This window comes from Elioraea sp. (genome assembly GCF_051860475.1).
GTDB lineage: Bacteria > Pseudomonadota > Alphaproteobacteria > Acetobacterales > Acetobacteraceae > Elioraea.
Genome location: NZ_JBHYDW010000004.1, coordinates 32099 through 83208, shown reverse-complemented (window position 1 = coordinate 83208; position 51110 = coordinate 32099). Strand labels below are relative to the sequence as shown.

The following is a 51110-nucleotide window of genomic DNA, read 5'->3' as shown; positions in this document are numbered from 1 at the left end:
GCACGCCTGCGGTGTCGAAGCCGAGCGCGCGGGCGCGCAGGATGAAGCGCAGCCGCGCGACGTGGCGCATGTCGTAGAGCCGGTAGTTGTTCGCCCCCCGCGGCGGCGGCGGCATGAGGCCAACGCTCTCGTAGTGCCGCACGGTCTCGATGTTGCAGCCCGCGGCGCGCGCGAGGCCGGCTCGCGTCAACGGTGTCGCGAAAGCGTGATGGGTCATCGCGGTGCGCTCCGTCATCGGCGCCTTGAGCCTGTAGCGACTACAGAGCCTAGGGTCGGAGCATGGCACGCCCAAGCGATCCCGCGATGGCCCCGGTGGGCGATACCGCTTCCTCTCGAACCCCCGTCGCCACCCCGGCTGCGCCGCCAGCGACACGCCGCTTCGTCGCATTGGGCGCGCTCGGCGCGGTCCTCGCCTCGTCGTGCTGCATCGTCCCGCTCGCGCTCGTCAGCGTCGGCGTGACGGGCGTTTGGATCGGGCAACTGTCGGCGGTCGCGCCGTTGCAGCCGGTGTTCGCGGCCGTCGCGCTCGTCTTCCTCGGGTTCGGCTTCCGCAAGGTCTATTTCCAGCCAAAGCCCGCGTGTGTCGACGGCTCCTGCGCGCGTCCCGCCTCGGGGCGCGTCACCAAGGCCGTGCTGTGGGGCGCAACGGTCCTGACCCTGACAGCCCTCAGCATCGAGCTCTGGGCACCCGTCGTTCTCTGACAGGGCACAGCCATGACCACCTTCCGCATGCGCACCGCCGTCGTTCCCCTGCTGCTGCTGACCACCTCGGTCGGCGCTCAGCAGACGGCGACATCACCATCCACGACGGTCGCCGCGCCGGCACAGCAGACCGCGCGCCTTGGTGTCGAGGGCATGCACTGCGCGATGTGCCCTGCGACCGTGAAGGCGGCGATGACCCGGGTTGCAGGCGTGATCGACGTTCGCGTGGACTATCGCAGCGCCACCGCCGAGGTGGTGTTCGACCCGGCGCGCACGGATCCACTGGCCATCGCCGCCGCGTCGTCCGCGATCGGATATCCGGCCCGGCCGATCGAGTGACGGCGGTGGACGATCGGCCTCTGCTTGCGACCGGCCTGAGCGGCAGCGCCATCGCTGCGCTCTGCTGCTTCACGCCGATCCTTGTCATTGCGCTGGGCGCCGTGGGGCTCGCCGCGATCGTCGGCTGGCTCGACCTCGTCCTGCTGCCGGCGCTGGTCTTCTTTCTGGGGCTGACGGCTTACGCGCTGTGGCGCCGCGCGGCCGCCGCCCGCATCGCCGGGACGGGATGCAATCGATGACCATGGATCCCTGCTGCCCGCGCCCAGGCGGCTACGATCTCGCCGTGCTTGGCGCCGGCTCGGCCGGCTTCGCAGCAGCGATCGCCGCCGCCGATCACGGCGCGCGGGTGGCGCTGATCGGCGATGGCACGCTCGGCGGCACCTGCGTGAATGTCGGCTGCGTGCCGTCCAAGACCATGATCCGGGCGGCGGAAGCGGTCCATGCCGCGCGCGCGGCGACCCGGCTTCCAGGGCTCGCGGGCACGGCGCAGGTGACCGACTGGGCGGCACTGATCGGTGCCAAGCAGGACCTGGTCGAAACGCTGCGGGCGCAGAAATACGCCGATCTGCTGCCGCGCTATCCCGGGATCACCTTCATCCCCGGCCGAGCGCGCCTGGCCCCCGGCGGCGTCGCGGTGGAAAGCCGGATCGTCCGCGCGGGGAAGGTCGTCATCGCCACCGGCGCGCGTCCAGCCACGCCGGCCATTCCGGGTCTGACCACGGTCCCGTTCCTCGACAGCACGCGCGCGCTGGACCTTCGGCGCCTGCCACGCTCGATGATCGTCCTCGGCGCGGGCTATATCGGCTGCGAACTGGCGCAGATGTTCGCGCGGCTCGGGGTGGCCGTCACGCTGGTCGCGCGCCGCGGAGTGCTCCCGGAGGCTGAGCCCGAGATCGGCGCGGCACTGGCCGAGTATCTGGAATCGGAGGATGTCACGGTCCGCACCGGCCTCGCCTATCGTCGCGCCGCCCCCGACGGCGACGGCATGGCGCTCGACATCGTGGCCCACGGCCGCGTCGAGACGCTGCGTGCGGAGCGCCTGTTGGTCGCCACGGGCCGGACGCCGAACGCGGACGACTTCGCCGACGATGTCGCACTCGATCGCGGCCGCGTGCAGGTGGACGCCTGGATGCGGACCTCGCGCGCCGGCACATACGCCGCCGGCGATGTCACGGGACGGGATATGTTCGTCTACATGGCCGCACATGGCGGCAGGATTGCCGCGCTCAACGCGCTGGACGGCGACGCGCGGCGCTATGATCGCAGCGCCATCCCGTGGGTTGTGTTCACCGATCCGCAGGTCGCCGGCGTCGGGCTGACCGAGGCGGCGGCACGCGCGGCGGGCCACGACGTAAAGACCTCGCTTGTTCCGCTGCGAGAGGTGCCGCGCGCGCTCGCGGCACGCGACACGCGCGGCCTGATCAAGCTCGTCGCCGATGCCCGCACCCACCGCCTGCTCGGCGCGCAGATCCTCGCACCCGAAGGCGGCGACAGCATCATGACGGCGGCAGTCGCGTTGCGCGCCGGCCTGACGGCGCGGGCACTCGCCGAAACGATCTTTCCCTACCTGACCACCGTCGAGGGACTGAAGCTCACCGCCCTCGGCTTCCAGACCGACCTCGCCCGCCTGTCCTGCTGCGCCGGGTGAGGACGGCGCGGCGCGGGCTCCAGGGCGCGGCCTGAGGCTCAGGCTGCCCGTGCAGCCAAGGGCGGCGGCGCCGCAGCGCCAGAAGCCGATGGAGCCTCAACCTCGTCGCGCGCCTTGAGGCGCAGGCCGACCTCGACGATCGCGCGCAGCGCCGGCAGGAGCTCGGTCCCCAGCTCGGTCAGCGCGTATTCCACCGTCGGCGGAGAACCCTGGATCTCCCGTCGCGTCACCACGCCGCGCGCCTCGAGCTCGCGCAGCCGCCGTGCCAGCACCCGCGCGGTCACCGGCGCGAGATCGCCGCGCAGCTCGGAGAACCGTCGCGGCCCGGCGCCGAGATACCACACGATGTTGGGCGTCCAGGCGCCGGCGATCAGGGCCATGCACTCGGAGACAGCGCAGCTCGGTGGCGGCGCCGGCGAGCGGTTCTTCCTCACCTTCAGGGGCATCGCGCGCTCCTTCGGTATCCATGCGGATACTCAAAACGTCCCGGGCGCAGCACACGCGGTCTTTCCGGCGCGCCGTCCGGCGCCGATCTTCCCGCCGTGCAGATGGGCCCTGAGGCCCGCCCCCGGATGGAGAGACACCATGGCAAAGATCGCGATCGTCCACCACAGCGGATACGGCCACACCCGTGTGCAGGCCGAAGCCGTGCTGCGCGGCGCAAGCGGGGTGCCGGGGGCACAGGCACAGCTGCTCTCGGTCGAGGAGCTGAACGACGACGCCGCGCCGGGTTGGCGCACGCTGGACGAGGCAGACGCAATCGTCCTCGGCGCACCGACCTACATGGCCGGCCCCTCCGCTCCCTTCAAAGCCTTTCTCGACGCGACCTCGGGCCGCTGGGCCGAGCAGCGCTGGAAGGACAAGCTGGCCGCTGGCTTCACCAACTCCGCCGGGATGAACGGCGACAAGCTTGCGACCCTGCAACAGCTCGCGCTGTTCGCCATGCAGCACGGCATGGTGTGGATCGGCCTCGGCCTGCTGCCGGGCAATCACACCAGCAAGGGCTCGCCCGAGGATCTCAACCGGCTCGCCGGCTTCCTCGGCGCGATGGCGCAGTCGAACGCCGATGCGCCGCCCGAACTCGCGCCACCGCGCGCCGATCGCGCGACCGCCGAGCATCTCGGCCGCCGGGTCGCGCAAGCGGCCGGCCGCTGGCGGCAGGCGGCGTGACGATGGGCGCCGAGGCGGCAGAGGCGGAGATCGCGGAGGCGCTCCGACTGTACTTCGACGGTCTGCACTTCAGCGACGTCCGCCGGCTGGCGCGCATCTTCCATCCCGATGCGCGCTATGTCTGCGCCACCGAGACCCCGCTCATCCATCTCGGCATGGCGGAGTATTTTCCGATCGTCGCCGCCCGCACGTCACCGGCCAGCCGAGGCGAGCGGCGCCGCGATCGGATCGTGTCGATCGAACGCGCCGGGCCCGTGACCGCCGCGGTGCGCGTCGAGTGCGCGATCGGCGCGAAGTTCTTCACTGACCTCCTGACGATGATTCGTGTCGACGGGCGCTGGCAGATCATCACCAAGGTGTTCCACTACGAGCTCGAACCGGAGGCTGTCTGATGCCGTATGTCCACATCCGGGTGACGCGCGAAGGTGTCACGCCCACACGGAAGGCCGAGCTGATCGCCGGCGCGACCGACCTGCTTGTCCGCGTGCTCGGCAAGACACCCGCGACCACCGTCGTCGTGATCGACGAGGTCGAGCTGGAGAACTGGGGCATCGGCGGACTGCCGGTGACCGAGTACCGCCGCCGCAACCCGCCACCGCGCTGAGGACAGCACCATGCGAACGGCGCTCTGCGAGCTTCTCGGCATCCGTCATCCGGTGCTGCTCGCACCGATGGCGGGGATCAGCGGCGGGGCGCTGGCGGCCGCGGTCAGTCGCGCGGGCGGGCTCGGCCTGCTCGGTGGCGGTTACGGCAATCGCGCCTGGCTGACGCGCGAACTCGCCGCTGCCGGCAACGAGGCGATCGGCATCGGCTTCATCACCTGGTCGCTCGCGCGCGATCCGTCCCTGCTCGCCCTCGCGCTGGACCATGCGCCGCGCGCGATCATGCTGTCGTTCGGCGCCATCGCCCCGTTCATGCCGACCCTCAAACGCCGTGGCGTCGCGGTGATCGTGCAGGTGCAGACGCTGGAGGGGGCGCGGCGTGCGCTGGCCGAAGGCGCGGATGTGATCGTCGCGCAGGGCACGGAGGCGGGCGGCCATGGTGGCGCGCGTGCCACATTGCCACTGGTGCCCGCGATCGCCGACATCGCCGGCACGGTTCCCGTCGTGGCGGCCGGCGGCATCGCCGATGGACGAGGCCTCGCGGCAGCCTTGATGCTTGGCGCCGCGGGCGTGTTGTGCGGCACGGTGTTCTACGCGAGCACGGAGTCGCTTGCGCATGTGAACGCCAAGAGCGCCGCCGTGGCGGGCAGCGGCGACGCCACGCTCCGCAGCTCCATCTTCGACATCGCTCGGGGGTTCGACTGGCCCGCGGACTGGAACCTGCGCACGCTGCACAACGCCTTCACGCGCCGCTGGCAGGGGAATGAACCGGGACTTGCACGCAGTATGGCGGCCGAGCGGGCGCACTACGACAGGGCGAGCGAGGCCGGCGACGTCTCCACTGCGCCCGTGATCGTCGGCGAGGCCGTCGATCTGGTCGGCGCGGTCGTGCCGGCGGGCGAGATCCTTCGGGCGATGGTGACTGAGGCCGAGGCGCGGCTCCGGTCGGGCGTCGTGGGTCGAGAGGGGTGACGGGTCTCGCGTCGCTCCGGGGATACCGCCGTCGTCGCCGCATCCGCGCCTGCGCCGCCCCTTCCCCTCGTGCGTGTGACATGTGCTCGCCTCAGTCCTTGGGCCGATCATGGCCGGCCGCGGCACGTCGGAATCGGTCGGGAGACTGGCCGTATTCCTGGCTGAAGGCGCGGTAGAAATAGGTGCGGCTGTCATAGCCGACCATGCGGGCGATCCGTTTTATCGGCAGATCGGACAGCGTCAGCAGCTCGGCCGCACGCCGCAACCGGATGGAGCGCAGCAGCTCGATCGGACCGGTCCCGTACGCGATGCGGAACCGGGCGGCGAAACTGGCGCGACTCATCCCGGACTCGCCCGCCAGGGACTCCACGGTATGGGGGCGATCGGGGTGGTCGAGCATCGCGCGCACCGCCTGCCAGAGCGACTCGTCGGCAAGGCCCCGGATCCACGCGACCGACGCATCGTTCTCCTGCAATCGGCGCCGGAACAGCAGGATCACGCATTGCAGCAGCAGGCTGCGCGCCAGCGCGCGCGTGCCGACCGTCGGCCGCGCCAGTTCGGCGATCAGGTCGTCGAGCGCGCTGCGCACCCGGTCGGTCGGATCGAGATGCTCGACCACCGGCGTGCGCAGCAGGTCCATCGTGCCGTTGAGCCCGCGATAGACCACCGAGACGCGGCCGCAGATCGCCGCCAGCACGCCCGGTCCGGTGCCGGCTTGCAGATGCTCGATCGGGATGTCGAGCGGGCGGCAGTCGGGCAGCCGGCCCACGCCGGTTCCCGAGCCATGCAGGCTGTGCGCGACGAAGGCGGGCACCAGAACCACCGATCCGGCGCGCACAGCGGTCGCGGGCTGTCCCTCCACCGTCATCGTGCCCTCGCCGGCAAGCACGTAGTGCAGCACGGCATGGCCGCTGCGCCCGAGCCCGAGCGACGCGTCGCCCCGGATCTCGCAGAGCGCGAAGGGTTCGAGCACGACGTCAAGCGCATCCAGAACGGCTTCGATCATGACAGCACCACCCGAGCGAGGCCGCGGCCCAGCGGTGATCCGCAGGCCCGGCGCGAGGACATCTGCCAGACGATAAGGGACCTCCGCTGCGGCACGGTGATCCCGTTCCGCGCGACGCGCGGGACCCGATCGTGCCAACCGTGACCGTACAGGAGAACGACCATGACCACCCAGGACCCACCGTCCGGGCCGACCAGCCTTGGTCGGCGGATCGCGATGCAGAGCGTCGCCGGCGCCGTCGCCGCGAGCGCCGTTGTCGCAGCCGCCGCCAGGCCGGCCTCGGCCAACGCCGCCTATGCCGAGCCTGCCAATCCCGCCCTGCCACCCAGCACGATGGTGCTGGAGCGCGGCCGCACCGCCCTGGTGGTGGTCGATCCGCAGAACGACTTCCTGACCGAACAGGGTGTGGCCTGGAGCGTGGTCGGCGAGAGCGTGCGCGAGCACAATGTCGTCGAGAACATCGAGCGCCTGTTCAAGGCGGCGAAGGCCTCCACGCTGCCGGTGGCGATCTCGCCGCACTTCTACTTCCCGACCGACTACGGCTGGAAGTTCGAGGGCACGCTCGAGAAGGTCATGCACGCGATCAAGATGTTCGATCGTGCCGGCCCCCTCGACCTGAAGGGCTTCGAGGGTTCGGGCGCCGACTTCGTCGCGCGCTACAAGCCCTACATCTACGATGGCAAGACCGTGATCGCCTCGCCGCACAAGGTCTATGGGCCGGAGCAGAACGATCTCGGGCTGCAACTGCGCAAGCAGAAGGTGGACCAGGTGATCCTCGCCGGCATGTCGGCGAATCTCTGTGTCGAGAGCCATCTGCGCGAGCTCCTCGAACAGGGCTTCGAGGTCGCGGTGGTGCGCGATGCAACGGCGGCCGCCAAGGTGCCGGAGGGCGACGGCTACCTCGCTGCCCTGATCAACTTCCGGATGATCGCCAACGCGGTCTGGACGACGGACGAGGCGGTGCGGCGCGTCGCCGCGATCGCCTGAGCCTGGCGCGGGTCGGGCGTCGAACGCGTGCCGGCCCGCGACTCCACAGTCCGATGCCGGCGGATGACGCCGGCATCCTCGTTCCCCATGGAGACCATGCGATGACCTATCCGATCCATACCGTCGAGAGCGCACCCGCCGCAGCACAGGATGTGCTCCGGCGCGCACAGCAGGGCTTCGGCTTCGTGCCCAACCTGCTCGGCGTGATGGCCTCCGCGCCCGCGCTCGCGAAGGCCTATCCGACGCTCGCGGCGCTGTTCGACGAGACCTCACTGACGCCGGCCGAGCGGCAGACGGTCCTGCTCACGGTCAGCGTCGAGAACGGCTGCGACTACTGCGTCGCCGCCCACACCGTGATCGCCGCGATGCAGAAGGTGCCCGAGACGGTGGTGCGCGCCATCCGCGGCGGCGCCACCATCCCGGATCCGAAACTGGAAGCTCTGCGACGGTTCACGGCCGAGGTGGTCCGGACACGCGGGCGTCCATCCGACGGTGAACTGGAAGCCTTGGCGACGGCCGGATACTCGGCGGCTCAGGTGCTGGAGGTTCTGCTTGGCGTCGGTCTCAAGACGCTGTCGAACTCCACGAACCACATCGCCGTGACGCCGCTCGATCCGCCGTTCCAGAAGGCCCTCTGGTCCGAGGTCGCCTGAAGCGAGGGTGCCCCGGCGTCGCCCGTGACGCCGGGGCACCCGTTGCCGCAGGCTGGAGAGGTCAGCCGCCGACCCTGATACCGCCGGAGAGGGCCGTCACCCGGCTGCCATCGGACTGCCGCCCGATGGAAATCGCCAGTCGCTGCACGAACCCTCCGCCCGCTTCCGCGCTGTGCTGCCCCGGGATGTGACCACCGCCGAGCAGCGGAGTCGCAGTGCGATGGCTGAACGTGCCGGCGCTCTCGCCGGAAACGATGCCGACATGGCCGCTGCCGTAGGTCGGGCTGATGAAGCCGGGATGGGGCTGCTCGCTCTGCGCCAGGGCAGCTGACGTGCCGAGGACGAGAGTGGCGATCGCGGCGAGGATGGTCCTGGTCATGACACTGATCCTTGTCCTGTGTGTCCCGCTTCGCCTTTCCGCGTGTCCGGGATGCGGCGGGTCATACTGCTACTTCGCGCGGACATGGCGCCGGATACGGCGCCTCGGCCGATCTGCGGTATCGCATGGACGGATGAAACGGACCGGCAGGCCCACGAGACTATCTTCTTCCTGCACCGAACCGCGGATCCTGCCGCACGGTTCGAGACCCGCCAGCGGGACGCCGTCGACGCCGCGGTCCCGGACTATCTCGCCAACCCCCGCAGCAGTCCGGGAGTGAGGCCGTAGGCCCGGCGGAACGCCCGATAGAACGCGGAAAGCTCGCTGTAGCCGGAGTCGAACGCCAGCTGCTGGACCGGGCGCCTGTCCTCCAGCAGGGCGCGCCGCGCGCGTTCGAGGCGCAGCCGCCGCCGCGCGTCCGAGAACGTCTCCCCGTGGGCGGCGAGCGCGCGCTGGATCCGCCGCGGCGAGGTGTCGAGCATCCGCGCGAGCGAGCCGAGATCGAAATCCCACTCGGATGCGCTCGCCTCCATCGTCATCAGCGCGCGCAGATAGAGCGCGGTCTGGTCGTCGCACGCGCCGGGCTGGTCCGGCCGCTCGACAAGGGCTGACACCATGCTGGCCGACGCGCCCAGCAACGCCTTCAGGTCGTGGTCTTCGAGCGTGCGCAGGCTCCGGGCGATCGCGAGGCACGTGACGCGCAGCACCGGCGCGAGCGCGCTGCGGTCCAGACGCCCGGGCTCGGCGATCAGCTGCTCGGCACGCCACCGGGCGATCGGCGTCGTGGGGAAAGCCACGCGTACCCCCGTGTAGCGCGAGCCAACCCCCAGCAGCCGGTGCGGGCGCCAGCTCGGCGCCATGAACAGCGTTCCCGCGCGCGCCGTCGTGCTCCGGCCGGCGATGTCGATTCCGCGCACGCCGCGCAGCATCAGCGTGAGATGCAGATCGTCGCGGCCGTCGCTCGCAATGTCGGGCGGTCGCCGTTCGGCGTCATGGCTCGGCGCCGAGATGACATGGGCGGTACATGCGTTCAAGGTGCGAGAGACGATACGACTGCGGAAGCCGTCGAGACCGGCCGGACGGGTCGGCGTCATGCGCCCGATCCGCCCCGTCACAGCGCTGTAGAAGAGGTCGAACTGCCGGGCGCGTGGCACGCGAGCCGAGTCGAAGATCTCGAGCCCACCCCCTGCAAGGCCGTCCATGGTCTGACCCCTTCCCCGATCGTACTGCGACCAGGATGGTGTCTGTCGAGGCTGCCCGCACGTTACCCCGCCGTGGCATCGGCGGACAAATCCCGCGGTTCCTGCGGACAATGACTGCCGGACGCTGCCGCGCTCTCCTGTCCCGACACGGCCGTCCCGCGAACCACAGACGGGGCGGCCACAGCGGGACGAACGGAGCGCCAGACAATGAGCCCCAGGGCAGGTCTCAGGGCAGTTCTGATCATGACAGCGATCGGCATCGGTGCGCCAGGGATGCCGGTGCCGACGGCCTTGGCGCAGCCGCGAGGCGAGATCGCGGTGGTGCGGGAGGAGATGGAGCGTCTCCGCGCCGCTGTCGCCGAGCTTGAGGACAGGCTCCGGCGCATGGGCGAGGAGGTCCAGGCGACACGCCAGAATGTCGTTACCGGAGGCGATCGGCCTGGCACGTTCCGTCTGCCGGGTACCGATACCAGTGTGCAGATCGGCGGCTACGTGAAGGTCGATCTGATCTACGATGCGTCCGAGGCGCTCGGGGATACGTTCGTGCCGGAATCGATCACCACCACGGATACCGGCGACCGGCAGCGCTTCCGGGCGCATGCGCGCCAGTCGCGCCTGTTCGTGCGGACCTTCACGCCGACCGGCTGGGGTGAACTGAGCACATGGTTCGAGGGCGACTTCTTCGGCGCCGGCGGCAACGAGGTGTTCTCGAACTCGTCGTCGTTCCGACTGCGCCACGCGGTCGCCACCATCGGCGGCCTGACGCTCGGCCAGACCTGGTCGAACTTCATGCCGATCGAGAGCTATCCGAGCACGGTGGATTTCCAGGGCCCCGCCGGCGTCACCTTCATCCGGCAGGCGCAGGTGAGGTACACGCATGCGCTGACGCAGAGCCTCAGCCTGTCGGCCTCGCTCGAGAACTCGGAGTTCAGCGGCCGCGACGCGGCGGGCAACCCGATCGCGGAAAGCACGACCCTCGGCATCCGGGCAGGTGTCGATAAGGTGCCGGATGTCACGGTCGCGGCGACGTGGCGAGGGTCCTGGGGGCTGCTGAAGCTGGCGGGCGTCGGGCGCATTCTCGGCTCGCCCAGCGGTACGGGCGATGACGCGATCGGCTGGGGCGTCAATATCTCCGGCAACACCTCGCTTTGGCCCGGCAACCGCATCATGGGCGCCTTCACCTATGGTGACGGGCTCGGGCGCTACCTCACCAACGGCTTCGGTCAGGATGCGTTCGTCGATGCGGCGGGCAACGTCAATCCAATCCGAGCGTTCGGTGTGGTGGCCTCGATCCGCCAGGAGATCACCAAGGAGGTCGCGGCTCAGCTCACCTATGGCCGCGCACAGTTCGAGGAGAGCCGGCGCCCGACTGACCTTAACAACGTCAACACGGTCCATGCCTCGCTGTTCTGGACGCCGATTCCCCGGCTGACCTTCGGCGGCGAGGTGATCTGGGGCAACCGGGAGAACGCGAACGGCCGAAGCGACGATGCCTGGCGCTTCCAGCTTGCCGCACAGGCCAACTTCTGACGGGAGCCTCGTCCGGACGCGCATCCGGGCTCCCGTGGCTCCGGGTCTTGCAAGACCCGGGGCTCTTTCTGTCTCCGCCGGCGCGTTGCCCCGACGATAGGATCACACGCCGAACGGCCGGTGTGGTCATGCACGGCCCGGCACGGCCGCACGCTCGCCTGCTCTTGGAGGTTCGACCCATGACCTGGACAGCGGACGATCAGGCGGCGGCCGATCTCGCGCGCGAGGTCCTGGGAACGCTCGGCGCGATCGAGATCCGCCCTATGTTCGGCGGCGCCGGCGTCTACCTCCACGGTGTCATCTTCGCGATCATCCTCGGTGGCGAGATCCATCTGAAGGCCGATCGCGAGACGGCGCGGGAGCTCGAGGCGGCGGGCGCGCGTCAGCTTGAGTGGACATCCCCAAGGACGGGCCAGCGGATCAGGATGGAGTACTGGACGCTGCCGGACTCGGCACTGGATAACGCTGATGCGGTCCGGGTATGGGTCGGCAAGGCGATCGCCGGTGCGCACCGCCCTCCGGCGAGGAAGCGATCGTTCCCTACTCGAGAGGGAACCGGCGACCCGGAGGTGGAGCCGGGCTGAAGCGCGGCGATGCGCTTCACCCCGTCCGCATGCCGAGCAACGGACGCAGGCGGATGCCGAGCCAGCACCCGGGCATCGCCGCGATCAGCCACGCCAGACCGTGCAGGCTGCCGGACGACAGCCCGCCGACCACGGCGCCGATGTTGCAGCCGAAGGAGAGCCGCGCGCCGATCCCCATCAGCACGCCGCCGACCGCCGCGCCGATCGTGCCGTTCCATCCGATCGCGAGGTCATGCCGCAGCCGACCAGTGACAGCGGCTGCCAGCAGCGCCCCGAGCAGAAGGCCGATATTGCTGAGGGCGCTGTGATGCGCGAGCAGCGGACCATCCAGCGCGGAACGCGCGCCCTCCCACGCCCAGAATGCCGACCCGCCGAGATCGACGCCGGTCAGTTGCACGGCCTTCGCTCCAGCGACCGTCAGGCCCATGGTGACGCCCCAGGGAAGGCCGGACACAAGGAAGATCATGGCAGCGAGCGCGCCGATCAGTACTGCGGCACGCGCCACTGTCGGTGCAGGACGCTGTCCACGCGCGATCAGGAGTGCGCTGCCGAGGATGATCGCCTCCGTCACGACGAGGCCGCCGGTCGCGCCGAACGTCGCCGCAAGGTCGACCGCGCCGAGACCTGGCCAGGTCGCGACATGCGGCACGGCCAGGCTGCCGAGCACGCCCCCGCCGCTGAAGAACGGCAAAGCCACCAGCATCCGCCGTGAGCCTGCGCCGGCGGCGACCAGCGTGCCGGAACCGCAGCCGCTGGTCATCTGCATGCCGATGCCAAAGATCGCCGCGCCGACAACCAGGGGAAGGCCGATCGGCGCGACATAGCGCCCGTGGCTTTCGCCGAGCATCGCCATTGGTACGATCACGATCGCCGCAACGGCCGGCACGATCAGCGTCGCCGCGAGCGAGCGCCCGTCCCCGTGCACCAGGAGGTCGCGGAAGCCGGCGGTAAAGCCGAATTCGGTCACGACGAATGCCGCGCCGAGCACCAGGGCAACAGCGAACAGGGGCAGCAGCGCCGCATCGCCGGCAGGCAGCAGCACCAGCACCGCGGTCACCCCGGCAGTGCCGAGCAGCAGACCCAGCAGGCTCGCGGCCGACCGGTGAACGGCGGTGGCGAGGATCATGTCATTCGGTCGCCGCCCGTACCAGTCCTGTCACAAAACGGTCGAAGCCCTGCTGCACCTCGGCGGGATAGGGAAGGCCATGGCGGGCGAACACGCGCTCGCCGATGTCCTTGCCGGTGCTCCGCGTCAGGAAGGCACGGCCGGCATCGTCCTCCCAGACCAGCACGCGCATCGGCAGATCGAGCGCGAGGGTCGCGGCACGCTGCATGGCCGGCGTGCCGGCTGCCGGGTTGCCGAACAGGATCACCCGCCTCGGCCTGAGCGTCATCCCGACCGACCGTGCGGCATCGTCGTGCGAGATCTCGGCAAAGACCTTCCATCCGGCGGACTGCACCGCCGCGACGAAGCGCCGCGCGGTCTCCTCGGCGGAATGGGTGCTCGGCCGGGTGACGAGGCCGCTCTCGGGCGCTGAAGCGGCCGGAGCCGACAGGGCGACGACGAGCATGACGACTGTTGCGATGCGATGGACCATGCCGGATCTCCCCACGTGTCAGGAAGCACTCTTGGACAACTTCAGGCGGGCGGCGGGGGCAGGCCGTTCTGCCGCCGGCAAGCGACGCTGCACTGCCCCGGCGCGGCGCGTGTCGAGGATCACCGCCAGCGTCCAGAGGAGGAAGGAGCCGCCAAGGATCAACGGCAGCTCGATCCACCAGGCCCAGGAGACCAGCGAGAAGGTCGTCGCGATGCCCCATGCCAGGAACAGGCCGAGGCAGAAGACCTGGAGACTGTGGCGCCCGATCGCCGCCACGGCCGCGGCGGACGCGTGGCGCATCCAGGCCGCCTCGCGTGGCACGAGCACGGCCACGGCATAGGCCAGGGCGAGGGCGTGCACGACGCGCGCCGGCGCGAGCGACAGCTTCCCCGTCACCGCAGTCACATCGATCTGTGGCCCCACCATCCATCCATGGTCGAGCACCCGCAGCCAAAGTCCGATCGCCAGCACGCCGAGCGCGAAGGCCAGGGCGACCGGATGCGATCGTACGGCACTGCCGGTCAGCAGCGCGCGACGGCCAAGGACGGCGCCGAGGAAGAACAGGACCTGCCAGGCCAGCGGATTGAAGGCGGCGTGCGGATTGCCGGGCGCGGGCACGGTCCAGTCCCAGATCTGAACGCCCGCATAGAGGCCAAACGGCAGCATCAGCACGATGCGGCCGATGCCATCGAGTGCCAGCATCAGAAAGGGGAGCGCAAGCATGCACCAGACGAACACCGGCAGGATATCCATGAAGACCGGCCGGTAAAGCATCAGTGCGAGCGCGGGGAGACTTTCAGCCGGGTCTTCGAACAGCCATGCCCACCCCAGCCCGCCGATCTGGTCCGGGAGTCCGAACACACGCTCGGCGACGAAGACCATGAGCGCAAACAATGCAACGACCAGGAGATGCGTCCGGTAGAGCCTGAAGGTCCGCACGAGGAAGTCGCGGATGGCCGCAACCGGGCCATCCCGGCCGGCGTTGCGCACGAACAGGGAACCGAGCACGAAACCCGAGAGGAACAGGAATTGCTCCGAGCTGTCCGACAATCCCCAGCTCGCGTGAATCAGCCAGCTGCCCGTGAACGTGCCGGCCGAATGCGAGAAGAAGATGAAGAGCTGCAGGATGCCTCGAATGATGTCGAGGCGCGGGTCGCGGGGCGGACGTGGTGGCGCTGGTCGCATGGCAATGCACATCCATCGGCGGCCGCACCGCGCGAAGCCGCCGCGTCATGTCTGATTACGGCCGACGCTGCCCACTTCGTTCAGCAGCAGCCCCGCGTTACATGGTCATCTCGCGTATCCGCCGCCCTCGGCCCAGCACCGCTTGCTGCGGGGCAGACGCCGCGCGCGAGCCATAGGCCGCATCGATCCGCGGGCCCGCAGCGCCGCTGCACGCACTCACGCATGGTCGCGCAGCAGCAGCCGATCGAGCGACAGCGGCCCGGGCCCCTTGGCGATCAGGATCAGGAAACAGGCTGCCCAGACGCCGTGGGTCGGCCATGCCGCCGGATAGACGAAGATCTGGATGACCAGGGTCATGCCGAGCAGGGCCAGTGCCGAGAACCGGGTCGCGAGCCCCAGCACAAGCAGGATCGGAAACAGATGCTCGGCGATGGTCGCGAGCCAAGCCGCCAGCGCCGGCGAGATCAGCGGCAGCGCATACTCATACTCGAACAGGAAGAGCGCGTTCTCCGACACACTCCATCCTTCGACCTTGGTCCGGCCGGAGTACCAGAACACGGCAGCGGGAAAGATCCGCGCCGCGAGCAGGATCACCGCGTCTGGAATCCGCCCGAACAGCGCATGCGCTCGGCGGACGAGAGCGATCATGGATGCAAGCCGGATGGTGCCGCTCATCGCGATGGCGCGCATCGATATCCTCTCCTCTGCCGCGGCTCAGGATCGAGCGTGACCACGAGCCCGAGACCCATCAGAACGAGAATGCCCTCCGCGATATCGAACGCCGGATCGGTGCCGAGCCCGGCCACGGCGGCCTCCTCGATGGTGTGCCGGTCCTGCACGGCAAGCAGGAAGGCCGCCATCGCCGCGGAGAGGCGTCGCAGCTCGACCGTACGCTCGGGTCGGCTGACCAGGGCACACTCACCGGCCCACGACCCGATCGGCTGAACCTCGACATCGTCGCGATGCGCGAGCCAGATCGAGATGATGGGGTACGACGAGGGAATGAGCTGCACGGCCGGGTGCAACCCGACGCGAAGTCGGTCGACATCCGTCGGCGCGACGGCGGCGAAGGCCTCTGGGCCCACCGGCAGGATGTCTGCGGCGTGATAGGCACGGACGCGCGCCGCCTCGAGGCGCGCGAGATCGGCGAGATAGGGCAGCATGGCGGCGGGCGGGAACGTCTCGACGAAATCAGGGAACCCGTCGCCATAGGCAAGCATGATCGGCGAACGCGGCGGATGGGCCAGCGCGAACTCCCGCGCCATGGCCGCGAAAAACTCCTGTCCGACGAGACGCCGCGTCACGGGGAAGCGTTCACCAAGCGCGCGCGCGAGCCCCGCGACGACGTTGTTGCGATAGACCGAGAAGCGGCGCGGACCCGCTTCGCCACCGAGCGCCGTAAGCCCGCGCGGACACGGGACCGCAGGCGCCAGCAGGGCGGTTGCGAAACCCGCCTGTCGCGATCGCGCGCGCACCGGCGTCATGCCGCCCGCCTCGGCGCCGTCGCCGCCAGGCAGAGCGCTGCTGCCCGCGCCTCTGCGAGCAGCACATTCCAGGCCGGCACGTCGTTGTCCCACTCGATCAGCGTCGGCACCGGTCCGGTGATGGCGAGCGCCTCCCGGTAGAGCGACCAGACGGCATCGGGGACGGGGGAGTCGTGCGTGTCGATCAGCAGCGGGGCGCCGGTGTCGTCCTGGTCATGCCGATGGCCGGCGAGGTGGATCTCCTCCACACGGTTGAGCGGCAGGGCAGCGAGCAGCGCGCGCGGATCGGCGCCGTGGTTGGTGGCCGAGACGACCACGTTCGCCACATCCAGCAGCAGGCCGCAGCCGGTCCTGCGGCAGATCTCGGCGATGAACGCACCCTCGGGCGTCGTGCTCTCGTCGAAGGCGACATAGGTCGCCGGGTTCTCGAGCAGCATCTTCCGGCCGAGCGCGGCCTGGACCTGATCGATGTGGCGGGCGACCTGCGCCAGCGTCTCGTCGGTATACGGCAGCGGCAGCAGATCGTTCAGATAGACGCCGTCATGGCTCGACCAGGCGAGGTGCTCCGAAAACATGCGCGGCTGGTAGCGGTCGCAGAGCGTGCGCAGGCGCGCCAGATGGACGCGGTCCAGCGGCCCTTCTCCACCGATCGAGAGCCCGACGCCGTGCAGCGACAGCTCGTAGCGTTCGCGCACTGCCGAGAGCTGGGCATGCGGAGGTCCACCTTCGCCCATGTAGTTCTCGGCGTGGACCTCGAAGAAGCGCAGCGGCTGCGGCTCCGCGATGATCTCGGCGAAATGCTGTGGCTTGAAGCCGACGCCGACATCAGATCCAGCCATGCTTGGGCCTCCAGCGCGCCCTGGTCTGGGAAGCAGCGGGACGCCGGCGACCCTCCAGGCCGACGTCCCGCCCCCCTCCCCCGCCTAGCCGGACCGCGGCCGTCCCGGACCGCGCGGCGGACGTTGGATCTCGACCAGCGAGCCCGGCCCGTGGGGTGTCTGGATCGAGGTGCAGGTGCCCTTCGGCACCAACGACCAGGCGTTGCCCTGGTAGTCGACCGTCGAGGTGCCGGCGCAGGTCGTGCCCGGGCCCGCGGCGCAGTCGTTCTTGCCGGCGAGGGCGACGCCGAAGCACTTCTCCTTGTCGGCCGGCTGCGCCATGGCCCCGCCTGCGGCCGCAGCACCGAGCGCGGTTGCAAAGGCGCCGATCAGGCCCCGATTGAGCGTCCGTCGATCCATCGTGAACCTCCGTGTTGACTGGTTGACCGTGCATCAGGTGTTGAGTTCGCGCGGCGTCTTGCCGCGCAGTTTCGGCCAGGTCGCCTCGGCCTGCCTGATATGGCCGGTGACGTCCTGGAGCCACCGCTCCTGCGCCGCGGCATGGACATTCAGGTACAGCCTGTTGTCGACGACGCGGTACAGCAGCGGCTCTCCGTCGAGCTTCCGCCCCATCACGACACCCATGGCGCAGAAGCCGCCGAAGGCCGGGGCGTAGCGCCCTGGATCGGCGCGGAACACGTCGCGAGTCTCCGCGGAGACGAAATGATATGTCGCGCCCTGGTGGCTCGCGCTGAACTGCGGCGAACCGCGCAACGGCATCGAGCTGGTCTGGTACGACACCGGGTCGTAGCCCCGCAACGCGAGCCCCTGCGCGTTGATGTTGACGTCCGAGGGCGAGGTCTCGTCGAAGGCACGGGCGAGGCGAGGCGTCGTGGTGAAGAAGGCGACAGCGCCGGCGACGGCGACCGCAAGGGTACGCCGACGAACGGGGATGGGCTCGATCGAGGTCATCGCATGCTCCCTGGTCTTGCGCTGCGACGTACCGCAGGCGCATGGACATGTGAGGATCAGTCTCCGTCCTCCGCGTGGCGTTACAGCCCGGCCGTGATCGCACGTGGATCCGGCGTCATCGTCGGACCCACCCATTGGCTTCGTCTTCAGAGCGACCATGATATGAAGTGGTCGCTGCAAGACACCGCCGTGACGGTGCGGCGGCGCCACCGCCACGCGCGCCTGTCATTTCACCGAGGAGGGTGTCTGCATGTCCAAGACCTCCAGACCCGTCGCCGGCTCGACCTTTCCAGAGCTCGCTTGGCCGCGCGTCGGCGGCGGCGAGGTCGCGCCTGCCGCCGGCGATGGTTGGCGTCTGCTCGTGGTCTACCGCGGCCGGCACTGCCCGCTCTGCAAGCGCTATCTCGGCGCGCTGAACGGCATGCTGGACGACTTCGCCGCTGCCAGGGTTTCGGTCATGGCGGTGTCCGGCGATCCGGCTGAGAAGGCCGAGACCGACGTCACCGAGGGCGGCTGGCGCTTCCCCGTGGGTTACGGCATGAGCATCGTGCAGATGCAGCAGCTCGGACTCTACGTCTCGGAGCCTCGCTCGCCCCAGGAGACCGACCGCCCCTTCCCCGAGCCCGCGCTGTTTGCGATCAATCCGGAAGGACGCCTGCAGATCATCGACATCTCGAACGCGCCCTTCGCGCGGCCGGACCTGTCCGGTGTCGTGGCCGGGCTCAGGCTGATCCAGGAGCGCGCCTACCCGATCCGCGGCACCTACGGCGGTTGAGCTTCCCTGCCGGACCGCGAGCCCATGATGGTGGGCATGCGCCCCGCACGGCGATGCGGCTTCGACATGCGGCAGACGCGATGCACGGCGCAGGACGGCGCGGCCTTCGTGCTCCGGCCATCCGCTGCACTCACGGGCGCCTGACCGGGCCGTCCTCCGTGTGCAGCACGCCGTCAGGCTCGAACGCAAAGAACGCGAACGCGAACGTCACGACATGGTGCACATCCTCGTTGCCGCGCTGCACCACCACGTTGCCGAGTTCGCGGCCGCGCGCGATCGCGCGCGTATCGAGCGCCGACCGCTTCCCTGGAATCCAGCGGATCAGCAGGTCGCCGTCGCGGACCTCGCCGGCCCGTCGCAGCAGCGGCAACGTCCAGCCGGTCTTGCCCACGGCGACCACGTACATCATCGGCGGCACCCCCTCGGGCGGTTCCTCGCCGCCGAACAGGAACGGGCGCGGCGCGCTGTCGTACCCCGCATAGGGGTTGGTGCCGTAGGGGCGGAGTGCCGGACTCGGAGGCACCAGCACGCGACCTTGCGGCGCCCGGTCGCGGAACCGCTCGAGCGATTCCAGGCGTGCCGGCAGGATCGCAAGGCGGCGTCCGGCCAGCCGCCCGACGATCGCCGCGCCCCCGTATTGCTGCCACCAGCTCTCGGTCTGCCGGTCGTACATGACGAGATCGGAATGACGCAGCTTGCCGGTGGTGCCGAAGTCGAGCAGCATCCCGTCCAGCCGACGGTCGAACACGATCGCGGTGTTGCAGAGCGGGCAGTAGGTCACGGCCACCGGCACCTCGCCTACGACGTCGTTGACGATCTCGTGCCAGATCAGCACCCGCAGCGGATAGGCGCGCGCGTCGCCGTTGACCACGAGCGACAGCACGGGCTCTTGCGCGTCCAGGTCGGTGATCGCGCGCACCGGCAGGAAGCTCGGGCTGTCGATCGAGGGAATGCCGTCGCGCGGCGGTCCGCCCGAGCGGATCTCGGCGAGATCGACGGTGGCGCGCGAGAAATCGGTGCGGGGCCACTCGGTCTGCCAGCCCTGCGGTACGCGTGCCGCGACCGGGGCTGCGGTCAGGAACGCGGCGGCGGCGAGAAGGCTGCGTCGTCGTGCAGGCATGACGGATCCTCCAGGTCAGGGCGCCGCGCCGCGCAGGTGGACGACACCCGCGATGGCAAGGCCAAGCCCGAGATGGCCGATCAGCATCAGGACCGTCCAGGCGATCGTGCCAAAGCCCCAGAACTGCGGCAGTCCACCGGACAGCGCGGCGACCATGACCATGGCAAACAGCCACAGCATGAGGCCGAAGGCCACGCCGCATGCGATCCAGCCGGCGCGCGGAACCAGCCGTGCTGCGAGTGGCAGCACTGCGGCGAGGTAGACCGCGGGGAACACCGCCAGCCCGATCAGCACATGCAGCACCTGCGCCGGCGTGCCGCCAACGCCGAGATACATCTCAATCAGCTCGGCCGGCTCGAGCGGCTGTCCCAGCCAGAGGGGCGCGACCAGTCGCGCAAGGACCTCCCAGACCCCGAGACCGGCGACACCGGCCAAGAGAATGTCGGTGACCGTTCTGGACGACGGCGGGCGAACCGAGAGCGATTGGCTCGATGCGATGTACCTGGCCATCGAATGCCTCCCTGGGGCGGAACGCGCAGGCATCGCCCCGCAGGCATCGCCCCATGGTCATGTCAGGGAAGCGCGGCAGACGTTACGTGCATCCCCACCGGGGCGCCGAGCGCCGGACGGCTCATTCGCTGGGGCGGGCTCCCGCGCGGGACTGCTTGAGTGCCGCCACGATCCTGTCGGCGGCCTCGGGATCGGCTGCCTCCTGCCCGGCCGCGCGCACAAGCGCGATGGTTCCGGCCAACTGGTCGACATAGCGCCGGCAGTGGCGGCACATGAGCAGGTGCAGCCTGAACGCCAAACGGCGCCCGAACGGCAGATTGCCGTCGAGGTACTCGCTCGCGCGTTCGGTCACTTCGCGGCATGTCAGCACATCCGGACTCCTGGTCGGCAGAACGCCGAACGCTCGGACGCGCCCTCGTCGCCGCCCTGCTGCCGAGTGTTCGTTCGGCGGGAGGGGATGTTACAGCGTTGCCAACCGGCGGGGAACGGCAGACCCGACCGCCTCGCCAGGCCGCTCGCGGCGCGGCGGCGCAGGAGCCGCCAGCGCCTCGAGTTGCGCGCGCAGGCGCGTGCGCGCCCGGTGCAGGAGCACGCGCAGGTTGCCTTCCGTCACCTCCAGCGTCCGGCAGACCTCGGCCGGATCGTGCTCCTCGACATCGCGCAGCAGCAACGCGGCCCGCTGCATCGGCGGCAGGGCATCGATCATGTCCTGGAGGTGCACGATCAACTGGCGCCCGGCAACGTCACGTTCCGGGGTCATGGCGTCCCAGGGCGCCGGCGGATCGGCCCAGCTGCCGTCGCCCCTGAAGCGCTTCGGATCGAGGCCGTCAGTGCCGTTTTCCAGGTCTGAACGAGCGAGCTCCGAGAAGCTTGCAACCCGGCGATCGCGCACCGCGCGTGTCTTCGCCTTGTTGACGACAATCCCCGCCAGCCACGCCTTGAGCGAGCCGTTGCCCGAGTAGCCCTCGAAGCGCGTGAAGGCGACAATCCACACCTCCTGGACCACCTCCTCGGCGGTCGCGCGACTGGCGCAGAACACGCGGGCAAGGCGGACGAGGCCGGCATGATGCCGTTCGACGAGGGTCCGGAAAGCTGCCAGATCGCGCTCGCGCAGCCGCCGGACGAAAGCGGTGTCATCCACGGTCACGATCCCATCTGGCTGACAGGGGCAGAGGATGGAGCACTGGCCGGAGATCGACCGTGCGACGTGTTGGGCTGCCGGGACACAAGAGGTCCTCCCAGACGGTTCCATTTCCTGTTCGGCGAGGCCGCCTGGGAAGTTACGCGTCGGCCGGCGCGGCGCCGCGCCGGCACGATCCCTTGCCGTGTGGCGCTACCGCGATCGAAGGATCGACGCCGCGGACGGCCACAGCCGGCCCAAACTGCCGCTCGATGTGAAGGCGGCCCACAGCCCGCCCAGACCGAACACCCGCCCGACGCCACGGCTTGCCCGCTCGGCGAAGGTGCCGCGCAGCGCCGCAGGCCCGGACTTGCGGAGAAGTTCGAGATTGGTCGCGCTGCCGATCAGGGCGAGATGGGTGAACGCCTGCGGGAAGTTGCCGAGCAGCGTGGTGCCGTCGGGGTGGATCGCCTCCGAGAACAGGCCGACATCGTTGCCGCACGCGGCCAGGCGCGCGAACATCGATTCGGCCTCCCGGGTCCGGCCGAGCCAGAGCAGCGCGTCCACCAGCCAGAAGCTGCAGATCAGGAACGCACCCTCCTCGCCGGCAACGCCGTCGTCGCTGCGATAGCGGTGCACCAGATCGCCCTGCGCGAGGTCCTGCTGCACGGCGTCGATGGTCGCCGCGAGGATCGGTTCCGGCGCCGGAAAGCCGAGGAACGGCAGCAGCAACAGGGCGGCATCCATGCCGGTCTCGCCGTAGGCCTGGGTCAGACAGCCGCGCCGCGGATCGATCCCCCGCCGCAAGACGTCATCGACGATGGCCGCGCGCTCGCGCGCCCAGCGCCCGTTGTCGCCGAGCAGGGCGACCGCGCGGTCGAGCGCGACCCAGCTCATCGCCTTGCCGTGCACGAAGTGGCGCGGCGGGCCGCGCATCTCCCAGATGCCCTGGTCCGGCTCGCGCCAGTGTGCGGCGGCGAAGTCGGCGGTCGCCGCCAGCATGCCGCGCATCTCGGCCGTCATCCTGCCGCCGAGCGCATGATGGACGGACGCCCAGTCGAGCACCTCGCCGTACACGTCGATCTGCCGCTGGCGGTGGGCGCCGTTGCCGGTCCGGACAGGACGGCTGCCGCAGTAGCCGTCGAGATGGTCAAGCACGCGCTCCTCGAGTTCCGGATCGCCGTCGATCCGGTACATGATCCGGAGATCGGGGAACGTGCGCGCGCAGGCTTGCGGCAGGAATTCGCTGAAGCGTCGCGCCTCGCCGCCATAGCCGAGCGCGGCCAGCGCATAGAGCGAGAACGCGGCGTCGCGCAGCCAGCAGTAGCGGTAGTCCCAGTTGCGCTCCCCGCCGATCCACTCGGGCAGCGAGGTGGTCGGCGCGGCGACGATGGCGCCGCTCGGCGCCCAGGTCAGCAGCTTCAGCGTGATCGCGCTGCGCATCACGCAGTCGCGATCCGGGCCCCTGTAGCGGCAGTAAGCGGACCACTCGGTCCAGAACGCCTGCGTCGCAGCAAGCCACGCGTCGACCGCGGCAAGCGGCACCGCCGCCGCGGTTCGGTCGTCGGCGAGGACCATGTCGCGGCGTTCGCCTGCGGCGAGGACGATCCGCCCCTTTGCCAGGTCACCCGCGATGTCCAGCTCGTCCCAGTCGAGATGCAGGGTCAGCCCTGCATCCGTCGTGACGGCGCGCGCCGTCCTGCGGAGCTGAGGCGCGGTCGTACCAAAGGAGAGGCTCGGTCGATACGAGAGCGCCATCTCGACGCTGCCCGTCAGCCCCTCGATCCGCCGCACCAGGGCCAAGGGTGCGTTCAGCGTCACGTAATCGTGCGCCGAGGCGCCCGGTTGGCGTCCGACCGGCATGAAGTCCGTCACGGCCACGCTGCCCCCTGCCGTGGTGAAGACGGTCCGCAGGATGGCGGTATCGCCGGCATAACTGCGCGTCACCTGGTAGGGGCTGGTCGGGCGGACAGCCAGATGCCCACCGCGGCGTTCGTCCAGCAGGCGGCAGAGCACGGGGTCGGCGTCGAACCGGCCGAGACAGCACCAGTCGATCGTCCCGTCGCGCATCACCAGCGCCGCGCCATGGCAGTCCCCGATCAGCGCGTAGTCCCGGATCGGGTGAAAGCCGCCCCCGCACGAGGGATCCTCTGAGCTCGCCGTCACACTGTCCTCCCTGCCCGATCCCGTCACGCACTCCGGCCCACGCCAGACCGGCTCTGCCTGTGCCTTCGCCGATCCGGGCCGGGGGCGTTACCGTCTCACCGCGCCACGACCTCTGCGCCCGCGTAACGCCACGCGTGACACGCCAGACACTAGGACGACCGCCGCGAGACCAGGACCACGCGCGGCAGGGCAGGTTCGAGCGGAGGCGTTCATGCAGCGGGATCCCCGTGGAATCGCGATCACCACCGAGAGCAGGGCGGCAGCCCGCCACCTCGACGCGGCCGTGATCGCGTTCCTGGCCCAGCGGGCCGATGTCGGATCGCTGCTGTCGCGCACGTTGCTGGCCGATCCGTCGCTGGTGGCCGGGCACTGTTTCCTCGGCTTCACGAAGCTGCTCGCGGCGCGGCGGCCGCTCGCCGAAGCGGCGGCGGGCGATCTGGCCGCGGCGCGCCGGGGGATCGCCGAGCGCGGCGGCACCCGCCGCGAGCGGATGCTGATCGACGCGCTGGCCGCCTGGCAGGAACACGGCGACATGTGGGAGGCGGCCGCGATCCTGGATGCCTTGCTGCCGAGCCAGCCGCTCGATCTGCTGGTGCTGCGCCTCTCGCACGCGATCCGCTTCATGCTGGGCGATGCGCCCGGCATGCGCGTGACCCTGGACGCCGCGCTGCCCGCCTGGGGACCGGGCGTGCCGGGGCGCGGCTTCGTCCTCGGCTGCTATGCCTTCGCACTCGAAGAGACCGGCGACCTCGCCGCCGCCGAGCATGTCGGCCGCGGTGCGGTCGAGATCGAACCGGCGGATGCCTGGGGTGCGCACGCCGTTGCCCATGTCATGGAGGAGCGGGGCGATGCCGAGGAGGGCCTCGCCTGGCTTGGCGCCGTCGAGCCCCGACTGGCGAGTGTGGGCTGCTTCCGCCGCCATCTGTTCTGGCACCGGGCGCTGTTCCATCTGCGCCTGCATGAGACCGACGAGGCGCTTGCGCTGTACGACTCGCGGGTGTGGGACCTCCCGTCCCAGGAGGTGCGCGATGTCATGAATGCGGCCTCGCTTCTCTGGCGGCTGCAGGAACGGGGCGTGCCGGTCGGCACCAGCCGCTGGGAGGAACTGGCCGATCTCGCGCAGAGCCGGATCGGCGATCACGCCTGGGCCTTTGCTGATCTGCATTACGTGCTGTGTCTGGCAGCGGCGGGAAGGACGGACGCCGTGCAGGACATGCTGGCGTCGATCCGCCAGCGGATCCTGCGCAAGACCGACTCCCAGGCGCTCGTGCACGCCCGGGTCGGAGTCACCGCAGCAGGCGCGGTCGCGGCCGCCGGCCTCGGTGGCCCGACCGAGCAGGTCCGGGACATCCTGTTCCCGGTGCACGACCGGTTGCGCCAGCTCGGCGGTAGCCATGTGCAGCGCGACCTGCTGCGACGGATGGGGATGGGTGCGCCGTTCATCCCCCGGCAGACGAGTGGGGTCGCCGCTGACCGGGCGTCGGCCGTCGCTGCCGGGTGAGCGGGTGGTTCGGCAGTGGTGGAGCCCAGGACCGTGGACACCCCGTCCGAGGCCGCCATGCGCGGGCATGAGCGTGCCCGCGGCGGGACAGGTGGCGTCGGCGCGCCGCAAGCCGGCGTGCACGCGGCGGAGGCTCTGGCCGTGTCCGCCCCACCAGACGTGCCACCAGCCTGGTTCGGATACGAAAAGGACCCCGGCCTGAGCCGGGGTCCAGGAACAGTCTGCCCGCCTGGGCAGCGGCAGCTAGGCGACCCAGCCGCCGATCAGGCCGTCGATGCAGTGTGCCACACCGTTGCTGACGGAGAGATTGGCGACCCAGATCACGCGCCCTTCGATGCGCGGCAGGCCGCCGCCACCGTTCCACACCACCACCGTCCGGCCGGTGAGCGTCGTCAGCATGGTGGTCTGCGCCGCGACCTCGCTGCCACCTCCGCCGCCCGGCAGCACGGTGATCGCGTCCGTCGTGATGTGGTCCTTGATCACCTTCTGCAAGCGCTCGCGGTCGGACGTGAGGGCCTGCATCGTCGGCGCATTCAGGCTGTTGAAGTAGGGATCGTGCGGCGCGAACAGGCCGAAGCGCCCCGGCTTGGTCAGCTCCTGCTCGAGGCCGGCCAACTTCACCAGCTCGGCGAACTTGCGCAGGTCCCCCGATATCTTGAGCACTTCGAGCAGGTTTGTTGGCCGCGCCGCCTGGGCCGGCCGCGTCAGCGCAACGCCGGTCGCTGCCAGCGCGACCGCGGGCGCCATCAGCCCCATGGTCCGTCGAGTCACCATGATCGTGTCTCCTTGACTGTGGTCGGATCGAGCTCCGATCGCACACCAAGGGGTCACGACGCAGGTGACGGGTGTTTCGGATCACTCCTTCACCGTTCCGTGAGCTCCCGGTATCCGGGCAGGACACCGCCGACCCGGCCAGCGATCGACTGGCCTCTCGACCGACGACGCGCCGGCCCCATAAAGTCGCGGAAATCGGCGGGCCGGACGATGGCAGTGACACCGGAGCAGCGCGACGACGCATGGAGCTCCCTGATGGCGGCGGCCCAGGGGGGCGACAGGCGCGCCTATGACCGTTTGTTGCGGGAGATCCTTCCATTGCTGCGGACGGTCGCCCGGAGGCGGCTCCGGAACGACAGCGATGTCGAGGACGCCGTCCAGGACACGCTGCTCACCATCCACCAGATCCGCCACACCTTCGATCCGAGCCGGCCACTGCGTCCGTGGCTGTCCGCGATCGCCGACCGACGCGCGCTCGACCGTGTGCGTCAGGTCGCGCGCCGGGGAAGCCGCGAGGAGGAACTGACCGACCTGCATCACGAAACCTTGGTGGGTGCAGCGACGAATGAAGGAGAAGGCCGGCTTCAGGCCCGGGATGTGCGGGCGGCTGTGTCGGAGCTCTCACCGAAGCAGCGCGAGGCCATCGAGCTCTTGAAGCTGCGGGAGCTGAGCGTGGCCGAGGCCTCAGCCCGTACGGGGCAGTCGGCCTCGGCACTGAAGGTGGCAACGCACAGGGCGATCATCGCGCTCAGGAAGCGCATTGTTGGGGACTGAAGGGGCGAGGCCGATGCGAACAGACGAGCTTGTGTCCTCAATGGTTCGCGACATGCGGCCGGTCCGCCGGCTTCGCCCGCCGATGCTGCGGGCGGCACTGTGGCTCGCGAGCGCGAGCGCCATGATCGCCCTGGTCGTCGCAATGATCGGGCTGCGCGTTGACCTTGCCGAGCGGCTGTCGCACGCGTGGGAGGTTGCGCAACTGGCGGCAGCGGTGGCGACCGCAGTGCTGGCGGCGATTGCGGCCTTTCACCTGTCGCTGCCCGATCGCTCGGAGCGATGGGCGCTCTTGCCTCTGCCGGGATTCGCGATGTGGGTCGCGAGCCTCGGGTGGGGATGCGTGAGTGACTTCCTGCGCTTCGGGCCTGACGGCTTGGCACTTGGCACGTCGTGGAGCTGCCTGGGTTTCATCCTGGCGTTCTCCGTGCCGACGGGTGCAGCCATGCTGTTCATGCTCCGGCATGCAGGGCGGACGCGTCCGCTCGCGACGGGCGTTGCCGCGATCACGTCGGTTGCGATGTTGGCATCCGTCGGACTGTCGCTCGTGCACTACCTGGATGCCGCGGTCATGGTCCTGTTCTGGCACGTCGGGTCGGTCCTGGCCGTCGTCGCCGTCGGCGGCGCTCTCTCGTCGCCTGTCATGCAGGTGGCGAGCCCGATCGAGCCTCGCTGGCGCAGTACCAGGGCCGCATGATCTTGAGGCGGCCGGCGTTTCCGACCGTGCCGATGCCCTCTCGTGCGCCTTCTGCGCGCCCCAGCGCGGCGCGTTCGTGCGCGTCCGGCGCGAGCTGGTGCGCCGCGGGCTGGATCGCGTGCTGTTCGATGCCGTGACGCGGCAGTTGGAGGCGAAGGGCGTGACGGTGCGGACGGGCACGCTGGTGGATGCGACGCACGCGTCGAACCGCTGGGCGATACGTCGGCGGCGCAAGCCCGTGCATGGCCACACGGCACACGTGGCGACCGGCCACCCCAGCGGCTTCAGCCGCAGCATCGCCGAGACCTCCGCCGGCGACTCCCTCCTCGACGCCGGAAAGCCCAGGATGCTCGCCCTCATCGCGGTGGCCCGCAAACTCCTCGCCATCCTCAACGCCGTCCTCAGGGATCGACGCCCGTGGCATACCGCTTGACCATCAGGACAGTCGCGTCCCCCAAGGGGTTTCTGCCTTGGATGGCCGAAGGCCAGCAAGAAGGACGCTGACTGCGCCTTGCTCTCGATTGCGGAGGGTTCCCTCGCCCGCTTGCGGGAGAGGGACAGGGTGAGGGTCGGCGATCCGTCAGCGCGTCAAGTCGTTCGATGTCGGCACGGAGCTCCAGCAGGGCGCGCTCTGCGCCAACCCGCAAGCCGGCCCCGCGTCCCGACGTGCGAACGGCCTCATCCGCCGGACCGAAACCGAAACGCGACGTCATCAGCGAGCAGATTTGCGAGCTTCGCTGCCTCGGTTTCGTTCTGCTCAGCCGCAACTCGGATGACCAGTCGCGTTAGCGTAACGTCGTGCTTGATGATCCGTTGCATCGTGTCATGGAAGAAGTCCCACCATGCGCCCTCGATGATCTGCTGACGCGGACGAGGCGGCCTGATGGCCGTGTCGATGAACAGATCGCCTTGGGCGCCTTGCCAGACGTCGCGTCGGAATGCGGTCGCAATCCAGCGGACGGGACCCCAGAACAGATGCGCTTGATAGCGCAACCCGGCCTCGATCCGGTCGCCGAGTTCCGTTCGGAGGCCGACGAGCGCCAGCGCGTTCGTGTACGCATCGCATGCAGCGTTCACCATCGCCCGCACGGCGGCGCGGAAGTGCTCGGCCTGGACGGCCTTGACATCCTCGGCGTCGTCACCGGGGAAATCGGACACCCCGGGCGTCACACCTCCAGGCTTCCCTGCTCGCCGCTGCGCTTCTCGCGCGGGGCACGCTTGAAGCCTTCGTGCCGGCCGAGGCCGGGCAGGTCGGGCCGCATGCCGGCGAGCAGTTCGGCGATGGTGAAGATCTGGATCTTCGGGACGGGGCCGTGCGCGAAGGGGATGTCCACCCTGCCGGCGGACGCCGCCTCGCGCTTCATGTCGCGGGTGGGATCGGCGAGCGTCAGGAACAGCCCGGCGACGGCGGTCTCGCGCTCCACCGTGCCGCGCAGGTCGCGGATGTCCTTCACGCCGACATGCTCGCCGCCCTTCACGCTGACGATCACGCGTTCGACCTCGCCCGCCTTGGGTCCGACCTGGATGAAGCGGACGCCGTCGATGCCGCGATCGGCGCCCTTCTTCTTGCCGCCCTGGGGAACGGCATCGACGAGGGAGACGGCCCACCACTGGAACTGGTGCTTGTCGCGGGCGGCGAGGTCGCGCGCGCCGTCGATGTCCTTGGGCGTGCCGTGCACCTCGAAGGCGATGTCGGGGAAGGCGTCCTTCAGGCGGCGTTCGATCAGCGAGATGGCGAGGTGGGTGACGTCGATGCCGATCCAGTGGCGGCCGAGCTTGTGGGCGGCGTGGACGGCGGTGCCGCAGCCGCAGAACGGGTCGAGCACGGTGTCGCCGGGGTTGGAGGACGCGGCGATGATGCGTTCGAGCAGGGCGAGGGGTTTCTGGGTGGGGTAGCCGAGGCGTTCTTCAGCGAGATTGTGCATGGGCGGAATGTCGGTGACGACATCTTGGATCGGCTGCCCCTTCTGCTCGTCGAGATATCGCCTGAGCATCGGCATTCCGCCGTCCTTTTCGGGCCAATGAATGCGGCCTTCCTTGTCCATCTCGTCAAGCACAGACGGCGGGTAAGCCCAGTGACGTCCCTTTGCCGTAACGTCTATGCCTCGCCATACCTGTCCGGTCTCGCCATGCCGGACTCCGGCGCCCGTCAAATCTGAGCGCCTCCACAGGCGCCCTTTACTGTCCTTATGTGTATAGAAGGCGTTTATATATTTCTGATCGTAATCACCGTACTGTTGCTTCCACTTAAAGTGCTCGCTCTTTGTAAAAAAGAGAAGATTATCATGTACCGGCCCCCATCGCTTCGCGCTACTGTGCGCGCTTGTCCGTTTCCAGACGATCTCATTTTGAAAGTGATACACCCCGAACACCGCATCCAGCAGCACCTTGAGGTAGTGGCTCGCGGTCGGGTCGCAGTGCAGATACAGGCTGCCGGTGGGCTTCAGCACGCGGTGCAGCTCGATCAGGCGCACCGCCATCATGGCCAGATACGCCATCATGTCGTTCTCGCCGAGGAATGACCGCATCGCCCGCAGCATCGTCGCCGCGTCGGTATGCGTGCCGCGGATCACCTCGTCGAAGGCCAGCGACGCCGCGTCGCCCCAGTGCCAGGTGTCCTCGAACGCCTCGATCTGCGCCTCGCTGCCCTTCCCGCCCGGGGCGCGGAACAATACGTTGTAGGTGGCGTTCGAGTTGAACGGCGGATCGAGATAGATCAGGTCGATGCTCTCGTCGCGGATGTGCTCGCGCAGCACGCCGAGGTTGTCGCCGTAATAGAGCGCATTCGCCATCGATGACCCTCACCCCGGCCCTCTCCCGCACGCGGGAGAGGGAGCAGTCGGAGCATCGCGGGGCGCGCCGCGTCGGGGCAAGGGGCGTCGGGGCAAGGGGCGTCGGGACCGCCCTCACCCTGACCCGGGCCCGGGCGCGGCGGTCGCGGCGGCGGTCGCGGCGGCGATCCTGGACGGGATGGAACGGCTGCACGCCTTGACGGACCGGTGAGCGGGGCGGGCCACGTCCCGTTCTGGCGCAGGCGCGCGGTAGGCTGCGCCTCGCCCCGCCGCTGCCCCGCTGCCCCAGGCGCCGCGCGGGCCGCGTAAAGTGATAAAGTCGTAAAGTCGTAAAGTGGCACAGCACGGCAGACACGATCGCGTGGCTTGGCACAGGTCTTGCGTGCCACGCGCGTCGGTTCGTTGACCCGGCGCGCCCCGAGGGCCTACACCATGGCCGGGGACCATGATGAACCGCTCCGCCGTGCTGACCGTCCGGGCCGACCAGGCGCCCGCCCACGACGCCGACATCGCCGAAGCCCGCCGGGTGCTCGAAACCGAGGCCGCGGGGCTGGCGGCGCTCGCGGCCGGGCTGGACGGGGCGTTCGGCCGCGCGCTCGACCTGCTCGCCGCGGTGACGGGCCGGATCGTGGTCACCGGGATGGGCAAGTCCGGCCATGTCGGGCGCAAGATCGCGGCCACGCTCGCCTCCACCGGCGCGCCGGCGCTGTTCGTCCACCCGGCCGAGGCGAGCCACGGCGATCTCGGCATGATCACCGCGGCGGACGCGATCCTCGCGCTTTCCAACTCCGGCGAGACCCCGGAACTCTCCGACATCCTGGCCTATGCGCGGCGCTTCGCGATCCCGCTGGTCGCGGTGACGTCGCGGGGCGGCAGCACGCTCGCCCGCCACGCCGATGTCGCGCTGGTGCTGCCCGACGCGCCCGAGGCCTGTCCGATGGGGCTCGCGCCGACCACCTCGACCACGCTGATGCTGGCGCTGGGGGACGCGATCGCGGTCGCGCTGCTCGCGCGCAAGGGGTTCTCGGCGAGCGATTTCCGCCTGTTCCACCCGGGCGGGACGCTCGGCCAGCGGCTCGCCCGGGTGCGCGAGCTGATGCACACCGGGGCGGAGGTGCCGCTCGCGCCCGAAACCACGCGGATGGACGAGGCGCTGGTGACCATGACCGCGCGGCGCTTCGGCTGCCTCGGGCTGACGGACGCGGCAGGACGGCTCGCCGGCATCATCACCGACGGCGACCTGCGCCTGCACATGGAGCCCCGGCTGCTCGAACGGCGCGCGGCCGAGGTGATGACGCGCAGCCCGCGCACCATCGGTCCCGAGGCGCTGGCCGCCGAGGCGCTGCGCGAGATGAACGAGCGGCGCATCACCGCGCTGTTCGTGGTCGAGGACGGCCGCCCGATCGGCATCCTGCACGTGCATGACCTGCTGCGGGCGGGCGCGGCGTGAGCGTGGCCGCAACCTCGGACCCGGGACCAGCCCGGACGGCCCCGCGCCCCGCCCCGCGCGGACGCGCGCGCACGCTCGGTCTCGGCGGCAACCGCACGCCGCTCGACCCGGCGGCGCTGGCCCGCCGCCGCGTGGTGGTGAGGGTGCTGAAGCGCGCCCTGCCGGCCGCGGCACTCGCCGCCCTCGCCATGATCGTGCTGTGGCCCGAGTTCTCGGGGATGGAGGAGCGGGTGCGGCTCGCCTATCGCAAGCCGGACAGCGGCATCGCCGACAGCGCCCGGCTGGTGGCGCCCCGCTATGTGGGCCGGGACGAGCGGGGCCGGCCCTACGAGCTGGCCGCCGACACGGCCGAGCAGCCCTCGGGGTCCGAGACCGTCGCGCTCGCCCGGCCGGTCGGCGACATCACCCTCGAGGACGGTGCCTGGATCATGCTGCGGGCCGCCACCGGTTGGTACCAGCGCGAGCAGCGCCTGCTCGATCTCGCGGGCGAGGTCGCGCTGTTCCACGACGCCGGCTACGAGATCCGCACCGCCCGCGCGCGCATCGACCTGGCGGCGGGACGGGCCGAGGGCGACGACCCGGTCGCCGCGCAGGGCCCGCCGGGCACGCTCGACGGCACCGGGTTCCGGCTCGAGGACCAGGGCGCGGTGGTGATCTTCACCGGCCCGGCACGGATGGTGCTGGTGCCGGCGGAGGGCAGCCGATGAGGGCCGCGCTCGCGCTTGCCGCGGCGCTCACGCTCGGGGTTCCCGCGGCGGCCCAGGAACTCGCGCTCACCGGCGAGGGGCCGGTCGAGATCCTGGCCGATGACGCGATCGAGTGGCGCCGTGACGATCAGACCGTGATCGCGCGCGGCAACGCCCGGGCAAGCCGCGGCGGCACCACCGTGTTCGCAGACCGGCTGATCGCCCGCTACCGCAATCGCGAGGGTGCCCCGCCCGCCGGCGCCAGCCCGACCGGGTCGGGCGAGATCTGGCGGCTGGAGGCGGAAGGGCGGGTGCGCATCGTTGGCGGCAACGACCGCGCGGAGGCGGATCGCGCGGTCTACGACCTCGACCGCCGGGTGCTGGTGCTGACCGGCCGCGCGCTGTCGCTGACCAATGGCGCGGACCGGGTCACGGCGCGCGATGCGCTGGAGTACTGGGCCGAGACCCGCATGGCGGTCGCGCGCGGCGAGGCGGTGGTGACCTCCGAGGACCGCAGGCTCGAAGCGGATACGGTGGTCGCGTACTTCGTCGAGGCCAGCGCAGAGGCCGATCCGCCGCCTCAGGCCACGCCGGGTGCGCAGGGCCCGCGCGGGGCGAACCGACTCGACCGCGCCGAGGCGTTCGGCGATGTCCGCATCACCACCGCCAACGAGATCGTCCGCGGCGAGCGCGGCGTCTACACCCCGGGCGACGGGCTGGCGCGGGTCACGGGCAACGTGCGGATCACGCGCGGGCAGAACCAGCTCAACGGCCACTACGGCGAAGTGAACATGAAGACCGGGGTGTCGCGGCTGATGCCCAGCCCGGGCGGACGCGTGGCCGGGATGATCGTGCCCGAGGAGCGCCGTCCGCCGGCACCCGCCGCCCTGCCGCCGCCACCGGCCCCGGTGCCGCGCCGATGACCCCGCCCGACGCCGCGCCCGGCCGCGCCGACGGTCCCGCGCTGCAGGTCGTCGCCGGCAGCGGCGGTCTGGTCGCGACCAACCTGGGCAAGCGCTTCAAGAAGCGCCCGGTGGTGCGCAACGTCTCGCTCTCGGTGCAGCGGGGCGAGGCGGTCGGGCTGCTCGGGCCCAACGGCGCCGGCAAGACGACGTGCTTCTACCTGATCGTCGGGCTGGTCCGCCCGGATTACGGCCGGATCAGCCTGGACGGGGCGGACATCACCACGCTGCCGATGTACCGCCGTGCCCGCCTCGGCCTCGGCTACCTGCCGCAGGAGGCGTCGATCTTCCGCGGCCTCTCGGTCGAGGAGAACATCCGCGCGGCGCTGGAGGTGGCCGAGCCCGACCGCGACCGGCGCGAGGCGATGCTGGACGAGCTGCTGGCCGAGTTCTCGATCAGCCACCTCCGCCGCACCCCCTCGCTCGCGCTCTCGGGCGGCGAGCGGCGCCGCGTCGAGATCGCGCGCGCGCTCGCCAGTCACCCGAATTTCATTCTTTTGGATGAGCCTCTCGCCGGCATCGACCCGATCGCGGTGGGCGAGATCCGGGATCTGGTGGCGCATCTGAAGGACCGCGAGATCGGCGTGCTGATCACCGACCACAACGTGCGCGAGACCCTCGAGATCATCGACCGTGCCTACATCCTGCACGACGGCCAGGTGATGATGGAGGGCAAGCCGCAGGACATCGTCGCGCATGACGGGGTTCGCCGGGTCTATCTCGGCGAGCGGTTCTCGCTCTAGCGCGGGGCGTGTCCGGCATGGCGATCGGTCCGCGGCTCGATCTCCGCCTCGGCCAGGCGCTGGTGATGACGCCGCAGCTGCGGCAGGCGATCCAGCTGCTTCAGTTCTCCAATCTCGAGGTTCAGGCCTGGGTCGAGCAGGAGCTCGAGCGCAACCCGATGCTGGAGCGCGATGACCGCGCCGGCAGCGACGCGCCGGCAGCGCCCGCACCGGAGGACACGCCCCCGCTCGCGGATGCGCGCGAGGCGGTGGCAGCCGAGGGTGAAGCGCCGCTCGATGCCGATTTCGGCAATGTCTATGACGCCGGTGGCTCCGCCGATGGCGGCTATGCCGCGGGCCCGGGCGCCGGCGGGCGCGGCGGCCGCTCCGACTTCGAGGAGAACGGCCGCGACATCGAGGATCTGGCGGTCGAGCGCCGGTCCTTGCGCGAGCACCTCGCCGAGCAGATCCGCCTGTCGATCGCCGACCCGACCGAGCGGCTGATCGGCGCCTGTCTGATCGCGGGGCTTGATCCGGCCGGGCGGCTCGCGCTCGACCTCGACGCGCTGGCCGCGAGCCTGGGCTGCGGGCGCGATCGGATCGAGGCGGTGCTCGCGCGCATGCAGCGCTTCGACCCGCCGGGGGTGCTCGCGCGCAGCTTGCGCGAGTGCCTGGAGATCCAGCTCCGCGAGCTGAACCGCTACGACCCGGCGATGGCCGCGCTGCTCGACAACCTGGACCTGCTGGCCAAGCGGGAGATGCGCCGGCTGATGGCGGTGTGCGAGGTCGATGCGGAGGACCTCGCGGACATGGTGGCCGAGTTGAAGCGGCTCGATCCCAAGCCGGGGGCGGCGTTCGAGGCCGAGCCCGCGACCACCGTGGTGCCCGACGTGCTGATGCGCCGGTCCGAGGATGGCGGCTGGATCGTCGAGCTGAACCCCGAGACGCTGCCGCGCGTGCTGGCGAACGGCGCCTACTACGCGCGGGTCTCGTCCGGGGCGAGGTCGCGCGACGAAAAGACCTTCATCGCCGAGCACTGGGCGAACGCGACCTGGCTGGTCAAGAGCCTGGCCCAGCGCGCGAGCACGATCCTGAAGGTCGCGGCCGAGATCGTGCGCCAGCAGGATGGGTTCTTCCGCCACGGCATCACGCATCTGCGCCCGCTGATCCTGCGCGACATCGCGACTGCCGTGGAGTTGCACGAGAGTACCGTCAGCCGCGTGACCGCGAACAAGTACATCGCCACCCCGCGTGGCACGCTGGAGCTGAAGTTCTTCTTCACCACGGCGATCGCCGGCACCGATGGCGGCGATGCCCATTCCTCCGAGACCGTGCGCCATCGCATCCGCGCGCTGATCGCCGCCGAGGACTCCGAGTCGGTGCTGTCGGACGACCAGATCGTCACCATGCTCAAGCGCGAAGGTGTGGACATCGCCCGCCGCACGGTGGCCAAATACCGCGAGGGCCTTGGCATCCCATCGTCCGTGCAGCGGCGGCGGGAGAAGGCCATCCCGGCCTGACGCGGCGGACGCCGCAAGGCCGCAACCGGCGGGCCGCCCCGCAGAGCCCGCCCTGACGCGAGGGTCGAGCGATGCAGATCACGGTCTCGGGCAAGCAGGTCGATGTCGGGGAGGCGCTGAAGACCTACGTCGCCGAGCAGCTTGGGACCATCGCCGGCAAGTACTTCGACTACGCGCTGGAGACGCAGGTGGTGTTCTCCAAGGCGCGCGCCTTCTTCATGTGCGACATCACGATGCACGCCGCGCGCAACATCGTGCTGCGCGGCGAGGGCGAGGCGCAGGACGCGCATGCTGCCTTCGACGCCGCGGCCGAGCATCTCGGCAAACGGCTGCGCCGCTACCGGCGCAAGGTGAACGACCACGCGCGCGACCTCGCGCACCGCGAGCGGCCGGAGAAGGTGCGTCAGTACGTGCTCAGCCCCGGGCCGGCGGCCGAGGGGGAGGGCGAGGGCGAGACGATCGAACTCAACGGCGACCACGCCGCGGTGGTGGCGGAACTGCCGACCGAGATCGAGACTCTGACGGTGGGCGAGGCGGTGATGCGGCTCGATCTCGCCGATGCGCCGGTGCTGATGTTCCGCGACCGCAAGACCGGCTCGCTCTCGGTGGTGTACCGGCGCGATGACGGCAATATCGGCTGGATCGACCCCTCGGCGGCGAAGGCGTAGCGCGCTACGGTCCGGCGTTGGGGAAGAACAGCTGCTCGCCGTCGATCTTGTAGGCGGCGATCGCCGCCTGCCCCTCGCGCGACACCAGCCAGTCGATGAACGCCTGGCCGTCGGCGCGCTTCACATGGCTGTGGCGCTCGGGATTCACGAGCATCACGCCGTACTGGTTGAACAGGCGCCGGTCGCCCTCGACCAGGATCGTCAGATCGCCACGGTTACGGAACGAGAGCCAGGTGCCGCGATCGGTCAGCGCATAGGCGTTCATGCCGGACGCCGTGTTCAGTGTCGGCCCCATGCCGCTGCCGGTCTCGCGGTACCAGCCGCCGCCGGGCGTCACGCCGGCCGCGCGCCAGTAACGCAGTTCCGCGGCATGCGTGCCGGAGCGGTCGCCGCGGCTGGCGAACGGCGCGCCGGCGGCGGCGATGCGCTTCAGCGCCGCGATCACGTCGTTGCCCATGGCCCCGGCGGGGTCGGACGACGGCCCGACGATCACGAAGTCGTTGTACATCACCTCCAGCCGCTGAACGCCGTAGCCCTCGGCGACGAACTTCTCCTCGGCGGCGGCGTCATGCACGAACACCACATCCGCATCGCCGCGCCGCCCGACATCCAGCGCCTGGCCGGTGCCGAGTGCCACCACGCGCACCGCGATCCCGGTCTTCGCCGTGAACAGCGGCAGGATATGGCCGAACAGCCCCGACTGTTCGGTCGAGGTCGTGCTGGCTACGGTGATGAAGCGCTCCTGCGCGGCGGCCGGCAGCGCGACCAGCAACGTCGTAACGCCGGCAAGCCATGCACGACGGATCATCCTGCGGTCCTTCCTGTCAGGATCGTGGTGCGAGCGTCAGCGCCGCAGCGTTCACCGCGAGCACCAGCAGCAGCAGGATCAGACCCAGCGCGAGTGCCAGCGGCAGGTCGCCCTTCTGCGTCTCGAGCGCGATCGCGGTGGTCATGGTGCGGGTATGGCCGCGGATGTTGCCGCCGACCGTCAGGATCGCGCCGACCTCGGCGATCGCGCGGCCGAACGCGGCGAGGAACGCGGTAACGAGCGGGGCGACCGCCGCCCCCATCGCGACCCAGATCATGCGCGCCGGTCCCGCGCCGTCCACCGCCAGCGCCTCGCCGATCTCGGCCAGCACCGGGGCGAGCGCGCGGTGGGCGAGTGCCGCCGCGATCGGCGTGGTGAGCACCGACTGCGCGATCACCATCGCGGTGGGCGTGAACAGCAGGCCGAGCTCGCCGAGCGGGCCGGAGCGCGACAGCAGCAGATAGACCGCGAGCCCCGCTACGACCGGCGGCAGGCCGAGCAGCGCATTCACCGTCACCAGCGCTGCACCGCGCCCGGGGAAGCGCCCGATCGCCAGCGCCGCGCCGATCGGCACGCCCAGCGCGAAGCCGATCGCCGCCGCGCTCAGGCTGACGCGCAGGCTGAGCCCGACGATGCCGAGCAGTTCGGCATCGGCGGAGAGCAGCAGCGAGAGGGCGAGGCGCGTGGCGCCTGGGGACCCGTCCATGCGCCTGATCACATGACGACCCGAGCTGGCACCGGCAATCGCCCAGTTTCGCAAGAGTTGCCGTCATCTGCCGGTTTCTGCATAGTCGCCGCGTGCTCGATCTGCTCACCCTGCGCGAGGCCGCGGCCGCGCTGCGCCTCTCCGAGCGCGCGCTGTACGACCTGGTGCGCCGGCGCGAGGTGCCCTGCGCGCGGATCGGCGGGCGTTGGCTGTTCCCGCGCGCCACCCTCGCCGCCTGGGTGGCCGTCCGCGTGGAGGGCGCGCCGCCGTCCGATCCGCCGCCGATCCTCGCCGGCTCCGACGATCCGCTCCTCGCCTGGGCATTGCGCGAGAGCTGCTGCGGCCTCGCGCTGCTCGCCGAGGGCTCGCTCGCGGGGCTCGACGCGCTGGCCGAGGGGCGCGCGGTGCTGGCCGCGCTGCATGTGCCGGACCCGGATGGTGGCGGCTGGAACGTGCCGCTGATCGAGGCGCGACTGCCCCATGCCGCGCTGGTCGCGATCGGCTGGGCCGCGCGCACCCAGGGGCTGATTGTGCCTTCGGGCAATCCGGCCGGGCTCGCGACCGTCACCGATCTCGCCCGGCCGGGGCTGCGCGTCGCGCTGCGCCATCCGCGCTCGGGCAGCCACGCCCTGCTGACGCATCTGCTGAGCGAGGCGGGGCGTCGGCTCGATGCGCTGACGATCGGCGTGCGCGATGCGCCCGACCATGCTGCGATCGCACAAGCGGTCGCCGAGGGTCGCGCGGACGCGGGGTTCGGCATCCGCGCTGCCGCGTCCGACCCGCGCGTCATGTTCCTCCCGGTGATCGAGGAACATTTCGATCTCGTGATGCACCGGCGCGACCACTTCCGCGCTGACGTGCAGGCGCTGCTCCGCTTCGCGCGAACCCCCGCCTTCGCCGAGCGCGCCGCGCGGCTCGGCGGCTACGACGTGCGCCGCCTCGGTGAGGTGATGCTGAACCAGTAGGCCGCCCGCCGCAGCGCCTGCCGCCAGTCTCCCGCCCCGCGCAAGGTCCTCATGCGGCAACCGGTCTTGCCGAACCGGCCCGTCCGGTCGATGGTGCCCGACCGCCTGAGGGAGATCTCCGCATGAACGACATCGCTTTCGCGTCGGCGACGAAGCTTGCCGCCATGATCCGCCAGAAGAAGATCAGCAGCGCGGAACTGCTGGAGCTCTACCTGAAGCGGGTCGAGGCCTACAACCCGGCGCTGAATGCGATCGTCGTGCAGGACGTGGAGCGTGCCCGCAAGGACGCCGCCCTGCTCGACCGCCGCCTCGCGCGTGGCGACATCGCCGGGCCGCTGCACGGCGTGCCGATGACGGTGAAGGAGAGCTTCAACGTCCAGGGCCTGCCCACCACCTGGGGCGACCCCGCCTACAAGGACACCGTCGCCAAGGAGGACGCGCTCGCTGTGAGCCGGCTGCGCAGCGCCGGCGCGGTGATCTTCGGCAAGTCCAACGTGCCGCTGATGCTGGCGGACTGGCAGTCCTACAACGCGGTCTACGGCACGACCAACAACCCCTGGGACCCGACACGCACGCCCGGCGGCTCCTCGGGCGGTTCGGCCGCCGCACTGGCCGCGGGGCTCACCGGGCTCGAGATCGGCTCCGACATCGGCTCCTCGATCCGCAACCCGGCGCATTACTGCGGCGTCTACGGCCACAAGCCGAGCTTCGGCATCTGCTCGCCGCGCGGCCAGTCGCTCGGCACGATCGCGCCGTCCGACATCTCGGTGATCGGCCCGCTCGCGCGCAGCGGCGCCGATCTTATGGTTGCCCTCGACGTGATGGCCGGGCCGGATGACATCGACGCCGCCGGCTGGAAGCTCACCCTGCCGAAGCCGCGCCTGCCCGGGATCAAGGGCATGCGGATCGCGATCATGGCGAACGATCCTGTCGCGCCGGTCGACGAGGAATACGCGGGCAAGATCGAGGCGCTGGCCCGCCCGCTGAAGAAGGAGGGTGCCAGGGTCGATCTCGCCGCCCGGCCTGAGATCGACAAGGCCGAGCTGTGGAAGGTCTATGTGCTGCTGCTGCGCGCGGCCACCTCGGCGCGGCTGTCGCCCGAGCAGATCGCGCGCTGGACCGAGGAGGCGGCGAAGCGCGGCGAAGACGCTGATGGCTACATCGCGCTTATGGCGCGCGGCAACACGCTGCCGCACCGGGTCTGGCTCCAGCTGAACGAGGTCCGCCACCGGATGCGCCAGGCCTGGGCCGCGTTCTTCAGGGAGTGGGACGTGCTGCTCTGCCCGGTGGCCGCCGGCACCGCCTTCCCGCACGACCACGAGGGCGAACGCCAGGACCGGGTGATCACCGTCAATGGCGAGCCGCAGCCGACCACCACCCAGCTCTTCTGGGCCGGCATCTCGGGCGTCTGCTACCTGCCGGCGGCGGTGGCGCCGATCGGGCTCGCCAAGGGCGGGCTGCCGCTCGGCGTGCAGATCATCGCCGGGCCGTACCAGGACCGCGCCGCGATCCATCTCGCGACCCTGATGGAGAAGGCGGTGCGCGGCTTCCGCCCGCCGCCGGGCTACGAGGCGGACACGCCGGAGGAGAAGGCCGAGGCCAAGGAGGCGGTGGCCGCCTGATGCGAGCGGCCGGTGTCGGTGATCCCGGCACCGGCCCGTTGATCCACCGCATGGCGGGATGCGGCGGCGCCGGCGAGAAACCGCGCCGCAACATCGGCAACCGAATCGCAAATGCGAACCAGTTGCAATCGACGTCGCGGGGGAGTAGAAGCCCGTCATGCTCGTCTGTCTCTGCAACGGCCTGTCGGACCAGGCCATCCGTGCCGCCGCCGAGAACGGCGCGACCTGCTGCAAGGGGGTGTGGGCGCGCTGCGGCTGCCGCCCCGATTGCGGCATATGCGGGCAGGTGATCCGCGACATCGTCGCCGACCATCACGCCCGCCCGCGCGGCCATGCGGTGCCCGCGGTCGTGCTCGCGCCGGCGAAGGACTAGCCGGGCTGCGACCGCGTCGCACTCTTAACCACTTGATTTCACACGCGTTGTTCTTGACGTAGGGCGCGCTCCATCCTCTCCTTGCAGCCCGGCTAGGCCACAGGAGCGGAGCGTGCGATGAAGGGCGACCCGAAGGTCATCGAGTACCTGAACACGGTGCTCACCAACGAGCTCACCGCGATCAACCAGTACTTCCTGCACGCGCGGATGCTCGACAACTGGGGCGTCACCAAGCTCGGCAAGCTCGAATACGGTGAAAGCATCGAGGAGATGCAGCACGCCGACAAACTGATCGAGCGCATCCTGTTTCTCGAAGGCATCCCCAACGTGCAGCGGCTGAACAAGGTGCTGATCGGCGAGACCGTCGAGGAGATCCTCAAATGCGACAAGGCGATCGAGGAGAAGGCGATGGCCGATCTGCGCGAGGCCATCCCCTACTGCGAGAGCGTGCGCGACTTCCCCTCGCGTGACCTGCTCGCCGGGATCCTGCGCGACGAGGAGCACCACATCGACTTCATCGAGACGCAGTTCGAGCTGATCGCGCGGATCGGCATCCAGAACTACATCCAGCTCAACAGCGGCGCGGCGGGCGAAGGCAAGGCAGAGGACTGATACCCGGCTGCCAAAGGTTTGACCTTTGGCAGCCGGGTATCGCGCGCGGGGCTGGTGGGGCGGCCGCGCGCGAAACCAACCTCATACCAGCCCGCCGAAGGTCAAGCCCTGGGCGGGCTGGTATGAAGGACGCGGGGGCCAAGGGCCGCAAGGCCCTTGCCCCCGTACCCCCCATCCCGGGACCTATCCCGCCAGCGGGTTCAGCCGTGCCGACACCGGCGCCACCGCAGCGTCACTCGCGACCAGCAGTCGCACGAGTCGCGCCAGGAACAGCACGGCGCCGGCGAACCACACGAGCGAGGCCGCGATCGCGAGACCCGGCGCGTCCTGCGTCACGGCGAGATAGATGCCGGCCGGAAAGACCACCGCCGAGCCTGCCGACAGGCCGTACTGCGCCCAGGCGGCCGCCCGGCTGTGCAGCAGTTCCGGATAGACGCGCAGCGTCAGTCCCATCAGCGCGAGCGACGTCCAGCCGAGCAGGTTCAGGTGCGCATGCACCGGGCCGAGCGAGAAGTCATGGGTGATCCCCATCGCGATGCCCAGGCCGACGCCGACCAGCAGGCACGCGGCGGCCGTCGAGAGGAACAACAGAGGCAGCTTGGACACGGGGCAGGACTCCGAAACGTTGCACGGCCGCGTGATCTGCGTCCGACGTGTTTCAGCCCGATGTCTGCCCGCCGGGCGCCGCGCCGACCGGCACGCGGTCCTGCCCTGCCTCCGCCGCGCGGCTCGGCGCCCGGCGCCGCTGGACGTCTGCCGAGCGGGCGAGCCGCGGCACCTCACCCGACGCGAGCCGCAGCACCGCGCGCAGACCCGGCCCGCCCTTCGGATCGCTCTCGAAGTCGAGCGTGCCGGCATGCAGATGCGCCACCGCCTCGACCAGCGTCAGCCCGAGTCCCGAGCCGGGCGTGCCGCGGCTCGCCTCCGCGCGATAGAAGCGCTCGGTCACGCGCGGCCGTTCCGTTTCCGGAATCCCGGGACCGGTGTCGGCGACGACGATCTCGACCGTCTCCTCGCGGCGGGCGGCGGCGAGCTGCACGAGCCCGCCAGGCGGCGTGAACTTGATCGCGTTGTCCAGCAGATTCGCCACCGCCTGCAGTACCAGGTCGCGGTCGCCGACCATGACGAGCCCGGCGGTCGGCGCCGCATCCAGCCGAATATCCTTCTCCTCCGCCACCGCCTCGTACAGCTCCGCGGCATCCGCGAGCAGCGTCGAGAGGTCGAACGGCGCAAAGGCCGATCGGCGCGCGCCGGCCTCGATCTCGGCGATGCGCAGGATCGCCTGGAACACCGCGATGATGCCGTCGAGCTCGGCGATGCCGCGCTCCATCGCGGCGCGGAGCTCGGCCTCGTCCGCCGCCTCGCGCAGCGCCTCCTCGAGCCGCGCACGGGTGCGTGCGATCGGCGTGCGCAGATCATGCGCGATCGCGTTCGAGACCTGGCGCACGCCATGCATCAGTCCGCTGATCCGGTCCAGCATGCCATTGAAGGTGCGCGCGAGCTCGTCGAACTCGTCATCTGCGCCGGTCAGCGGCACGCGACGCGACAGGTCGCCATGGCCGATCGCCGCCGCAGTGACCGCCACCTGATCGATCCGCCTCTGCAACACGCGCTGCACCAGCACGCCTCCCAGCGTCGCCAGCACGACGGCCAGAGCGGAGCCGTACAGCACCGCGTCGGCGACCAGCTCGCGCAGGCGCAGCCGGCTGGCGACGTCGCGGCCGACGATCAGGCGGTAACCACCGCCAAGCTCCATGCCATGGAGACGCCCGGTCGAGGTGATGCCGTCGTGCCAGATGGGTGCCTCGATTCCCTGCGCGTCGATCGGCAGGCCGACCGGCCAGGAATCGAGATTGCCGGCGATCGATCTGCCGTCCGGTCCGATGAGGAGAAAGACCTCCTCCTCGTCCGAGTCCTCGGCAAGCCGCTGCGCGACCGTGCGGATGATCGCATCGATCCCGCCATCGTCGAACCGCGTGGTCATCAGCGCGACGTCGTTGCGCAGCGACTGGTCCACCTGGCGGTTCAGGTAGCCGGCCGTGTTCCACCAGAAGAAGCCGCCGAGTGCTGCGCCGGAGGCAATCAGCAGCACCGCATGCAGCGCGGCGATCCGGAAGCCGAGCGAGCGCACCAGGCGAAGCAGGGGACTGTCGCCCCTTGGTCTCGGCAGGTGCGCGCCCGTGCTCACTGGTCGGTGCGCAGCATGTAGCCGGCGTTGCGCACGGTATGGATCAGCGGAAAGGCGAAGCCGCGATCGATCTTCTGGCGCAGCCGCGACACATGCACGTCGATCACGTTCGTCTGCGGGTCGAAATGATAATCCCACACCGCCTCGAGCAGCATGGTCCGTGTCACCACCTGGCCTGCATTGCGCAGCAGGAACTCCAGCAGGCGGAACTCGCGCGGCTGCAGCTCGATCGTGCGGCCCGCGCGCTTCACGCTGCGCGCGAGCAGGTCCATCTCGAGATCGGCGATCGCGAGCCGGGTCACCGGCCCCTCGCCGCGCGCCCGCCGCCCCAGCGCCTCGATCCGCGCGAGGAGCTCGGTGAACGCGAAGGGCTTGGTCAGGTAGTCGTCTCCGCCCGCCTTCAGCCCCTTCACCCGATCGTCCACCTGGGCGAGCGCGGAGAGGAACAGCACCGGCACCTTCGAGCCGGTGGCGCGCAGCGTCTCGAGCAGGCGCAGCCCGTCCATGCCGCCGGGCAGCATCCGGTCCAGCACGATCAGGTCGTAGTTCTCGGAGGCGGCGAGAAACAAGCCGTCGCGGCCGTTGTCGGCCTGGTCGATCACGTGGCCGCTTTCCTTGAGCCCCTTCGCGACGAACCGCGAAACGTCTTTGTCGTCCTCGACCAGCAGGATGCGCATCAGGCGCTCCAGAAAGAGTGAACGAAGGGCGGCGGCGCCGCCGGCGTGATTATATCCCGCCTCAGGTCCGTACCCCAGGGGCCCCTGGGCGGCGCTGGTCGTCCCGCGCTGCGGTGTCACGGTCCGGTCACGGAGCACAGTCCCATACGCGCCCGCAGGATCTTGGGGTAGCATCCGACCTCGCGGAGACAACCGCGAGGAGGCAATCCCGATGGCGCGCGAGACAAAGACCGCTCCGCTGGACGGCGGCGTTCCCGAGGCGATGCTGGCGATGGGGCTGCACATGGTCGAGAGCCGGGTCAGCCTGTTCGGCGACCTTGCGACGTGCGGCTCCGCGGTGGAGGCGAGCGAGACCATCAGCCGCTGGTGGGGCCGGCGCGTGGAGGAATTCAGCGCCGACCAGGCGCGGCTCATGGAGGCGTGGATGACCTCGATGGCCCGCACCGCGTCGCTGGCCACGGACACGCTTGCGGTGGCGAACGGCGACCCCAAGCCCGGCAAGCCGGCAGCCTGACCGGCGCCTGAGCCGGCCCCGCGCGGCGCCGTTCGCGCGGGGTTGCACCGCAGCATGACGCGCGTAGGGTGGCAGAACCCTTCGCCACCGGGTTCCGGCCGTGTCGCTTGCCCTCACCGCCACGCTCGCCATGCTGGTGCAGCAGGCCTTCGCGACCTTCACCCGCGGGGTCGTGCCGGTTCTGGCCCCGCCGATCGGCGCCGAGCTCGGCATCGATCCGTCCCATGCCGGCAGCTACACTGCGCTCGCCGCTGCCGCGGCGATGATCGGCACGGTCGGGGTCGGCGGGTTCCTGCGGCGCTACGGCGGGTTCCGCGTCAGCCAGGTCTCGCTCGCGATCGCCGGCCTCGGCGTCGCGTTCGGCGCGCCCTCGGGCATCATCGCGATCGCGATCGGCGGGGTCCTGGTCGGGTTCGGCTCGACGGTCTCGACGCCGGCGTCCTCGCATGTGCTCGCCCGCGTGGTGCCGCGGCGCCAGCAGCCGCTCTATTTCAGCATCAAGCAGACCGGCGTGCCGCTCGGCGTGGCGATGACAGGCGCGCTCGCGCCGGCCTTCGCGTCCGTCGCCGGCTGGCGCGGCTCGCTCTGGCTCTCGGCGCTGGTCTGCATCGTCTTCGCGGTCGTGCTCGAACCCTGGCGCGCGCGCTGCGACACCGACCGCGACGCTTCCGCGCCGCTCGGGCTCAGCGCGATCGGCGAGACCATCCGCTCGGCCTGGAGCCCGGGCGTCGGCACGATCACGGCGATGGCGATGTGCTATGTCGGGCTGCAATTCGTGCACACCACTTTCGTCGTGGTGTTCCTGGTCGAGACCCAGGGCCGCAGCCTCGCCGCGGCCGGAGCCCTGTTCAGCATCGGCACGCTGGTCGCGATCCCGGGCCGCATCCTCTGGGGCTGGCTCGGCGGACGCCACGTGCCGCCGCGGCGGCTGCTCGCCGGGATCGGGCTCGGCACCGCCCTGGCGTTCGTTTCGCTTGCCGTGCTGCCGGCGGCCGCCGCGGACGCGCTCGTGCTCGCGGCGATCGTGCTCAATTCCGCGACCGTGATGGCCTTCCATGGGCTGATGCTGGCCGAGGTCGCGCGACTGTCCCCGCCGGGCCGCGCCGGGTCGGTCACCGGCGGGGTGCTGTTCTTCACCCAGATCGGCCAGATCGTCCTGCCACCGCTGTTCGGGCTGCTTGCGCTCGCCGCCGGCTACCGCATCGCCTGGCTGGTGTTCGCCGTCCCGGCCGTGCTCATGGGGCTCTGGCTCTGGCGGGAACCGCGTTCGTAGGGTCCTCCGGCCAGGCGTGCTTCGGGTAGCGCCCGCGCATCGCCCGGCGCACCTCCGCCCAGCCGCCGCGCCAGAACGCGCCGAGATCGCCTGTGACCGCGATCGGCCGCCCCGCCGGCGACAGGAGTTCGACCTGCACCGGCACCCGCCCGCCGGCGAGGCGCGGCGTCGCCGCGAGCCCGAACAGCGCCTGTGCGCGCGCCGAGACCGTCGGGGGGGCGCGTGTGTAGTCGATGGCCGCGCGGCCCTGCGGCAAGGGAAGATGGGTCGGCAGCGCGGCGTCGAGCGTGGCCGCGCGCGCGCCGAGCATCCCGCGCAGGATCGCGGCGATGTCGAGCCGGGCAAGCTCGCCGAGGCTCCGCAGCCCGGCGAGCTGAGGCGCGAGCCAGTCTTCGAGCGTGGCCGCGAGCGCGCCGTCGGAGAGGTCCGGCCAGCCCGGCTCGAGCGCGGCCATGCGCGCCACACGCGCCTGGAGGTTGCGCGCGGTCGCGGTCCAGGGCAGCGCGCCGAGCCCGCGCGCGCGCACCCCGGCACAGAGCCCGCGCGCCAGCAGCGCGGCGTCCGGCTCGGCGACCGGCGCCTCGTCCAGCACCAGCGCGTCGAGCATGCGCCGGCGCCGCGCGCGCACCGCGCCGGCCTGGTCGTCCCAGGATACGTCCTCGGTCGTGACGATGCGCCCGGCGGCGAGCGTCTCGACCGCGTCGCGGGTGAGCGGTGCGGCGAGCCGGAGGCGCGCATCGGTGCCGGTGAGATCGAGCGCGGCGACCGCGAGGAACGGCGCACGCGCGAGCGGATCGGCGGTCGAGAGCCGCGCGCCGCGGCCGTTCGCGAGCAGGAACGCCCCGGCCTCGCCGCGCGCCATCGCGATCCGGTCGGGGAACGCCTCGGCCAGCAGCGTCCCGGCGCGGTCCGGATCGCCCGCGCGCGCGGCGATGCCGAGGCGCCTGCGGTACTGCGCGGCCGCGCGCACTGCTGCCGTCGAAAGCCGGTCGAGGCGCAGCCGGAGATCCGCGGGGGCGTCGTTGCCGCGCAGCGGATCGCGCTCCTCCAACGCGGCCGCCAGGTCGGCCGCCAGCGCCGCCTGGTCCTCGCCCCGTTCGCGCGCCACGACCATCATCGCCGCCAGCCGCGGATGCGCCCCCAGCCGCGCCATTGCCCGCCCGCGCGGCGTGATCGCGCCTGCCCGATCGAGCGCGCCGAGCGCGCGCAGGAGGTCGCGGCCGGCCGCCAGCGCGCCCGCGGGTGGCGGATCGAGGAACGGCAGCGCCGTGGGCTCCGCACCCCAGGCCGCGAGGTCGAGCGCGAGCGGGCAAAGATCGGCGTCCAGGATCTCGGGCCGGTCGACGGCGGCGAGGCCGCGATGCACCGCCTCGGTCCAGAGCCGGAACACCACGCCCGGCCCGAGCCGCCCGGCGCGGCCTGCACGCTGCTCGGCCGCTGCTCGGCTGATCCGCACCGTGGCGAGCCGCGTCAGCCCCGAGCCGGGATCGAAGCGCGGTGTGCGCCGGTATCCGCTGTCGACCACCGCGGTCACGCCCTCGACGGTGAGGCTCGTCTCGGCGATCGCGGTGGCGAGGATGACCTTGCGCCGCCCTTCGGCATCGGGGCGCAGCGCGAGGTCCTGCGCCTCGGGCGGCAACTCGCCGTGCAGCGGGCGCACGACCGCGGGCGCATCCGCGAGTGCGGCCTCGGCGCGGCGGATCTCGGCCATGCCGGGCAGGAACACGAGGATGTCGCCGGCCGTCTCGGCGAGCGCGCGGCGCGCGGCGGCGGCCGCTGCCTCAGGCAGGCCCCGGGCGTCGTGATCGCGCACGGCCCAGCGCACGGTGACCGGGAACATCCTCCCCATGCTCTCGGTCACTGGCGCATCGAGCAGCCGCGCGAATGCCGCGCCGTCCAGCGTGGCGCTCATCGCCACCAGACGCAGCTCCGGCCGCACCGCCTGGAGATCGCGCGTCAGCGCGAGCGCGAGATCGGCATCGAGCGAGCGCTCGTGCACCTCGTCGAACACCACCGCGGCGACGTTCGAGAGGCCCGGGTCGGATTGCAGCCGGCGCACCAGCAGCCCTTCCGTGACGACCTCGATCCGTGTCGAAGGTGAGACGGCGGCGTCGAGCCGCGTGCGCAGCCCGACGGTCGCACCCACCTGTTCGCCGAGCAGCGAGGCCATGCGGCGGGCGGCCGCGCGCGCCGCGACCCGGCGCGGCTCCAGCACGACGATGCGCGAGCCCGCATCACGCCAGGACGCGTGCAGCAGCGCGAGCGGCACGACCGAGGTCTTGCCCGCGCCCGGCGGGGCCACCAGCACGGCGTTGCCGCGGCCGAGCGCGGCGAGGAGCGCCGGCAGCGCCTCGGCGACGGGCAGGGCTGCGACGCTGGTCGGAAGGGCGGCGGGGACCACGCGACCTGGATAGCCGTGCGCCGCCCCTTCCTCCAGCCCTGATGCGCCAGGCTACAGCCCCCGCGGGTTGCCGGGCAGGATGCGGAACGTGCTGATCACCGCACCGGTGTCGCGATCGACGCCGCGGAACGTCTCGCCGTCGCGGAAGATGCGCCCGCAGGCTTCCGCGCCGTCCCGCTGGATCCGCCAGGACGAGCACGCCTTGCCGTCGCGCAGCACGATCCGCCCCTCGTCACGGCCGCTGCTCCGCATGGTCTGCCAGGCCATCCGTTGCGTGCCGTCCTCGGCGACGTAGATCGCGAAGTCCGCACCGCGGCTGGAGACTCCCACGAGCGTGTTGCCCCGGGCCAGGGTGAGGTACGCCTCGCCGTCCAGTTCCTCGCCCGGCGCGGGCTGTGCGGCCGCCGCGGGCTGCGGGGGCGCGGCAGTGACCGGACTTGGCTGATCCGGCGCACAGGCGGCAACCAGAATGACCGCCAGGACGGCGGCACTTGATGAAATCCTCATTGCATTGTCTCCCGACCGGTCGGCTCGATTGCCGACCGTTCCGATATCATCGCATATGATGCGATATCGGATCAAGATGATATCGTTACATAATCGCGTCCACGCCTCCGGCTCGCCCGGCACGGCGACGCATGCTACGAGTCCGAACCACGACCGGACCAGAACGGGGCCCCAGATCCATGAGCGAGATCCATCGCATCGATGCCGTCCTCTACCGGATCCCTCTCCCCGTCGCGCTCTCCGACAGCACGCACCACACGATCACGCATTTCCAGTTGATCACCGTCACGCTCACCGACGCCGACGGCGCGACCGGCCTCGGCTACACCTACACCGTGGACTCGGGCGGCGCGGCGGTGCTGGCGCTGATCCACAACGACCTCGCACCCGTTGTGATCGGCCAGGACGCTGACCGGATCGAGGCGACCTGGCAGGCGATGTGGTGGCGGCTGCATTTCGGCGGCCGCGGCGGGCAGACCAGCCTCGCGGTCTCGGCGATCGACATCGCGCTGTGGGACCTCGCGGCGAAGCGCGCGAACGCGCCGCTCTGGCGCCATCTCGGCGGGTTCGATCCTGCCGTGCCCTGCTACGCCGGCGGCATCGATCTCGACTTCCCGCTCGACCGCCTGCTTGCCCAGGCCGATGACTTCCAGGCCCAGGGCTTCCGCGCGATCAAGATGAAGGTCGGCCGGCCGTCGCTGCGCCAGGACGTCGAGCGTGTCGCGGCGATGCGCGCGCATCTCGGCGACGACTTCCCGCTGATGGCGGATGCCAACATGCGCTGGACGGCCGACGAGGCGATCCGCGCCGCGCGCGCGCTCCAGCAGTACGGCCTGGTGTGGCTGGAGGAGCCGACCATCCCCGACGACATCGCCGGCCAGGCGCGGATCGTGCGCGAGGGCGGCCACCCGATCGCCGCCGGCGAGAACTTGAAGTCGCTCTGGGAGTTCAAGGAGCTGATCGCCGTCGGCGGCGTGACGTTCCCCGAGCCTGATGTCGCGATTGTCGGAGGCGTGACGGTGTTCATGAAGGTCGCGGCGCTTGCCGAGGCGTTCAATCTGCCGGTCACCTCGCACGGCGTGCACGACCTGACCGTGCATTTGCTCGCGGCCGCGCCGAACCGGTCGTATCTGGAGGTGCACGGCTTCGGGCTCGACCGCTTCATTGCAGAACCGATTGAGATCGTCGAGGGCCGCGCGATCGCGCCCGATCGGCCGGGCCACGGCGTCGCGTTCGATGCCGCGGCGCTGGAGACGTTCCGGACAGGCTGACGGCCCGACTCCGGAGGGTTCATACCGGCCGCGGTCGGCGGAGGAGCAGCGGGACGGTCGCAAGGTGAAGGACGGCGAGGGCGTTCCGGATGACGCCGGAGCGTCGACGACCCCAAGCCGCATGCCGAGCGTGTACGCCCTGCGGGTGTCGGCCTCGGCCCCGTCAGCGGGAGGCGTTGGCGCGGCGCGGGTCAGCCTTGCCCGCGCCATGGCACACCGCGTCCGTGCGGCCCCTCCCCCCTTCCGCCACCTTGGCGGACTGGCGGTCGAGACGATCGGCCGTCGGTGTGGCTGCAGTCGCCACATGGTGCACAATGACCGCGATCCGGCTCGCCGCATCCGCGACCGTCACCGGCGTCATGCCGATCAGGTCGCCGTCGGCCTGCACCGGCAGCCCCGCCGGTGCGGCGATCTCCAGCGTCGCCACACGATGTCGGGCAACCCCGGGCAGCCGCGGCAGCAGGCCGACCGGCAGGGTGAGCCCCGCCCGCAGGGCCGGCCACCAGCCGCCGCGCTCGAACACGCAGGCCGAAAGGCCCGGCGTGTCGGGCGCGGCCTCGGGCGCGAGCAGGAAGCGCCCGCCGTAGAACCGGCCCTTGGTCGCGATCACCTGCGCCCCCTCCGCGAAGGTGCCGTCCAGCGCGAGGCTGAGACGCGGGAACGACCAGCGCGCGATCTGGCGCAGCGTCTCGACCACATAGGCGCCCTTGCCGATCCGCCGCTTGAGCGCGCCGTTCAGTGATGCCACCACTGCCGCGTCGAGCCCGACGCCGAGCATCTGCACGAACAGCCTGGCGCGTCCGTCGGCGAACCGTGCCCGGCCGGGAATGACGTGGCGCACCTGTCCGCCCTTCAGCGCTGCCGCGATCGCTGCGGCGCCGAACGCCAGGCCAAGTTCGTGGGCGAACACATTCGCCGTGCCGATCGGGATCACGCCGAGCCGCGCGTCGCTGCCGGCAATTCCATTCACCACCTCGGCGATCGTGCCGTCGCCGCCGGCGGCAACCACCAGGGTCTCGCCGGCCGCCCCCCCCCCGCCCCCCCCTTGCGCGGCCTGACCCCGCGCGGCGGGGGGGGGGCCCGGGTCACCGCTCCCCGCCGGGGGGGCCGCGACCGCCCCCCCCGCCA

At 70.8% G+C, this 51110-nt stretch carries 58 protein-coding genes and 1 pseudogene; 30 read left to right on the top strand and 29 right to left on the bottom strand.

Annotated features, from left to right (window positions below):
* Positions 1-217, bottom strand: a 217-nt coding sequence (locus ACTIFU_RS01825; protein WP_439576571.1) for a MerR family transcriptional regulator, incomplete at its 3' end; no start/stop codon positions are given.
* 86 nt (positions 218-303) lie between these two features.
* On the opposite strand from ACTIFU_RS01825, the gene ACTIFU_RS01820 reads away from it, so the two are divergent.
* The 4 genes from ACTIFU_RS01820 to merA are packed head-to-tail and all read left to right on the top strand — an operon-like array spanning position 304 to position 2689.
* A complete protein-coding gene (locus tag ACTIFU_RS01820) occupies positions 304-702 on the top strand; it encodes a mercuric transporter MerT family protein (protein ID WP_439576570.1) in 399 nt (132 codons plus the stop codon).
* 12 nt (positions 703-714) lie between these two features.
* Positions 715-1041, top strand: coding sequence for a heavy-metal-associated domain-containing protein (locus tag ACTIFU_RS01815; protein ID WP_439576569.1), 327 nt, complete (start codon positions 715-717; stop codon positions 1039-1041).
* Positions 1038-1280 (top strand): mercury resistance system transport protein MerF, encoded by a 243-nt coding sequence (gene merF, locus ACTIFU_RS01810; protein WP_439576568.1) that lies wholly within the window; start codon positions 1038-1040, stop codon positions 1278-1280. Before ACTIFU_RS01815 ends, merF begins: the two co-directional genes overlap by 4 nt.
* The gene (gene merA / locus ACTIFU_RS01805; RefSeq protein WP_439576567.1) at positions 1277-2689 is read left to right on the top strand and encodes a mercury(II) reductase; all 1413 of its coding nucleotides are present in this window, start codon (positions 1277-1279) and stop codon (positions 2687-2689) included. The genes merF and merA overlap by 4 nt, the downstream gene beginning before the upstream one ends.
* Positions 2690-2727: 38 nt before the next feature.
* Here the strand turns inward: merA and ACTIFU_RS01800 are convergent, their stop codons facing one another.
* Entirely contained in the window at positions 2728-3135 is a 408-nt protein-coding gene (locus ACTIFU_RS01800; RefSeq protein WP_439576566.1) for a winged helix-turn-helix transcriptional regulator, read from the bottom strand.
* 139 nt (positions 3136-3274) lie between these two features.
* On the opposite strand from ACTIFU_RS01800, the gene ACTIFU_RS01795 reads away from it, so the two are divergent.
* From ACTIFU_RS01795 to ACTIFU_RS01780, 4 genes are read left to right on the top strand one after another with little or no spacing between them, the layout of a single operon-like run.
* Entirely contained in the window at positions 3275-3859 is a 585-nt protein-coding gene (locus ACTIFU_RS01795) for a flavodoxin family protein (protein WP_439576565.1), read from the top strand.
* Between the two features lie 2 nt (positions 3860-3861).
* The gene (locus ACTIFU_RS01790; protein WP_439576564.1) at positions 3862-4251 is read left to right on the top strand and encodes a nuclear transport factor 2 family protein; all 390 of its coding nucleotides are present in this window, start codon (positions 3862-3864) and stop codon (positions 4249-4251) included.
* Positions 4251-4463 (top strand): tautomerase family protein, encoded by a 213-nt coding sequence (locus ACTIFU_RS01785; protein WP_439576563.1) that lies wholly within the window; start codon positions 4251-4253, stop codon positions 4461-4463. Before ACTIFU_RS01790 ends, ACTIFU_RS01785 begins: the two co-directional genes overlap by 1 nt.
* Positions 4464-4473: 10 nt before the next feature.
* Positions 4474-5433, top strand: coding sequence for an NAD(P)H-dependent flavin oxidoreductase (locus ACTIFU_RS01780; RefSeq protein ID WP_439576562.1), 960 nt, complete (start codon positions 4474-4476; stop codon positions 5431-5433).
* Positions 5434-5524: 91 nt separating this feature from the next.
* Here ACTIFU_RS01780 and ACTIFU_RS01775 read toward each other — a convergent pair whose 3' ends face one another.
* A complete protein-coding gene (locus ACTIFU_RS01775; protein WP_439576561.1) occupies positions 5525-6439 on the bottom strand; it encodes an AraC family transcriptional regulator in 915 nt (304 codons plus the stop codon).
* Positions 6440-6601: 162 nt separating this feature from the next.
* Between ACTIFU_RS01775 and ACTIFU_RS01770 the strand changes: the two genes are divergently transcribed.
* Together ACTIFU_RS01770 and ACTIFU_RS01765 are read left to right on the top strand one after the other, a co-directional pair.
* Entirely contained in the window at positions 6602-7426 is an 825-nt protein-coding gene (locus ACTIFU_RS01770) for a cysteine hydrolase (protein WP_439576560.1), read from the top strand.
* A 101-nt stretch (positions 7427-7527) separates the two neighbouring features.
* Positions 7528-8079 carry a carboxymuconolactone decarboxylase family protein gene (locus tag ACTIFU_RS01765; protein ID WP_439576559.1) on the top strand — a complete coding sequence of 184 codons (552 nt, stop codon included), beginning with the start codon at positions 7528-7530 and terminating at the stop codon, positions 8077-8079.
* A 61-nt stretch (positions 8080-8140) separates the two neighbouring features.
* On the opposite strand, the gene ACTIFU_RS01760 is transcribed toward ACTIFU_RS01765, so the two are convergent.
* Together ACTIFU_RS01760 and ACTIFU_RS01755 are read right to left on the bottom strand one after the other, a co-directional pair.
* Positions 8141-8458, bottom strand: a complete 318-nt coding sequence (locus ACTIFU_RS01760) for a hypothetical protein (protein WP_439576558.1) — start codon at positions 8456-8458, stop codon at positions 8141-8143.
* A gap of 245 nt (positions 8459-8703) precedes the next feature.
* Positions 8704-9552, bottom strand: a complete 849-nt coding sequence (locus ACTIFU_RS01755; protein ID WP_439576557.1) for a helix-turn-helix domain-containing protein — start codon at positions 9550-9552, stop codon at positions 8704-8706.
* Positions 9553-9903: 351 nt separating this feature from the next.
* Here ACTIFU_RS01755 and ACTIFU_RS01750 point away from each other — a divergent pair, with 351 nt between their 5' ends.
* Together ACTIFU_RS01750 and ACTIFU_RS01745 are read left to right on the top strand one after the other, a co-directional pair.
* Positions 9904-11190: a DcaP family trimeric outer membrane transporter gene (locus tag ACTIFU_RS01750; RefSeq protein ID WP_439576556.1), complete on the top strand. Its 1287-nt coding sequence runs from the start codon at positions 9904-9906 to the stop codon at positions 11188-11190.
* 179 nt (positions 11191-11369) lie between these two features.
* Positions 11370-11774 carry a TfoX/Sxy family protein gene (locus tag ACTIFU_RS01745; RefSeq protein WP_439576555.1) on the top strand — a complete coding sequence of 135 codons (405 nt, stop codon included), beginning with the start codon at positions 11370-11372 and terminating at the stop codon, positions 11772-11774.
* 16 nt (positions 11775-11790) lie between these two features.
* On the opposite strand, the gene ACTIFU_RS01740 is transcribed toward ACTIFU_RS01745, so the two are convergent.
* From ACTIFU_RS01740 to ACTIFU_RS01705, 8 genes are all read right to left on the bottom strand, one after another.
* On the bottom strand, positions 11791-12900 hold the full coding sequence (locus ACTIFU_RS01740) for a YeeE/YedE family protein (protein ID WP_439576554.1): 1110 nt from the start codon (positions 12898-12900) through the stop codon (positions 11791-11793).
* Position 12901: 1 nt separating this feature from the next.
* Complete coding sequence (locus ACTIFU_RS01735) at positions 12902-13372, bottom strand: DUF302 domain-containing protein (protein ID WP_439576553.1); 471 nt, start codon at positions 13370-13372, stop codon at positions 12902-12904.
* An 18-nt stretch (positions 13373-13390) separates the two neighbouring features.
* Positions 13391-14557 (bottom strand): OpgC domain-containing protein, encoded by a 1167-nt coding sequence (gene opgC, locus ACTIFU_RS01730; protein WP_439576552.1) that lies wholly within the window; start codon positions 14555-14557, stop codon positions 13391-13393.
* Positions 14558-14773: 216 nt separating this feature from the next.
* Positions 14774-15247, bottom strand: coding sequence for a DoxX family protein (locus ACTIFU_RS01725; RefSeq protein ID WP_439576551.1), 474 nt, complete (start codon positions 15245-15247; stop codon positions 14774-14776).
* Positions 15229-16041, bottom strand: a complete 813-nt coding sequence (locus ACTIFU_RS01720; protein ID WP_439576550.1) for an HvfC/BufC N-terminal domain-containing protein — start codon at positions 16039-16041, stop codon at positions 15229-15231. The genes ACTIFU_RS01725 and ACTIFU_RS01720 overlap by 19 nt, the downstream gene beginning before the upstream one ends.
* Positions 16038-16880, bottom strand: a complete 843-nt coding sequence (bufB, locus tag ACTIFU_RS01715) for an MNIO family bufferin maturase (RefSeq protein ID WP_439576549.1) — start codon at positions 16878-16880, stop codon at positions 16038-16040. Before bufB ends, ACTIFU_RS01720 begins: the two co-directional genes overlap by 4 nt.
* An 84-nt stretch (positions 16881-16964) precedes the next feature.
* Positions 16965-17279: a BufA1 family periplasmic bufferin-type metallophore gene (locus ACTIFU_RS01710; RefSeq protein WP_439576548.1), complete on the bottom strand. Its 315-nt coding sequence runs from the start codon at positions 17277-17279 to the stop codon at positions 16965-16967.
* Positions 17280-17312: 33 nt separating this feature from the next.
* Positions 17313-17831 carry a YHS domain-containing (seleno)protein gene (locus tag ACTIFU_RS01705; RefSeq protein WP_439576547.1) on the bottom strand — a complete coding sequence of 173 codons (519 nt, stop codon included), beginning with the start codon at positions 17829-17831 and terminating at the stop codon, positions 17313-17315.
* A gap of 250 nt (positions 17832-18081) precedes the next feature.
* On the opposite strand from ACTIFU_RS01705, the gene ACTIFU_RS01700 reads away from it, so the two are divergent.
* A complete protein-coding gene (locus ACTIFU_RS01700; RefSeq protein ID WP_439576546.1) occupies positions 18082-18606 on the top strand; it encodes a redoxin domain-containing protein in 525 nt (174 codons plus the stop codon).
* Between the two features lie 130 nt (positions 18607-18736).
* Here the strand turns inward: ACTIFU_RS01700 and ACTIFU_RS01695 are convergent, their stop codons facing one another.
* The 5 genes from ACTIFU_RS01695 to ACTIFU_RS01675 form a co-directional block, all read right to left on the bottom strand.
* The gene (locus ACTIFU_RS01695; protein WP_439576545.1) at positions 18737-19726 is read right to left on the bottom strand and encodes a DUF3179 domain-containing protein; all 990 of its coding nucleotides are present in this window, start codon (positions 19724-19726) and stop codon (positions 18737-18739) included.
* 15 nt (positions 19727-19741) lie between these two features.
* Positions 19742-20236: a hypothetical protein gene (locus ACTIFU_RS01690; RefSeq protein WP_439576544.1), complete on the bottom strand. Its 495-nt coding sequence runs from the start codon at positions 20234-20236 to the stop codon at positions 19742-19744.
* Positions 20237-20357: 121 nt separating this feature from the next.
* Positions 20358-20606 carry an anti-sigma factor family protein gene (locus ACTIFU_RS01685; protein ID WP_439576543.1) on the bottom strand — a complete coding sequence of 83 codons (249 nt, stop codon included), beginning with the start codon at positions 20604-20606 and terminating at the stop codon, positions 20358-20360.
* Positions 20607-20696: 90 nt separating this feature from the next.
* Positions 20697-21383 (bottom strand): RNA polymerase sigma factor, encoded by a 687-nt coding sequence (locus ACTIFU_RS01680; protein ID WP_439576542.1) that lies wholly within the window; start codon positions 21381-21383, stop codon positions 20697-20699.
* A 186-nt stretch (positions 21384-21569) separates the two neighbouring features.
* The gene (locus ACTIFU_RS01675) at positions 21570-23522 is read right to left on the bottom strand and encodes a glycoside hydrolase family 15 protein (protein WP_439576541.1); all 1953 of its coding nucleotides are present in this window, start codon (positions 23520-23522) and stop codon (positions 21570-21572) included.
* Between the two features lie 211 nt (positions 23523-23733).
* Here ACTIFU_RS01675 and ACTIFU_RS01670 point away from each other — a divergent pair, with 211 nt between their 5' ends.
* The gene (locus ACTIFU_RS01670; RefSeq protein ID WP_439576540.1) at positions 23734-25023 is read left to right on the top strand and encodes a tetratricopeptide repeat protein; all 1290 of its coding nucleotides are present in this window, start codon (positions 23734-23736) and stop codon (positions 25021-25023) included.
* Between the two features lie 243 nt (positions 25024-25266).
* On the opposite strand, the gene ACTIFU_RS01665 is transcribed toward ACTIFU_RS01670, so the two are convergent.
* A complete protein-coding gene (locus ACTIFU_RS01665; RefSeq protein WP_439576539.1) occupies positions 25267-25797 on the bottom strand; it encodes a fasciclin domain-containing protein in 531 nt (176 codons plus the stop codon).
* Between the two features lie 255 nt (positions 25798-26052).
* On the opposite strand from ACTIFU_RS01665, the gene ACTIFU_RS01660 reads away from it, so the two are divergent.
* From ACTIFU_RS01660 to ACTIFU_RS01650, 3 genes and pseudogenes are all read left to right on the top strand, one after another.
* Positions 26053-26571, top strand: coding sequence for an RNA polymerase sigma factor (locus tag ACTIFU_RS01660; RefSeq protein ID WP_439576538.1), 519 nt, complete (start codon positions 26053-26055; stop codon positions 26569-26571).
* A 52-nt stretch (positions 26572-26623) separates the two neighbouring features.
* Positions 26624-27265 carry an NrsF family protein gene (locus ACTIFU_RS01655; RefSeq protein ID WP_439576537.1) on the top strand — a complete coding sequence of 214 codons (642 nt, stop codon included), beginning with the start codon at positions 26624-26626 and terminating at the stop codon, positions 27263-27265.
* 322 nt (positions 27266-27587) lie between these two features.
* Positions 27588-27698, top strand: a pseudogene (locus tag ACTIFU_RS01650) (IS110-like element ISMex17 family transposase); the annotation flags it as partial.
* A gap of 245 nt (positions 27699-27943) precedes the next feature.
* On the opposite strand, the gene ACTIFU_RS01645 reads toward ACTIFU_RS01650, so the two are convergent.
* Positions 27944-28423: a hypothetical protein gene (locus ACTIFU_RS01645; protein WP_439576536.1), complete on the bottom strand. Its 480-nt coding sequence runs from the start codon at positions 28421-28423 to the stop codon at positions 27944-27946.
* Between the two features lie 8 nt (positions 28424-28431).
* Entirely contained in the window at positions 28432-30057 is a 1626-nt protein-coding gene (locus ACTIFU_RS01640; protein WP_439576535.1) for a DNA methyltransferase, read from the bottom strand.
* 448 nt (positions 30058-30505) lie between these two features.
* Between ACTIFU_RS01640 and ACTIFU_RS01635 the strand changes: the two genes are divergently transcribed.
* From ACTIFU_RS01635 to hpf, 6 genes are all read left to right on the top strand, one after another.
* A complete protein-coding gene (locus ACTIFU_RS01635) occupies positions 30506-31507 on the top strand; it encodes a KpsF/GutQ family sugar-phosphate isomerase (protein ID WP_439576534.1) in 1002 nt (333 codons plus the stop codon).
* Positions 31504-32214, top strand: coding sequence for an LPS export ABC transporter periplasmic protein LptC (lptC, locus tag ACTIFU_RS01630; RefSeq protein ID WP_439576533.1), 711 nt, complete (start codon positions 31504-31506; stop codon positions 32212-32214). The genes ACTIFU_RS01635 and lptC overlap by 4 nt, the downstream gene beginning before the upstream one ends.
* A complete protein-coding gene (locus ACTIFU_RS01625; protein ID WP_439576532.1) occupies positions 32211-33116 on the top strand; it encodes an LptA/OstA family protein in 906 nt (301 codons plus the stop codon). Before lptC ends, ACTIFU_RS01625 begins: the two co-directional genes overlap by 4 nt.
* Positions 33113-33898: an LPS export ABC transporter ATP-binding protein gene (lptB, locus tag ACTIFU_RS01620; protein ID WP_439576531.1), complete on the top strand. Its 786-nt coding sequence runs from the start codon at positions 33113-33115 to the stop codon at positions 33896-33898. Before ACTIFU_RS01625 ends, lptB begins: the two co-directional genes overlap by 4 nt.
* A 17-nt stretch (positions 33899-33915) precedes the next feature.
* Positions 33916-35397 carry an RNA polymerase factor sigma-54 gene (gene rpoN, locus ACTIFU_RS01615; RefSeq protein WP_439576530.1) on the top strand — a complete coding sequence of 494 codons (1482 nt, stop codon included), beginning with the start codon at positions 33916-33918 and terminating at the stop codon, positions 35395-35397.
* Between the two features lie 71 nt (positions 35398-35468).
* Positions 35469-36065 (top strand): ribosome hibernation-promoting factor, HPF/YfiA family, encoded by a 597-nt coding sequence (gene hpf, locus ACTIFU_RS01610; protein ID WP_439576529.1) that lies wholly within the window; start codon positions 35469-35471, stop codon positions 36063-36065.
* Positions 36066-36069: 4 nt separating this feature from the next.
* On the opposite strand, the gene ACTIFU_RS01605 is transcribed toward hpf, so the two are convergent.
* Together ACTIFU_RS01605 and ACTIFU_RS01600 are read right to left on the bottom strand one after the other, a co-directional pair.
* Entirely contained in the window at positions 36070-36873 is an 804-nt protein-coding gene (locus tag ACTIFU_RS01605; protein WP_439576528.1) for a substrate-binding domain-containing protein, read from the bottom strand.
* A 16-nt stretch (positions 36874-36889) separates the two neighbouring features.
* A complete protein-coding gene (locus tag ACTIFU_RS01600) occupies positions 36890-37579 on the bottom strand; it encodes an ABC transporter permease (protein WP_439576527.1) in 690 nt (229 codons plus the stop codon).
* A gap of 92 nt (positions 37580-37671) precedes the next feature.
* Here ACTIFU_RS01600 and ACTIFU_RS01595 point away from each other — a divergent pair, with 92 nt between their 5' ends.
* The 4 genes from ACTIFU_RS01595 (at position 37672) to bfr (ending at position 41151) form a co-directional block, all read left to right on the top strand.
* Complete coding sequence (locus tag ACTIFU_RS01595) at positions 37672-38544, top strand: substrate-binding domain-containing protein (RefSeq protein WP_439576526.1); 873 nt, start codon at positions 37672-37674, stop codon at positions 38542-38544.
* A gap of 122 nt (positions 38545-38666) precedes the next feature.
* Entirely contained in the window at positions 38667-40166 is a 1500-nt protein-coding gene (locus ACTIFU_RS01590) for an amidase (protein WP_439576525.1), read from the top strand.
* A 157-nt stretch (positions 40167-40323) separates the two neighbouring features.
* A complete protein-coding gene (locus ACTIFU_RS01585; protein WP_439576524.1) occupies positions 40324-40539 on the top strand; it encodes a (2Fe-2S)-binding protein in 216 nt (71 codons plus the stop codon).
* 117 nt (positions 40540-40656) lie between these two features.
* Positions 40657-41151: a bacterioferritin gene (gene bfr / locus ACTIFU_RS01580; protein ID WP_439576523.1), complete on the top strand. Its 495-nt coding sequence runs from the start codon at positions 40657-40659 to the stop codon at positions 41149-41151.
* Positions 41152-41334: 183 nt separating this feature from the next.
* On the opposite strand, the gene ACTIFU_RS01575 is transcribed toward bfr, so the two are convergent.
* From ACTIFU_RS01575 to ACTIFU_RS01565, 3 genes are read right to left on the bottom strand one after another with little or no spacing between them, the layout of a single operon-like run.
* Entirely contained in the window at positions 41335-41757 is a 423-nt protein-coding gene (locus ACTIFU_RS01575; protein WP_439576522.1) for a hypothetical protein, read from the bottom strand.
* Between the two features lie 52 nt (positions 41758-41809).
* Positions 41810-43282 carry an ATP-binding protein gene (locus tag ACTIFU_RS01570; protein ID WP_439576521.1) on the bottom strand — a complete coding sequence of 491 codons (1473 nt, stop codon included), beginning with the start codon at positions 43280-43282 and terminating at the stop codon, positions 41810-41812.
* Positions 43283-43335: 53 nt separating this feature from the next.
* Positions 43336-44016 (bottom strand): winged helix-turn-helix domain-containing protein, encoded by a 681-nt coding sequence (locus tag ACTIFU_RS01565; protein WP_439576520.1) that lies wholly within the window; start codon positions 44014-44016, stop codon positions 43336-43338.
* 211 nt (positions 44017-44227) lie between these two features.
* Between ACTIFU_RS01565 and ACTIFU_RS01560 the strand changes: the two genes are divergently transcribed.
* Together ACTIFU_RS01560 and ACTIFU_RS01555 are read left to right on the top strand one after the other, a co-directional pair.
* On the top strand, positions 44228-44530 hold the full coding sequence (locus tag ACTIFU_RS01560; RefSeq protein WP_439576519.1) for a hypothetical protein: 303 nt from the start codon (positions 44228-44230) through the stop codon (positions 44528-44530).
* A gap of 100 nt (positions 44531-44630) precedes the next feature.
* Positions 44631-45803 carry an MFS transporter gene (locus ACTIFU_RS01555; protein ID WP_439576518.1) on the top strand — a complete coding sequence of 391 codons (1173 nt, stop codon included), beginning with the start codon at positions 44631-44633 and terminating at the stop codon, positions 45801-45803.
* Here the strand turns inward: ACTIFU_RS01555 and hrpB are convergent.
* Together hrpB and ACTIFU_RS01545 are read right to left on the bottom strand one after the other, a co-directional pair.
* On the bottom strand, positions 45766-48204 hold the full coding sequence (gene hrpB, locus ACTIFU_RS01550) for an ATP-dependent helicase HrpB (RefSeq protein ID WP_439576517.1): 2439 nt from the start codon (positions 48202-48204) through the stop codon (positions 45766-45768). The genes ACTIFU_RS01555 and hrpB overlap by 38 nt on opposite strands.
* Before the next feature lie 51 nt (positions 48205-48255).
* Positions 48256-48834: a hypothetical protein gene (locus ACTIFU_RS01545; RefSeq protein ID WP_439576516.1), complete on the bottom strand. Its 579-nt coding sequence runs from the start codon at positions 48832-48834 to the stop codon at positions 48256-48258.
* A gap of 56 nt (positions 48835-48890) precedes the next feature.
* On the opposite strand from ACTIFU_RS01545, the gene ACTIFU_RS01540 reads away from it, so the two are divergent.
* On the top strand, positions 48891-49982 hold the full coding sequence (locus tag ACTIFU_RS01540) for a mandelate racemase/muconate lactonizing enzyme family protein (protein ID WP_439576515.1): 1092 nt from the start codon (positions 48891-48893) through the stop codon (positions 49980-49982).
* A gap of 163 nt (positions 49983-50145) precedes the next feature.
* On the opposite strand, the gene ACTIFU_RS01535 is transcribed toward ACTIFU_RS01540, so the two are convergent.
* A complete protein-coding gene (locus tag ACTIFU_RS01535; protein WP_439576514.1) occupies positions 50146-50991 on the bottom strand; it encodes a diacylglycerol/lipid kinase family protein in 846 nt (281 codons plus the stop codon).
* Between the last annotated feature and the right edge of the window lie 119 nt (positions 50992-51110).

What these genes read in the sequence shown, in the direction of transcription:
- rpoN (WP_439576530.1), top strand. Translation starts at nt 33,916, where the DNA reads ATGGCGATCGGTCCGCGGCTCGATCTCCGCCTCGGCCAGGCGCTGGTG.
- ACTIFU_RS01775 (WP_439576561.1), bottom strand. Translation starts at nt 6,439, where the DNA reads ATGATCGAAGCCGTTCTGGATGCGCTTGACGTCGTGCTCGAACCCTTC.
- ACTIFU_RS01640 (WP_439576535.1), bottom strand. Translation starts at nt 30,057, where the DNA reads ATGGCGAATGCGCTCTATTACGGCGACAACCTCGGCGTGCTGCGCGAG.
- ACTIFU_RS01670 (WP_439576540.1), top strand. Translation starts at nt 23,734, where the DNA reads ATGCAGCGGGATCCCCGTGGAATCGCGATCACCACCGAGAGCAGGGCG.
- ACTIFU_RS01565 (WP_439576520.1), bottom strand. Translation starts at nt 44,016, where the DNA reads ATGCGCATCCTGCTGGTCGAGGACGACAAAGACGTTTCGCGGTTCGTC.
- ACTIFU_RS01695 (WP_439576545.1), bottom strand. Translation starts at nt 19,726, where the DNA reads ATGCCTGCACGACGACGCAGCCTTCTCGCCGCCGCCGCGTTCCTGACC.
- ACTIFU_RS01755 (WP_439576557.1), bottom strand. Translation starts at nt 9,552, where the DNA reads ATGACGCCGACCCGTCCGGCCGGTCTCGACGGCTTCCGCAGTCGTATC.
- ACTIFU_RS01710 (WP_439576548.1), bottom strand. Translation starts at nt 17,279, where the DNA reads ATGGATCGACGGACGCTCAATCGGGGCCTGATCGGCGCCTTTGCAACC.
- ACTIFU_RS01585 (WP_439576524.1), top strand. Translation starts at nt 40,324, where the DNA reads ATGCTCGTCTGTCTCTGCAACGGCCTGTCGGACCAGGCCATCCGTGCC.
- bfr (WP_439576523.1), top strand. Translation starts at nt 40,657, where the DNA reads ATGAAGGGCGACCCGAAGGTCATCGAGTACCTGAACACGGTGCTCACC.
- ACTIFU_RS01660 (WP_439576538.1), top strand. Translation starts at nt 26,053, where the DNA reads ATGGCGGCGGCCCAGGGGGGCGACAGGCGCGCCTATGACCGTTTGTTG.
- opgC (WP_439576552.1), bottom strand. Translation starts at nt 14,557, where the DNA reads ATGCGACCAGCGCCACCACGTCCGCCCCGCGACCCGCGCCTCGACATC.
- ACTIFU_RS01600 (WP_439576527.1), bottom strand. Translation starts at nt 37,579, where the DNA reads ATGGACGGGTCCCCAGGCGCCACGCGCCTCGCCCTCTCGCTGCTGCTC.
- ACTIFU_RS01750 (WP_439576556.1), top strand. Translation starts at nt 9,904, where the DNA reads ATGACAGCGATCGGCATCGGTGCGCCAGGGATGCCGGTGCCGACGGCC.
- lptB (WP_439576531.1), top strand. Translation starts at nt 33,113, where the DNA reads ATGACCCCGCCCGACGCCGCGCCCGGCCGCGCCGACGGTCCCGCGCTG.
- ACTIFU_RS01625 (WP_439576532.1), top strand. Translation starts at nt 32,211, where the DNA reads ATGAGGGCCGCGCTCGCGCTTGCCGCGGCGCTCACGCTCGGGGTTCCC.
- bufB (WP_439576549.1), bottom strand. Translation starts at nt 16,880, where the DNA reads ATGGCTGGATCTGATGTCGGCGTCGGCTTCAAGCCACAGCATTTCGCC.
- ACTIFU_RS01655 (WP_439576537.1), top strand. Translation starts at nt 26,624, where the DNA reads ATGCGGCCGGTCCGCCGGCTTCGCCCGCCGATGCTGCGGGCGGCACTG.
- ACTIFU_RS01790 (WP_439576564.1), top strand. Translation starts at nt 3,862, where the DNA reads ATGGGCGCCGAGGCGGCAGAGGCGGAGATCGCGGAGGCGCTCCGACTG.
- ACTIFU_RS01700 (WP_439576546.1), top strand. Translation starts at nt 18,082, where the DNA reads ATGTCCAAGACCTCCAGACCCGTCGCCGGCTCGACCTTTCCAGAGCTC.
- ACTIFU_RS01605 (WP_439576528.1), bottom strand. Translation starts at nt 36,873, where the DNA reads ATGATCCGTCGTGCATGGCTTGCCGGCGTTACGACGTTGCTGGTCGCG.
- ACTIFU_RS01725 (WP_439576551.1), bottom strand. Translation starts at nt 15,247, where the DNA reads ATGCGCGCCATCGCGATGAGCGGCACCATCCGGCTTGCATCCATGATC.
- ACTIFU_RS01800 (WP_439576566.1), bottom strand. Translation starts at nt 3,135, where the DNA reads ATGCCCCTGAAGGTGAGGAAGAACCGCTCGCCGGCGCCGCCACCGAGC.
- merA (WP_439576567.1), top strand. Translation starts at nt 1,277, where the DNA reads ATGACCATGGATCCCTGCTGCCCGCGCCCAGGCGGCTACGATCTCGCC.
- ACTIFU_RS01720 (WP_439576550.1), bottom strand. Translation starts at nt 16,041, where the DNA reads ATGACGCCGGTGCGCGCGCGATCGCGACAGGCGGGTTTCGCAACCGCC.
- ACTIFU_RS01590 (WP_439576525.1), top strand. Translation starts at nt 38,667, where the DNA reads ATGAACGACATCGCTTTCGCGTCGGCGACGAAGCTTGCCGCCATGATC.
- ACTIFU_RS01735 (WP_439576553.1), bottom strand. Translation starts at nt 13,372, where the DNA reads ATGGTCCATCGCATCGCAACAGTCGTCATGCTCGTCGTCGCCCTGTCG.
- ACTIFU_RS01760 (WP_439576558.1), bottom strand. Translation starts at nt 8,458, where the DNA reads ATGACCAGGACCATCCTCGCCGCGATCGCCACTCTCGTCCTCGGCACG.
- ACTIFU_RS01540 (WP_439576515.1), top strand. Translation starts at nt 48,891, where the DNA reads ATGAGCGAGATCCATCGCATCGATGCCGTCCTCTACCGGATCCCTCTC.
- ACTIFU_RS01635 (WP_439576534.1), top strand. Translation starts at nt 30,506, where the DNA reads ATGAACCGCTCCGCCGTGCTGACCGTCCGGGCCGACCAGGCGCCCGCC.
- ACTIFU_RS01740 (WP_439576554.1), bottom strand. Translation starts at nt 12,900, where the DNA reads ATGATCCTCGCCACCGCCGTTCACCGGTCGGCCGCGAGCCTGCTGGGT.
- ACTIFU_RS01665 (WP_439576539.1), bottom strand. Translation starts at nt 25,797, where the DNA reads ATGGTGACTCGACGGACCATGGGGCTGATGGCGCCCGCGGTCGCGCTG.
- ACTIFU_RS01780 (WP_439576562.1), top strand. Translation starts at nt 4,474, where the DNA reads ATGCGAACGGCGCTCTGCGAGCTTCTCGGCATCCGTCATCCGGTGCTG.
- ACTIFU_RS01765 (WP_439576559.1), top strand. Translation starts at nt 7,528, where the DNA reads ATGACCTATCCGATCCATACCGTCGAGAGCGCACCCGCCGCAGCACAG.
- ACTIFU_RS01815 (WP_439576569.1), top strand. Translation starts at nt 715, where the DNA reads ATGACCACCTTCCGCATGCGCACCGCCGTCGTTCCCCTGCTGCTGCTG.
- ACTIFU_RS01745 (WP_439576555.1), top strand. Translation starts at nt 11,370, where the DNA reads ATGACCTGGACAGCGGACGATCAGGCGGCGGCCGATCTCGCGCGCGAG.
- ACTIFU_RS01560 (WP_439576519.1), top strand. Translation starts at nt 44,228, where the DNA reads ATGGCGCGCGAGACAAAGACCGCTCCGCTGGACGGCGGCGTTCCCGAG.
- ACTIFU_RS01785 (WP_439576563.1), top strand. Translation starts at nt 4,251, where the DNA reads ATGCCGTATGTCCACATCCGGGTGACGCGCGAAGGTGTCACGCCCACA.
- ACTIFU_RS01820 (WP_439576570.1), top strand. Translation starts at nt 304, where the DNA reads ATGGCCCCGGTGGGCGATACCGCTTCCTCTCGAACCCCCGTCGCCACC.
- ACTIFU_RS01770 (WP_439576560.1), top strand. Translation starts at nt 6,602, where the DNA reads ATGACCACCCAGGACCCACCGTCCGGGCCGACCAGCCTTGGTCGGCGG.
- ACTIFU_RS01705 (WP_439576547.1), bottom strand. Translation starts at nt 17,831, where the DNA reads ATGACCTCGATCGAGCCCATCCCCGTTCGTCGGCGTACCCTTGCGGTC.
- ACTIFU_RS01690 (WP_439576544.1), bottom strand. Translation starts at nt 20,236, where the DNA reads ATGGCCAGGTACATCGCATCGAGCCAATCGCTCTCGGTTCGCCCGCCG.
- ACTIFU_RS01795 (WP_439576565.1), top strand. Translation starts at nt 3,275, where the DNA reads ATGGCAAAGATCGCGATCGTCCACCACAGCGGATACGGCCACACCCGT.
- hpf (WP_439576529.1), top strand. Translation starts at nt 35,469, where the DNA reads ATGCAGATCACGGTCTCGGGCAAGCAGGTCGATGTCGGGGAGGCGCTG.